Below are 54,458 nucleotides of genomic sequence, written 5' to 3'. Positions count from 1 at the left end.
TCCCAAGGCGACAGACACGATAGTCAATAGATATTCAACTGTTAGAGAGCATCGAGCGGGCCTCTCATGCGAATCGAATTTGGTCTCATGTAAGTTTTGTGTTGGTGTTTTCATGACGGCCTTCTGAAACGAATTTTTCATATCGAGTTACCAAGTTCATTTTTAGTTTTCAGGTTGTCATTAGAAAATAGCCGACATCAAGGCGTCTAGAGTATTTTTGTACCTATTTCAATGCGTTCCTGATGTTGCGCCATCGCACTGGCTACTAAAGAAGAGCGATTTCTGCAGTCGGTCTTCTTGAGAATCTGGCTGACCCGATTTCTGATGGTGAACTCGGACAAATGGAGTAATGATGCGATCTCTACGTTGCTTTTTCCCTTGCAGATAAGCATCACCATTTCCCGCTCACGTGCCGTCAACGGCATATGGTCGTAGGGCAAGGCAGTATTGGTCTCTTGATGAAAATGAATCACTCGCGTAAAGGTCTCGTGCATTAATGGAATCAGTGTTTTAAAAGTCCTGCGTATCCGCGTTTCATTCAGCATTGGCAGCTGATGAAAGCTGAAATATGTGGCGATGCAGCGTCTCGAATCCAGCACGCCGTCGGCAGCAGCGTTGCATAAGCCGTGCTTGCGAAAGGATGCCAGCCAGACAGCGGAGACGTATGCCGAGGGATGGCTCGCATCAAAGAAGACGGGTTCCTGCTTCTCAAACCAACTACGCGCGAGCGGGGTGTCCATATGCCCTGCCGCATTGCGGATTTCTTGAAGATGCCCGAGCGGGTAGTCAACGGTCATTACATAATCCAGAGACACGCCCACTCCATATGTTCTGCCATGCACGCAAGCAAGGGCCCCATGGGGAAGCAAGGGACGGACGCAGCTACGTATCCATCTTTTGAACTCATCTATCTTTTTAACGTTTTCTGCACTGCGCTTGCAAATCTCAAAAACTGGTGCATCCCCAATCCATTTGGCGGGCATAACAAGCATGATTTTTTTTCCCGAAGTTGATCTATCTTCATCAATCCACAATTCGCGTATTTCGCTAAAAATTACTAGAGCCGAAAAAACTGCGCATCCGGCACCGCAAACAAGTCATCCACCCCGGTCTTCCCGTCGAGGAATTCGCCGCCTATGCGCCACTTTTGTCCCAGATATCAGGCGTTAAATTTAGACTTTTCCCAAATAGGTATTCTGAAAGCTCATTTGCGTATGCAGAAATAATGCTCTGGTCATTTGCTGTAAGCGTAGACATTTAAATTCCCTTCATAAGTTTTAACTTCAACACGATTGCTTGGATAAATATCTGGAAGCCAACGAAACAACCGACCGTTAGAAAAAAATAAAAAAAGTCATTGCCCGTCCAGCAAGCGGCACATAACGCAATGAAGGGATAAACGATCCATCCAATAGGGACTGCAAGGACCGCAATAACAAAATGACTCCAATGAGTGTGTTGAAATTTTTCGCGGTTGAACTCACGCATACCAAAATATGCAATCAATGGAACGAGTATCAAAAGAACGATGGTTGCGGTTAAAAACAAAACCATTCGGTATCGAATGAAGTCCTCCGATGCCAAATTAATCGTCGTGGGAAAAAAGAAATCGACAAATGCTGCAGCTTGAGAAGGAAACTGGAAATTGAAAAATGCAGCGAAACCTAAAGCGACGATATAAATAAGTGCAAGTTTTCCGGCTCTCATAAAAATTACCTTTCTAGGGGAGTGAGCGCATTGATTGAGTTTCTGATGGTGCAGAACTTGGCTGCAGCCTATGTCAAGTAAGAATGATCTACACCTACCAAATCACAAGCGCAAAAACTGCGCATCCGGCACCGAAAACACATCGTCCACCCCGGTCTTCCCATCGAGGAATTCGCCGCCTATGCGCAGCGCTTCGGCGATCATGTCTTTGACGAGGTCGAGCTTGCCGATCAGGCCGGGGGATATCCATACGAAGGAATAGACGCAGAAGCTTTCGTGCCGTATCAGGGCGAGCTTGCCGTTCATGACAAAGGCGTAGCACCAGGCGGGATTCACGGTGCGGGCCAGGCAGACCGGGACCAGGGACGCGTTGGCGTGTTCGTCAAGCGCCCAGGTCGGGTGGCCCAGGCCACGGAACCTGGCGGTTTCCGGGTGTGTGAAATGTTTGAGCTGCCGCATCACCGCGGGTGTCCAGTGCGCATCAAACGTTTTCCTGACGATGGGCTTGATCACGAATGCCATGGCGGTGGGTGTGATTTTTCGGGCAGCTTGGAAGGGAATGTGGAGCTTGAGGACAGCTCAACGACTCGAGATGCTGGACCATATTCGAATAAGCGCCTGGCATTTCGGCCAATTGTCCGCAGGCGGAAAATTGAAGTTCGATAGTTGCCAATGCATGCGCAATGCGTTGGGGTACCAGGCCTGTTTGGGAGAAAATTTCGCTTCATTGCCGGGTAGCAGCGGGGTGAGCCGTGGCATCCGGTGGTCTTTCCTGTCGCCAGAGTTCAAAAAAAGCGGGGCCACCCCGTCACAAGGAGACGTCAATGCTTCGACTGATTGCAGCCGGTTCCATCAGAACCTATCAGCGCTACCTCTCGCCGCACAAAGGCTATCGCTGCGCCCATCGCGCGCATACGGGGCATTCTTCGTGTTCGGAATTCGCGCGCAAGCTGGTCCTGCGACACGGCTTGATTGCGCTGTTTCGTGCCTTGCCACGGCAGTTTCAGCGCTGCCGCAATGCGTATGCGCTGATGCTTGCCGCCGCGGTCGCCGCAGCGGCAAGCCCCGAACAAGACCCACACAAACAGAACACACGGAATTCGTGCGGCGACGCCTGTGACCCCACCGACTGCATCAGCCTGGACTGCGGCCCCTGCGATTTTTGACATGCAGACGACGTGGGCACCATGGCTTTAACATAGCCCTCCCTTCGCCACCCTTTTACCGGAGTCCTCCATGCAGCTCATCGGAATGCTCGACTCGCCCTACGTGCGCCGCGTAGCCATTTCCCTGCAGCTCCTGGGCCTGCGCTTTGAGCACCAGTCGGTCTCGGTGTTCAGCACCTTTGAGAAATTTCGCAGCATCAACCCGGTGGTCAAGGCGCCCTCGCTGGTCTGCGACGACGGCACGGTGCTGATGGATTCGACGCTGATCATCGACTATGCCGAAGCCCTGGCGGCACAGGCGCCGGCCGGCCGAAGCCTGATGCCTTCCACCTTGGCCGAGCGCCAGCAGGCCTTGCGTGTCATCGGCCTGGCACTCGCCGCCTGCGAAAAAAGCGTGCAGATTGTTTACGAACGCCATCTGCGCCCCGCCGAGAAACTGCACCAGCCCTGGGTGCAGCGCATCACCAGCCAGTTGCTGGCGGCCTACAGCGAGCTGGAAGCGGAACTGCAGCGCAAGCCGCTGGCCGTGAGCAGCGACACCATGGGCCAGGACGGCGTGACCGTGGGCATCACCTGGCACTTCACGCAAGCCATGCTGCCCGAGGTGGTCAATGCAGCGGACTACCCGGCTTTGCGCGAGTTCTCTGCGCGGGCGGAGTTGTTGCCCGAGTTCGCGGCGGCGCCGCACAGCGACAAGGTTTACCAGAATCCCTGACGCCCGGCGGCATGCCGGCTGACACGCCGAGGCGACTTCCTGGATGGACGCGGCGGCACCCGCCCGCTAGGATGTTTATATGCCGCCAGATCCCCATCCCGATCCGGAACCCACCCCCGAGCTTTCCGAGGAAAACATCAACGAGGCCCGGAATGCCTGGTGCAAAGCCTATGTCCATGTCTGGGACGACCTGTCCAAGGGCAACTACGACAAGGACGCGATACAGAAAGCCGCCGACGAACACTGGCAACGCAGCCCGCGATCCAGCCCGGTGATGGTGGCCACGACGGAATTCACCAAGACGACATGACACCTCGACTGTCCTAGAGCTGCTCACAAAACCCAGCGAAGCGGTCCTGGCTGGGCGCGACGCCGCAGACAGTGCACCAGCACGGCAAGGCGGCTGCAACAACGCCAGGAGGGTTTTTGAGCGGCTCTCAGCCCACCTGCAGCTCGTGGTCGTAACACCACATCCAACTCTCGCCGGGCTCAAAGGACTGGATCACCGCATGCCCCGTTGCCGCATGGTGTTTGCTGGCGTGCTGGTTTTTGGAATCGTCGCAGCAGCCGATATGGCCGCAGTGCACGCACAGCCTTAAATGCATCCAGGTGTCGCCCATCTTGAGGCACTCTTCGCAGCCTTTGCCGTTGGGGGAATGGATCTCGGCGGGGACGTGGCTGCAGGGTTTGATGCGCATGTGAAAGTCCTCTCTAAACGGCAGCGGCGCGTTCCATCGCCGCCAAATGCTGGTGGATCATCGCAACCGCCGCGGCGCCCTCACCTATCGCGCCGCCCACGCGCTTGACGGAGCCGCTGCGCACGTCGCCGACGGCGAACAGGCCGGGGATGTTGGTTTCCAGCGGCGCGGGTTTGTAGTCGGAGTGCTTGCAGGTGACGCTCTCGCCGGTGCGCACAAAGCCGTGCGCGTCAATCGCCACGCCGCAGCTGTCCAGCCAGCTGGTTTCCGGGTCGGCGCCGACAAACAGGAAGACGTTGCGCACGTCGGCGTCGTGTTCGGTGCCGCGCTCGCGGTTGCGCCAGGTCACGGCGTTCAGGCCCGTGTTGCCGTCGCCGTGCAGCTTCACCACCTCGGTGTGCGGCAGCAGCTCGATGTTGGGCGTGGCGTCTATGCGGTCTATCAGGTAGCGCGACATGCTGGCCGCCAGGCTGGGACCGCGCACCAGCAGGTTGACCTTGGCCGCGTGCTGCGACAAAAACACCGCGGCCTGCCCGGCGGAATTGCCACCGCCCACCAGCGCCACCTCGGTCTGGCTGCACATCTTGGCTTCGAGGGCCGAGGCCCAGTACCAGACGCCGCGGCCTTCAAACTCGGCCAGGCGCGGCACCTCGGGCCGGCGGTAGCGCGCGCCGCTGGCCACCACCACCGTCTTGGCGCGCAGCACGCGCCCGTCGGTCAGCGTCACATGCAGCTCACCCTTGATGGCCTTGGCCGCGCAGTCCAGCGACTGGGCCTGCGCGGGAATCAGCATCTCGACGCCGAATTTTTGCGCCTGCACATAGGCGCGGCCGGCCAGTGCCTGGCCCGAGATGCCGGTCGGGAAACCCAGGTAGTTTTCAATGCGCGCACTGGCGCCGGCCTGCCCACCGTAGGCGCGGCAATCGAGCACCAGCACCTGCAGGCCCTCGGAGGCCGCATACACCGCGGTCGCCAGGCCGGCAGGCCCGCCGCCTACGACGATCACGTCGAAGAGTTCGGGGTGTTCGGCCGTGTCGACCATGCCCATGCAGCGGGCCAGCTGGCTTTCGCCGGGGTTCACCAGCACCGAGCCGTCGGGGCAGACGGCCAGCACGTCGGTCGCGGCGGCGCCGTATTCCACCATCAGCGCGGCGGCACCGGCGTCCTGTGCGATGTCGACCACGTGGTGCGGTTCGCCGTTGCGGTTCAAAAAGCTTTGCAGCCGCACCACGGCGGCCGACTGCGGCCTGCCAATCAGCACCGGGCCGCTGGCGCCGGCCTCGATCAGCGCGACGCGCCGCAGGATCAGCGCGCGCACCACCCGTTCACCCAGGTCGGCCTCGGCAATGATGAGCGCGCGCAGCTGGCTGGGCGGCACCAGCAGGGCATCGACGTCGTCCTCGGCATGGCCGTCCACCAGTGCGGGCGCACCCGAGAGCTGGCCGACCTCGGCCAGGAACTGGCCCGGCCCCTGGGTGACGATGGGCACCACCTTGCCCAGGCCGTCGCGCTGGGTGATGGTGACCGAGCCCTTGAGCAGCACAAACATGCCGGGGCCGGGCTCGCCGGCGGCGAACAGCCTGTCGCCCTGGCGGAAATGCAGCACCGTGCCGAAGCGGTGTATGCGCGCGATTTCCGCCGGGCTGAGCACGGGGAACATCTGGTGCTGGCGGCTGTTGGCCGGCGGCGTGGGGGTCGAAGTCGGGGTCGGGTCGTCAGCCATCAATCACTCCGGGATGCAATACACATGCCTGCATGATGCCGGATTAGCGGCCGTGTTGGCGAGCGGCGTGACGGCCTGCTACAAACTTTTGTGCGGGCGAAGCTGGCTTGGCGCGGGCAAAGCCGGCTTGGGATACGTCGGCTATAAACAGGCATGCCCCAGGATTCCCCGCCCACGCCGGACCAAGACCCCGGCCAGCCGCCCGTCAGGCCCGTGCGCTGGGGCCGCTGGCTGGCGCTGCTGTTGTGGGGCGCCCTCGCCGCCGGGGCCTGGGGTGTCTACACCGGCATGGTCCACATCCCGCCGCAGCTGAACCCCTGGGCGCCGCTGGACGTGATGGCCCAGCCTGGTGTGCTGACCCGCTATAAACTCTCGCGGGCGCGCAACGACCCTGCACGCTGCCTGGCCGCGCTGGCCACCACGGGCATGCAGTACGACACCCTGCCCGACCGCAGCACCGGCGACGGCTGCGGCTTCCAGAACGCGGTGCGGCTGCGCACGGCGGCCATCCGCATAGGTGCGCCGCTGCCGCTCAGTTGCCCGATGGCGCTGAGTTTTTTCATGTGGGAAAGGCATACGCTGCAGCCCGCGGCGCAACTGCACATGGGCCAGCGTGTGGCCGGCATAGACCACCTGGGCAGTTATGCCTGCCGCAACGTGAATCGCGGCGAAGGCGCGCCGCCCAATGCGCCGGCCCGAGCGCGCAGCCGCCACGCCACGGCCAATGCGCTGGACATTTCAGCCTTCACCCTGGCCGACGGCCAACGCATCACGGTGCTGAAAGACTGGCCCGACGAAGATGCCGCCGCGCCGCTGAAGGCCAGGGAACTGCTGCTGCGCGATGCGCACAGTGGCGCCTGCAGCTACTTCAAGGGTGTGCTGGGCCCGGATTACAACGCGGTGCACAGGGACCACTTCCATTTGGAGACCGGTGGCTACAGCATGTGCCGTTAAGAACCATATACAACGCACGTGGCGCTATTGTTTTACCCCCTCTCCCGCTGGGAGAGGGTTGGGGTGAGGGCCGGCGGCGGTAAATAAGTCATCGTTTCATGCACAGGCCGCGGCCCTCACCCCTGCCCTCTCCCAAAGGGAGAGGGAGCGAAGCCCGCCAATCCCACACCCAGTGCTTAACTAACCGTCACCAGCCGTAGAACCGCGGCCAGGTGAACACCGCGCCGCCTTCGGCCAGCGCATGGTATTCAGGGTGCTGGGCGCCGGTGGCGCAGGCGTGGTTGGGCAGTATGCGCAGCTGCGTGCCGACCGGGAAGCGCGCGGCGATGTCCGTGTCGGGCGCGCCTTCGCGCGACAGGATGCCGTGTTCCTGGTTGGCGCCGCTGAGCACATAGCCCGGCAGCAAGACGCCGTCGGCGTCGCAGACCTGGCCGTAGCCGAAGTCGTGCGCCTGCTTTTGCGTGCCCCGGTCGCGGCTCATGGCCATCCAGCCGGCGTCGACGATGGCCCAGCCTTTGTCGGCTTGGTGGCCTATCACCGTGGTCAGCACGCTGAGCGCGATGTCGCCGGTGGCGCAGACGCCGATGTTGTGCATCACCAAATCAAAAAACACATACACGCCGGCGCGCACTTCCGTCACGCCCTCCAGCCGCGCCGCCGACAGCGCCGTCGGCGTGGAACCCACGCTGACCACCGCGCAGGGAAAGCCCGCGGCGCGCACGCGTTCGGCGGCCTGCACGCAGGCGGCGCGCTCCTGCTCGGCCATGGCGGCCAGTGCTTCGGGTGTGTTGAGGTCGTAGCTGGAGCCGGCATGCGTGATCACGCCGCCCAGCAGCATGCCGCCTTCGTGCAGCGCGCGCGCCACCTCCAGCAAGGCCGCCTCGCCGGGCTTGATGCCCGAGCGGTGGCCGTCGCTGTCGATCTCAATCCAGACCTCGAACTTTTCACCGTGCTCGCGGCCGAAGGCGGCAATCGCCTCGGCCGAGGCCACGCTGTCGGTGATGATTTTCAGATCACACCCCTGGCGCCGCAGCGCCAGTGCCAACGGCAGCTTGGCTGGCACCATGCCGACCGCGTAGAGGATGTCGGTAAAGCCGTCAGCGTAAAACTGCGCGGCCTCCTTGAGCGTGGAGACGGTGATGCCCTGCGCGCCGGCCGCAAGCTGCGCGCGCGCGACGGGTGCGCATTTGCTGGTCTTGACGTGCGGCCGGAAGCGCACGCCCAGCGCATTCATGCGCTGCTGCATGCGCGCGATGTTGCGCTGCATGCGCGCCAGGTCGATCACGGCGGCCGGCGTATCCAGCGCGGCCAGAGGGTGGGATGAAAGCGTGGCGGTCACAGGGGGTCTCCGAAAAGCAATGTTGGAATCAATCAGCAGTCACCAGGGCCAGGCAATGCTCTGGCCCAGGCCGGCGGCCGGGGCGCGTGCATACAGCAGCCGCGCCACCGTCAGGTCTTGCAAGGCCAGGCCCGTCATGTCGAAGACGGTGATGTCGGCTGGCTGGCGTGTGAACGTGACTTTGCCCGTGAGCAGGTCGCCAAGTTCGGCAGCAGGTGTCTCGGGCGCCCACTGGGTTTCGCCGATCTGCCGGGCCTGGGTGAGGTCGTCCACCACCAGCCGCGCCCGGGCCAGCAGGCCTTCGGGCAGCTCGCGTTTACCTTTGGTGTCGGCGCCCACGCAGGTCAGATGCGTGCCGGGCTGCACGGCCTGCGCGTCAAACAAGGGGCCTTTGCCCGGCGTGGCGGTGATCACCACCTCACTGTCCGCCACGGCCGCGTTGGCGTCAAGCGTGTGGCTGATGCGGCAACGGCCGGCAAACTTCGCTTCGAGATTCGCATTGGGTTTGCCATCGGCCGTGAGGTAGCGCACTTCGCCCAGCGAAGGCATGAGCCGCAGCGCGAACTCCAGCTGCACCTGCGCCTGCACACCGGCGCCGAACAGGCACAGCCGTGTGCTGCCGGGCCGGGCCAGTTGCAGCAGGCCCAGCCCGCCGGCCGCACCGGTGCGCTGGGTGGTGATGGCGTTGCCGTCGATCAGGCACAGCGGGCGGCCGGTCAACGGGTCTACGAGCATCACGGTGGCCTGGTGCGGCTCGCCGCCCAGCTGGCGGTTGCCGGGCCAGAAGCCCGCGGCCTTGAAGCCCAGCACGCCTTGCGCGGGCACACTGCCCGACTTGATACCGAACACGCCGCCGGTGGGCAGCGCCTCGCGCACCACCGGAAACACCCGGCCTTCACCCTCGCTGTGCAGCACAAAGGCTTCGCGCACGGCTTCGAGCACGTCGCCCGGAACCAGCAGTTGCTCGACCTCGTGCTTGGCGAGCAGCAGCAGTCGCGCGTCAGCGGGCATGGCGCTTACCTGTGAAGACCAAAAACTGGCAGGATGGGGGTCTGTTCGGTGGCTGCGCCTGGCGTGTCGTCATCTGGAAATATTATCCATTACCAGACAATTTGTCAAATTCCCCATCCAATCTCACCGCAGGAAATCCCATGCCCGGCAACCCGCACGCCCCTTGCGACGAAGGCATCATCCGCGCCCATGCCGGTGCGGGCGGTGAGACGGCGCACCCGCGCCTGGCGCTGGCCGCGACGGTGCTCGGTTCGTCGATGGCCTTTATCGACGGCTCGGTCGTCAACATCGCCCTGCCCGCCATCCAGCGCGACCTGGCCGGTGATTCGGCCGGGGGCCTGGCCGCCATGCAGTGGGTCATCAATGCCTACCTGCTCCTGCTGGGCTCGCTGGTGCTGGTGGGCGGCTCGCTGGGTGACCGCTTCGGCCGCCGCAAGATCTTCATCATGGGCATCGCCGTCTTCACCGCAGCGTCGGTGGCCTGCGGCCTCGCGCCCGGGCCGCTCGCGCTGATCGCCGCGCGCGCCGTGCAGGGCGTGGGCGCGGCGCTGCTGGTGCCGGCCAGCCTGGCCATCATCGGCAATGTGTTTGAAGGCGAGGCGCGCGGCAAGGCGATAGGCACCTGGGCCGCGTGGGCGGCGATCACCGGCGCGGCCGGACCTGTGCTGGGCGGCTGGCTGGTCGATGCCGTGTCATGGCGCGCGATTTTCTTTTTGAACGTGCCCATGGCCGTGGCCACCGTGTGGCTGGCGATCTACGCCGTGCCCGACAGCCGCGACCCGGAAGCGCCCCAGCAACTCGACTGGCCCGGCGTGCTGCTGGTGGCCAGCGGGTTGGGCGCGTTGACCTACGGCTTGACACTGGCGCCAGAGCGCGGCTGGCAGGCCGCAAGCGTGCTGGGCCCCATCGCACTCGGTGCGGCGCTGCTGGTCGCCTTTGTGGTGGTGCAGGCCCGCACGCGCGCGCCCATGATGCCGCTGGGCCTGTTCAAGTCGCGCGACTTTGTGGGCACCAACCTGCTGACGCTGCTGCTCTACTTCGCGCTCAGCGGCGCGCTGTTTTTCCTGCCCTTTGTGCTGATAGGCGCCTTCAACTATTCGGCCACCGCCGCCGGCGCCAGCCTGCTGCCGCTGTCGCTGCTGCTGGGTTTCCTGTCGCCCGCCACCGCCAAGCTGACCGAACGCTTTGGCGCGCGCGCCATGCTGATGGCCGGGCCCGCCGTGGCGGCCGCGGGTTTTGCGCTGCTGGCCCTGCCCGGCGTGGGCTGGCCTTACTGGGCCGGCTTCTTCCCGGCCATGGTGGTGCTGGGCCTGGGCATGACGATTGCCGTCGCGCCGCTGACCACCACCGTGATGAACGCCGTGCCCGCCACGCATGCCGGCATTGCCTCGGGCATCAACAACGCCGTCGCGCGCATCGCCGGCCTGCTGGCGGTGGCGCTGCTGGGCGTGGTGTTTGCCGCCGCGCTGCGCGGGACTGTGCAGTCGGCCTCCCCCGAAGTGCTGGTCATGGCCTTTCGCTGGGTGGTGCTGGCTTGTGTGCTGTGCGCGCTGGGCGCCTCGGCCTGTGCGTTGCTGTTTCTGGCGCCGGCCAAGGCGGAAGCCGTGCGGGCTTAAACTTGGGGCTTCTGGCAGCCTTGCACGGCTTTGCCCCACGCGGCTCGCAGCGCCCCCTCCCCACCTTCCTCCACACCCACCCATGCCATTTTCCCAACTGGGCTTTTCGCCCGCGCTCCTGCCCGTGCTGTTGCGCGCCCTGGACGAAAAAGGCTATACCGCCCCCACGCCCATCCAGCAGGCCGCCATTCCGGTCATCCTGGAAGGCCGCGACCTGGTCGCCTCGGCCCAGACCGGCTCCGGCAAGACGGCGGCATTTGCGCTGCCGCTGCTGCAGCACCTGGCCACCACGGCCGCGCCCGCCGGCCACCGGCCCGTGCGCGCGCTCATCCTGGTGCCCACGCGCGAGCTGGCCGCGCAGGTCGGCGAGGCCATCGTCGGTTTTGCCAAATTTTTGCCACAGCGCATCAAGGTGGCTGTCGTGTTTGGCGGCGTGTCCATCAACCCGCAAATGATGAACCTGCGCGGCGGCGCCGACATCGTGGTCGCCACCCCGGGCCGGCTGCTCGATCTGATTGACCACAACGCCCTGACCCTGTCGACCACCGCCGCCCTGGTGCTGGACGAAGCCGACCGCCTGCTGGACCTAGGCTTTGGTGAAGAACTGAATCGCATCCTGGCACTGCTGCCGGCCAAGCGCCAGACCCTGTTCTTCTCAGCCACCTTCCCGCCCGCGATTGAAGCCCTGGCAGAAAGCTTGCTGCGCAACCCGCTGCGCGTCGAAATCGCGCCGGTAGAGCAAACCATCCCCGACATCACCCAGCGCGCCATCGAAGTCGACGCACCCCGCCGCACCCAGCTGCTGCGCCACCTGGTCCAAACCGAAAAATGGGAACGCGTGCTGGTCTTTGTCGCGACCAAACACGCCGCCGAAATCGTGGCCGACAAGCTGCGCAAAGTCCATATCGAAGCCGAGCCCTTCCACGGCGAACTGAGCCAGGGCAAACGCACCCAGGTGCTGCAGGACTTCAAGATCAAGGCCGTGCAGGTCGTGGTCGCCACCGACGTCGCCGCGCGCGGCATAGACATCGCCCAGTTGCCCGTCGTCGTCAACTACGACTTGCCACGCTCCGTCACCGACTACACCCACCGCATAGGCCGCACCGGCCGCGCCGGCGAATCGGGCGTGGCCGTGAGTTTTGTGAGCGCGGCCACCGAGGCGCACTTCAAGCTGATTGAAAAACGGCTGGGCATCACGGTGCCGCGTGAGCAGGTGGTAGGGTTTGAGCCTGTGGAGCTGGCGGTGGTGAACCCAGCGGACCCTGCGGGCACCGGCGGGATCAAGGGGAAGCGGCCTAGCAAGAAGGATAAGTTGCGGGCTGCGGCGGTAAAAAGCTGACTAGGCTTTCTTGTTGTTTAGCGCCGCAGCCGCACGTACCAACGCCTTCAAGGCCTTCTCGTCAATCTTGTCGCCCTCATGGATGTCGATGGCACGCCGGGTGTTGCCTTCAAGGCTGGCATTAAAGAGGCCTGAAGGGTCCTCCACCGAAGCGCCCTTGGCGAAGGTCAGCTTCACGGCTTTTTTGTAGGTCTCACCGGTGCAGATGATCCCGCCGTGAGACCACACCGGAACACTCCATTTCCATTCCTCGAGCACATCCGGGACGGCCTGTTTGATCAGCGCCCTAACGCGGGCCAGCGTCTCGCCGCGCCAGTCACCCAGTTCCTTGATCTTTGCGTCTATCAGTTTGGACGGGGACTCCCCGTCCTTGGGTTCTGCTGAGTCATTCTTGATTTTGGTCATGTTGATGCTCTGCATTCTTGGCGCTTGTTGTCCCGCACCAAGCACGCGCCTGTTGCCTACCACTCATATTTTGACCACTCATATTTCTTGGGACATTCGCTAGCCTTCCTCGAACAGCAAAAAAATCTAATCAGTTTGTAGGAGAGACAACCTGTAACTAAAAGTTCATACTGATTCAATTGTTTCTCTCTGTTAGATCCCATTCGAGTCAAGCGTCAACCCCAAATAACAATATGCTAAACATCGATCAACTAAGCGCAGTTAAGTCAACGCTATTCTCCGGGCAATACAACCTGCTTCTTGGAAGTGGTGTATCTCTAGATAGTACTGATCGCTACGGAAAGCCGCTTCTTAGTGCCCGAAAATTAACTGAATTTCTTTGCGAGCTAAAAGGTGTAAACACAAATACACCTTTATCACGCATCAGTCTATTGCTTGATGCTAAGGAAAGAGATAAATATCTAACTCAGCCTTATTGTGGATGTCGAGCCGGCGAGACTGCAAAGCGCCTTACGTCGTTTGTTTGGCGCAACGCGTTTACCTTCAACATTGATGACGTGTTGGAGTCGGCGTATGAGTCAGTTGCGCGCCCTAAGCAAAAAGTTGAGAGTCTGAACTACGGCACGACCTATAAAACTGCAGAGAATAAAAGCAAGCTGCAGATCGTGCATTTGCATGGATACACGCGGGAGCCAGAGCACGGCTACGTCTTCTCGACCTCAGAGTACGGACGTGCTACTCGCGGAATGAATCCTTGGATGCATGTCCTTGCAGAACTTATCGCTAGCGAGCCATTCATCATTTCCGGCACAAGTCTGAATGAACCTGACCTAGAGTACTACCTTAAAGATAGGACGGAGAAATCCGCCCGATCAAACCGAGGGCCGTCCCTTTTTATTGAACCTTATCCAGACAAAATTACAGAAAGCCTTTGCGAGCGACATGGATTGATTCTTGTCCGGCAAAAACTGGGGGACTTTCTTGCTTGGCTCACGGCAGAACTGGGAGGTGCCCCAACGGTAGCGCAGCTCACCGTACCGACACTATCAGGGCTTTTCTCTAAGCCGATCCCACCATCAGATCAGGTTGATTTTTTTAGCAGTTTTGAAGTTGTCCGGCCAGCAGCACAAAACGCCGAGGGGGAAGTCCCACCCTTTTACTTCGGCCGCCCAGCGCGATGGTCTGATCTCGAGTCGGGTTTAGATGTTCCAACCGACGACGAGCGTGACTTTACCGCAAGAGCCCGAAACTTTTTAGACAGCGACGTAACGTCGGCGAAAGTCATGTGTCTTATTGGCGATGCGGGAAGTGGGAAAACCACCAATCTTCGCAGGGTCGCCTATGACCTATCAAAGGGCGGCTATTTTGTTTTGAACTTACCTGAGAAAACTGCAATCGATACCAAGATTGCGGTCACGGTACTTGAATCTGTTAATCGGCCAGTTGCCATTCTTATCGATGGATTGGCTGAGCAAGCACGCGCAGTACGCAACATCTTGTTGACGATTAAACCCAGTCGACCAATAGTCTTCATGTCTGCAGATCGAAAATATCGTGAGGATCACGTTGATCGCGTACTAGGTGATTTGGATCTTGAATTTTATGACCTCTCACCTTGGAGCGTTGAGGACTATGAACAACTGATAGAACGGTTGCGTAAGGTTGGATTGGCCGGCACTAGAAATGCAATATATTTCCCTCAGAAGTTAGCCGAGGATCTTTTAGGTGAAGTTGTAGCCATAGGCACTTGTCGTGCTCTAAATGATTTCAAACCACTTGAATCCATCGTTAAATCGGTGTGGCACGATGCAACAAAAGACTCTAGAAGAAGCTATGCGATTGCAGCACTAGCAGAACATTGCTATCCAGGAGGAATTTCATATGCTGTGCTGCAAGCGGCACAGCCCAATTCCGAACTCAAAGAACAGCTGACATTAGATTGTCCTTTACCACTGGATTTCACTGATGACGGGGATTACGTTATTCCTTTGCACCCCGTAATTGCCGACCGCCTTTTAAAAATGCTCTCGCGCGAAAAATCCGATATTCTGCTGCAGCTCTTTTGCTCCGTAGCAAACTCGTTATCACCTTATGTGAATCGAAGCACCACAATTGCGCGAACACCAGAAGCTCGGCTGGCAGCGCGCCTATTCAGTTCTGAGAAAGTTGTGCGCCCTCTATTGGGACACCACGCAGCTGAGTTTTATACGAAGACAAAAGATGCTTGGCAATGGAACCCAAGATACTGGGAACAACGCGCGATTTTGACTCAGGGGGAAAACATTGATGTCGCAATACAGTATGCGCGACATGCTGTTGCAATTGATCCACACCCCTTTCCTTGGACAACTTTGGCTTCACTTTTGACAAAAAAATTGGAAGCCTTACCTGCCGGGGTGAGTCTAGTATTCGAAGAAATTTACGATTTTTTATTCCAAGTCTTTAGATACGAAGCGAACTCACGCGGATGGAGACCGACCCCGCATCCATATGCAACTTTGTTTCATGCATCAATAGTTTTTTTAGATAAAGGTGGCGTTCTTCCACCAAAAAAACTCGAATGGATTCTCCAGCGGATCGATCAGGCAGAGCAACTTTTCAAACGTGAAAACAACTTAATCGCTATGGGGAAAAGCATTAGGGATAAAAGCTCAATCCGCGCAAAAAATCATAACTAGGTGCTTGTCTCACGCCGCGCAGTCGCTGGCTGCTTCGGCTCACATCTTTTCACCAGGCAATTCACTGGCCTGCTTCACCCAGGCGGCGAACTGAACCTCGTCCAGCGCATCGCCCTCATGGATATGGAAGTAGCGCGTGTCCTGGCTTTTGGACTCAAGGGGAGGCATGGGCTTTAACGAGGTGCCACGAAAGAATGCCACCTTCACATACTTCGCGAAGCAATGAAAGCTCAGGAACCAGCCCTCACCCTCGATACCGTAGAACGGCGAGTTCCATTTGACAGCCTTGTGCACGCCGGGGACGGTGCGCACGATGAGCGCGTCAAGGCGGCGCCCGACCTCGGACTTCCAGCCGGGCATGGCCGCGATATAGGCCTGAACGGGCGCATCTCCGTCGGCTTTTGCGATCTGGGGATTGCCGCCGGCCAGGAGGGCCGGCTTTGTGGCTTGCGCCGTGCTGGACGTTTTCGCCATTGCTTTTACTCTGGGGCCCGGTTTGGTCTGCGGCAGACTTCAGTTCATCCGCGTCAGGACCATAACCCGGTGGCGATTTGGCTGTCAACTCCAGGCACCTCGCCGGCCACCGTTTGAGGCCGCGCCGAAGCAATAAGCGACTTTGTTCGCTTAATATGCCAACGAAGGGCGTTTTGGCCGATTTTTCCATGGGGTTTGATGAATGACGGTAGCGGCTTGGGAGGCGTTCAACAGCCATCTTCTAAAAGGCGATTTGCAGGCCGGCCGGCAAATCCTGGACGGCCTGCATTCGCAGGAGTCGGGCAGCGCCGGCTATTGGAAACTTCGTGGCGACGTGCATTACCGTGCCAGCGAATTTGCACCGGCGCTGGATACCTACATCAAGCTGGGGCGGGATTTCCCGGGGTATATCGACCACCGCTACCACTTGATGGACGTCTGTTCCCATCTTGGCCTGCCCGAGCTCGGCAAGACGGAACTGGCCCGGCTCGTGGAGCGGTCCGGTCTGGTGGAGGGTTTGGCCAACCAGGTTTTTGCTGAAGGCTGGACGCCCCTGGCGATGGATGAAGAAGTTCTCGGCCTGGATGCCGAGAAATATTTCAACGAATTCAACCACCATGTCTTGCTGATGATGCGCGGGCAAAGCCAGATGCGTACGAGTGGCATTGCCGCGGGTATTGAGTCTTATCGCGCCGGTTATTGCACGCCCGAGGCATGGCGCTCCATGTATTCGGCCGACGACACCGACGCCTACTGGAACGGCCAGCATGAGCTGCCTCGCCGTCTGGTGGTTCGCGAGCGCGGCGGCCTGGGCGACCTGGTGCAATGGGTGCGCTACGCCGCCATTCTCCGGTGCGCCGGCGTGCAGGTGGAAATCCTCGGCCTGAACGCTGACAGCTTTCAGCTGGCGCCCGTGGATGAGGCCTGTTTTTCAGCCCGGCTGACGGCGGCCGGGTATCGGCTCGCGGAGTCCGATTCGCCCATGTGGACGGACCCCTTCACCTTGTTCACCGCGCTCTTCCCGGTATTTGGTTTTGCCGCGGGCACCCGTTACATGGAAAGGTCTCCCGGCCATCCGGCGCCGCCCCTGCTCGGCGACATAAGGTCGCGCGCGCGCGGCAAGCCGTGCATAGGGATTTTCTGGTCGGCCAACGAAAGCCCCGCCGTATTCGCGGTGAAGAGCCTGCAGCTTCAGCATCTCTCCGGCCTGCTTGGCATGGACGACGTGCACTGGGTTGTCTTCCAGCGCGGGCACCAGCGAAACCTCTGGCTGAAAGACCCGCGCAGCCTTGACGCCGGTCACTTCACCACGGTGGATGCCTCGCTGTCTTTTGACGAAAGCATTGCCTTGGGCGCCCAACTGGACGCCCTGGTGGGCATCGACAGCGGGCTTACCCATGCGTGCGCCGCGCTCGGCACCCCTTGCGTGCTGATGGCCAACCCCGCCACGGATTGGCGCTGGGAAAAAGCCGGGCGCTCAGGCTGGTATCCGACGGTGGCCATTGTCAGGGCGCCGGTGCTGGGCGCCTGGGAACAGGTGGTGGACAGCGCGGTGCAAGCCCTGCGCGAGACAATCCGCGGTATCAGCGACTGAATCTCAACAACCTTTCACGGAGTGCGAACTGTATGAACCAAAAAGTGAATAACTTTCTTGCTCTGGACAGTGACTACGGCACCTTTATCGTCAATCGCAATTGCGCGCTGCAGGCCGAAGCACTGGTGAAAACCGGGAAGCCGCATATCCAGCCCGAACTGGACAATATGCTCCAGCTCATGCTGCATCTTCCGGACAACTGTGTCGTGGTCGACGGCGGGGCGAATATCGGCCTTGTGAGCATCCCTCTTGCGAAGGCCGTTGCCGCCAAACATGGACGGGTGCATGCGTTTGAACCCCAGCGGCTGCTGAACTACGCCTTGTGCGGAAGCATCGCCCTCAATGACATTGAGAACCTGGTGGTTCACCGAAACGGCCTGGCCGACAAGAAAGGGATCATGCAGGTTCCCGCCGTGGACTATTCAAAGGCCAGTGACTACGGCATGGTTCAGTTGAAACCGGAAGGTATGGCCGGCGGCGACGCGGTCGAGGTCATCGCGCTGGATGATTTCGGCCTGGAGCGGATCGACTTCTTCAAACTGGATATCGAGGGCATGGAAGTCGAAGCCTTGCGCGGTGCCCAGAAACTCCTGAGAACCCACCAGCCCTGGTGCTGGATTGAATACTGGATGACCGGCGCGGAAGCCATCATGGAGCAGTTTTCAGGGCTGGACTATGAATTTTTCAAAGCCGATCAACTGAATTTGCTGTGCGCGCCCAAAATCAGGTGGAACAAGGAGCAGCTTCATATTCCCTTCGAACCGGTCAAGCTGTGAGAGGCAACGCCGCGCAGGCGAAATCCCCGTTTCACCGCCGGGGTTGACCGGCGCGGCTGGAGATTGGATTCATCGATGGTGGAAAGAGGCCTGCAGGAATCGCATTCCGGCCAATATCTGCCGAACCCGTTCACTCGACAGGCTTCCGATATGCGCACCCAGTCGCGTCTTGTAAACCGAAGACAGCTGCGACACGACCACCACGCTCTGCTTGTCCAGATTGCCCTCGCCCGGATCCAGCAGGACATTGCCCAGCTCCGTCGCGCGGTTCAGGTTGGAGGTCAGCGCGCAAACAATGACGGTGCTGATGCGGGAGTGGTTGAACACGTCGTCCTGCACGATGACATGGGGATGCGGGGAGCCTGGGATGGAGCCGCGTGAGGGGTCGGGCTCGATCCAGAAGACGTCGCCCTGCTTGAAGGTGTCGGGGAAAGGGCCTTGCGGGGCTTCCGGGTCTCTGTCCATAAGCCGTAGTTTCCACCTCGGTTAGTTAGCATCTTTGGCGTGATGCCTGGCGTTGAGATAAGCGTACGTCTCAGGCGGTCCGCTAAGGTGTTGATGACTTAATACGCAGGGAGAAAGATTCCCGCACCGCCGGCCACCACCATTTCGATGAGGGATTGAACTACAGCGCGCCATTGCCTCTGACAGGCAAACCATATCAAAGAGACCAGAGCGGCAACAAGAGCAAAAAAGAAAACTGATCCGGAGAAATGGTAGACCACAAAATCAAAAAAGAATGCCGGATAGCCACCGTGATCCAGAAGATCAGGCCGTGGCAGGAAATGAGTCGCCCACGGCCAAAATACCAAACCGACACACAAGAGCGCTGTGCTGATCCGAAACGCGAACCGGGGCTCCGTCTGGATTTGCAAATCAGTCATTTAATGCTGCGCAGACGAACCGTCGCTATTCCCCGTCGAACTCATCTTCCGTCGCGTCATTCTTCGGCCGCGCCACCTTCACCCCGGGCTTGGCCAGCACCTCCACATAAAACTGCTCGCCGCCGTCTTTCACGATCTCGTCAATCGACTTGATGAGGTCGGCGACGGAGACCACCGCCGCCGTGGCTTCGCTATAGCCCGACTTGCAATCGAAGTCCCAGAAATCCACCTCCTTGGGCAAGGCCTTGGCACGTTCGCGTTTGAGGTATTTGCGGATGTCGTGTTTGGCGGCGTCGAGCAGGCGCTCGCGGTTTTTGCCTTCGACTTTGAGCTGGAATGTTTTTTTCATGATGAGTACTTTGTTCTGAATGGGTGGCGCCTTGCGGCCACGGTGTGCTACCGATTATCGGCCCGTAGCCGGGCGAAGCCGTAAAACCGTAGGCAAAAGCGGTGGCGGGGCCCACAATCGGCGCGGCATGGCCTTTGCTTTGTTACGAATGCCGGCTTGTTCAACCCCACGGCCCTGGCGTGCAGGGCACAAGGAGATTCCGATGATTTATGGTTTGACCTACCTCGGTGTGATCCACACCGCCATCAGCCTGGTGGCCGTCGCGGCCGCCCTGATTGCTTTCTTTCGCGACAAGGAAATCATTGCCGCGTCCACCCTGGGCAAGGTGTATATCTGGACCACGGTGCTGACCTGCCTGACGGGCTTCGGCATCTTCCAGCACGGCGGCTTCGGCAAGGCGCATGCGCTGGGCATCATCACCTTGCTGGTGCTGGGCATTGCCTGGGTGGCGGGCAACACCAAGGTGCTGGGCCGGGCCTCGCCTTACGTAGCAACGCTGAGCTATTCGATCACCTTTGTGTTCCACATGATCCCGGCGATCACCGAGACATCGACACGCCTGCCGCTGGGCGCGCCCTTGCTGGCCAATGCCGAGGCGCCTGAGCTCAAGGCCGCCACGGGTGTGTTGCTGCTCCTCTACATCATCGGCGCGGCGTTGCAGGTGCGGCGCATACGGGCTCGCAATGCGGCGCAGGCTGTGCCGTTGCCTGGCTCAGCCGCGGCCGGCTGATCCCCCGCCCCGCCTGGCCGGGGCTGATGACCAGAAGCAAGCGTTTCGCCCCAGGATTTGAAACCCCTGGGGCGTTCCCACGTCTGGACCCTCCCGGGCACCCTATCATTGGGCCGCATCTGCTTCCAACACCTTCACCCCTGCCCGAAAGAATTCCCATGCATCCCGTGCTGTGCACCGAAGAACGCCACGCCGGCCAGATCCTGGCCATCTTCAACGAGGCCATCGCCAATTCGACGGCGCTGTATGACTACAAGCCGCGCACGCCCGAAAGCATGGTCGGCTGGTTTGCGGCCAAGCGCAGCAATGGCTTCCCGGTGATAGGGATGGAGGACGACGCGGGCAAGCTGCTGGGTTTTGCAAGCTACGGCACGTTTCGCGCCTTTCCGGCCTACAAGTACACGGTCGAGCATTCCGTCTACGTGGAAAAAAGCTGCCGCGGCCAGGGGCTGGGGCGCACGCTGCTGGAGGCCATCGTTGCGAAGGCGGAAGAGCACGGCATGCACACGGTGGTGGGTGCGATCGACCTGGACAACACGGCCAGTATCGAACTGCACAAGCGCCTGGGTTTTGAGCACTGCGGCACCATCAAGCAGGCGGGCTTCAAGTTCGGCCGCTGGCTGGACCTGGCTTTCCTGCAGAAGACCTTGAAGACGCCGCTGCAGCCGGTCGACGGTTAAGACTGCGCCAGCACCTTGTCGATCGCCTCATGCAAATGCTGCAGGCCGAAGGAAACATCACAGAACACGCCGTTGACGTAAAACGCCGGCGTTGAGCGCACGCCGAGGTGGCGGCCGCTTTGCATGTGCTCCTGCACGCGTTGCAGGTAGACGTGGTCGCTCATCTCGTTCTGGTAGCGCGCCATGTCCAGACCGACCTGGGCCGCGTACTCGATCAGGTTCTTTTCCTTGAGGTGCTGCTGGTGGGTGAACAGCAAGTCGTACATGGGCCAGAACTTGCCCTGTGCGCCGGCGGCCTCGGCCGCTTCGGCGGCAAGCTCGGCATGCGGGTGCACTTCGCGCAACGGGAAGTGCCGGAAGACAAAACGCAGTTGCTGGCCGAAGTGCGGCAGCATGACTTTCAGGGCCGCGTGGGCCTGGAAGCAGGACGGGCACTCGAAGTCGCCGTACTCGACCAGCGTGACCGGGGCGGACGCCCGGCCGCGTATGTGGTCTATGGCCTCGTCAGGTTCAAGTACCGGGTCCGGCGTGGGCAGGGAGGCCATGGAATCACCTTTCTTCAACTATGCAACGATGGGTTGGCACAGTATGCGCCCGAGGCCGTGGCGTGATCAAGACACCCATGCGGCCAAAGGCAAAGAACGGTGAAACAGGCTGTACGAATCAGCCCTGGTTGGCCGCGTTTTCGAGGGCTTCGTCGAGCGCCTTGCAGGAAGGCGAGCACACGGCCTGGGACTTGCCCAGCACCTTGCGCGTGCCCATGAGGGAACGGGCGCGGTGCTTGCCGCACATAAAGCACGACATGGTGGCCGCACCGAACGAGGTGGTGGCGGCGAACGGGGAGCCCGAGACCTTGGACTTGTAGCGCAGGCCGTCTGCGAGGACAGCGGTTTTGGCGTCAGCTCTTGCCATGGGTTGGATCTTCCTTCGGTTGGGGGTTTTGACGGTTCATGGCCTTGTCTATGGCCGCTTTGGCCTGCTGCTCGGCGGCGAGCGAGGCGTCCAGCGCAGACCGGCACAGGCCCGCGTACTGGTAGTTCACGTTTTCATACAGCTCGGCGGCCGCCGGATGGGTGTCCAGCAACGCGCCCAGCGCCACGCCCGGCTCCACGTCGCCCAGCTCGTTGACGAGGTGCAGCACGACGGAGCGGTATTGCTCGGCGCCGACAGGCACCGCGCTGTGCTCCAGGCGCTCAAGCAACTCGGCCAGCACGTGGGTGACCGTGAGGTCGGTTTTGTGGGGATGGGGATGTGTGGCGTTCATGCAGTGAATTTGGGGCTTCCTTCCCCAAAATCAAGCGCCATGACGAGCCAGGATGCCTGTTTGGGCCTAGCCTGGATCAGCCCTGAACGCTATATTTTCCATAGCTGGTGACGCTTGTCTGCCGTGGGTTGGAGGCTTATTTTAACGCAAAAGAAGCGCGAGGCCTTTCACTTTACCCGGCCTGCGGGTTTTTACCGGCTTTTGAGGCGCTTCATTTCGGCCGCAACCCGCCACATCCCAATGGGCACCGCATTGCGGGCTCCCTATTTGATAGCAGCCCAATGCCGATGACCTCATCCCGGTCCCGGAATTACGCTGCCAATCCCGACGATTGCCTGGCAGGGCCTGACCCACCACAGCATGGAAGGCTGGTTTGCCGTGGCCGGCCCGGCCAGGCAGGGCAACACCATCAACCCAAGCACGCCCGAGGCGGCTACGCAGCTCTTTCGCAGTTTTACAACTTGGCGATAGAGACTTCGGTTGACTTGACCAGGGCCACAACCTCGCTGCCAACAACGAGTTCGAGCTGGTCCACCGAACGCGTGGTGATCACCGAGGTCACGATGCCCCATGGCGTTTCGACGTCGATTTCGGACACCACGTCGCCGCGGATGATTTCCTTGACCTTGCCGCGGAACTGGTTGCGGACGTTGATGGCTTGGATGGACATAAAGGTTCTCCTGGAACTTGGTTGAAAAATCGGTGGATGGGTAAAAACTCAGACCGCCCAGCGCACGCCGTGCACCGGCGTGTTGGGCCACAGCGGCTCGCCCGGGGAAATCGCCTCGCCGGGCTGCTGCAGCACGCGGTCCAGGATCTTTTTTTCGATCTGGCCGAACAGCGGGTCGCTGCGCTCCCGCGGCCTGGCGATGCGCACGCGCTCGTCGAGCGCGATGCGGCCGTCCTCGATCAGGATCACGCGGTCGGCCAGCGCCACGGCTTCCTGCACGTCGTGCGTGACCAGCAAGGCGGTGAAACCGTTGCGCTGCCACAGGCCTTCGATGAGCTGGTGCATCTCGATGCGGGTCAGCGCATCGAGCGCGCCCAGCGGCTCGTCAAGCAGCAAGAGGCGCGGGTTGTGCACCAGCGCCCGGGCCAGCGACACGCGCTGGCGTTGCCCGCCCGACAGGCGCGCCGGCCAGTCGGGCTGGCGGTCGCCCAGGCCCACCTGGGCCAGCACGTCGGCCGCGGCCGCATGGCCTGCGCGCGGCAAACCCAGCGCCACGTTGTCGATGACGCGGCGCCAGGGCAAAAGGCGCGAGTCCTGGAACATGATGCGGGTGTCTTCGCGCAGGCCGGTCACGTCCTGCCCGTCCAGCCGGATGCTGCCCTGCGTGGCAGCCTCCAGCCCGGCCACCAGGCGCAGCAAGGTCGACTTGCCGCAGCCGCTGCGGCCCACGATGGCGACAAACTCACCGGGCTCGATGACGAGCTCGGTGTGCTGCAGCACCTGGCGCTTGCCATAGCGTTTGGACAGGCCGCGTATTTCAAGGCGCACGCCGCGGTCTTGCGACAAAGGCGCTGCTTGCGGCGGCAGGGTGTCAGGCTCAGGGGCACGCCCGTATTCCGCCGCGAGATAAGCCTGGGAAGATTCAAAAGAGGTTTGGGGATGCCGCATGGTGTTTCCTCAGGCCGTTCAGGCCGCCGCACTCTGGTAACCGGGATGCCAGCGCAGCCAGTAGCGCTCCAGCCCGCGCGCGAACACGTCGGCCAGCTTGCCCAGCAAGGCATACAGCAGGATGCCGACCAGCACCACGTCGGTCTGCAAAAACTCCCGGGCGTTCATGGTCAGGTAGCCGATGCCGGACTGGGCCGAGATGGTTTCGGCGACGATCAAAATCACCCACATCAGGCCCAGCGAAAAACGCAGGCCCACCAGGATGGACGAGAGCGCGCCGGGCAGGATGACCTCGCGGTACAGCTGCCAGCGCGACAGGCCGTAGGTGCGGCCCATCTCGATCAGGCCCGGGTCCACGTTGCGGATGCCGTGGAAGGTGTTGATGTAGATCGGGAAAAACACCGACACCGCGATCAGGAACAGCTTGGCGGTCTCGTCGATGCCGAACCACAAGATCACCAGCGGGATCAGCGCCAGCGCCGGGATGTTGCGCACCATCTGGATGGTCGAGTCGAGCAGGGTTTCAAAGAATTTCACCGAGCCTGTCAGCAGGCCGAAGGCCAGGCCCAGCCCGCCGCCTATGGCCAGGCCCGCGAGCGCCCTGCCCGCGCTGACCTTCACGTGCGTCCACAGCTCGCCGGAGGCGGACAGCGTCCAGGCGGCCTTGAGGACTTCGGACGGCGCCGGCAGCACCCGCGTAGACAGCCAGCCCAGCGATGAGGCAATCTGCCACAGGGCCACCAGCCCGACCGGCACCACCCAGGGCAGCAGGCGCTGGCCGATGTCGCGCAGGATGGCGGCGTACTGGATGCGCGGCAGCGAGACGCCGCCGCCCAGCGGCAAAAAGCCCAGGCCGGGGGCATCCACGGTGTCGGGCACCGGGGTCACCTGGAGTTCACGGACTTGTGTGGAGTCGGTCATGGATTGCTCCGTTTCAGCTTTGCGAGACGCGCGGCAGGTATTCGTTGGCGACGACTTCACCGAAGGGGCCGTTGAGCACCTGGCCGGACAGCTTCTGGCGCAGCTTGCGCGGCAGCAGCGGGAACACCAGCTCGGCGAAGCGGTAGGCCTCTTCGAGGTGCGGGTAGCCCGAGAGCACAAAGGTGTCCAGGCCCAGGGCGGCGTATTCCTCGATGCGCGCGGCCACGGTTTGCGGATCGCCCACCAGCGCCGTGCCCGCGCCGCCGCGCACCAGGCCAACGCCGGCCCAGAGGTTGGGGCTGATTTCGAGCTCGGCGCGCGTGCGCTTGCCGCCGCCGGCATGCAAGGCGGCCATGCGGCGCTGGCCTTCCGAATCCATGCGCTGGAACGCGGCCTGCGCGCGGCCCACGGTGTCGTCGTCGAGCCGGCTGATCAGGCTTTCGGCGGCGCGCCAGGCCTCGTCGTCGGTCTCGCGCACGATGACGTGCAGGCGTATGCCGAACTTGACGGTGCGGCCCAGCCGGGCCGCCCTGGCTTTCACGTCGGCCACTTTTTTGGCGACTTCGGCCGGGGGCTCACCCCAGGTCAGGTAGGTGTCGACCTGGTCGGCGGCCAGCGCATGGGCGGCGTCGGACGATCCACCGAAATACACAGGCGGATGCGGCTTTTGCACCGGCGGGTAGAGCAACTTGGCGCCCTTCACGCTCAGGTGCTCGCCCTGGTAGTCAAAACTTTCGCCAGCGTGGCTGCGCACCAGGATCTCGCGCCAGATACGGATGAATTCGGCCGACTGTTCGTAGCGCTGGGCGTGGTCCAGGTAGACGCCGTCGCCTTCGAGTTCGGCCTGGTCGCCGCCGGTGACGAGGTTGATCAGGAGGCGCCCGCCCGAGAGCCGGTCGAAGGTGGCGGCCATGCGCGCGGCCAGGCTGGGCTGGTGCAGGCCGGGGCGTACCGCCACCAGGAACTTGAGGTTTTTGGTCACGGGCAGCAGGCTGGAGGCCACCACCCACGGGTCCTCGCAAGAGCGGCCGGTGGGAATCAGCACGCCTTCATAGCCCAGCGTGTCTGCCGCCTGGGCGACCTGCTTGAGGTAGTCGTGGTTGACCTCGCGCGCACCTTCGCCGGTGCCGAGGTAGCGGCTGTCGCCGTGGGTGGGGATGAACCAGAAAACCTGCATCACGAACTCCTTTTTGATGCGCTGGCGAGGCGCGTACCAGTGGCCGCCGCAGAACCGGCTTCGCCGGGCTGCTGGTGGCCGCCCCCTTGGGGGGAGGCGGCCGCCAGGCCGATTCGGGGGGGAATCTCAGGTTTCCAGACGATGTCGGCGACCTTGACCGCGCGCGGGATCAGGCCCAGGCGCAGGAAGGCGTCGGCCACGCGCTGCTGATCGGCAATCGCCGCGGCATTGAGCGGGCCTACCGGCGACACCGGCCTTCGCTGGATAAAGAGGCTCACCACGCCGGCGTCCAGCCCGCTGAACTCGGAGACCAGCTTGATGGCCTCCTTGCGGTCGCTTTGCACCAGCGCGTCGGCGCGGCTCAGCTCCTCAAACAGCACCGCCAGGGTTTGCGCATGCTGGGTGGCAAAGGAGCGCGAGGCCAGGTAGAAGGAGTTGTTACTCGACAGCTCGCGGCCGGTGGCCAGCACGCGCGGCTTGATGGCAAGTTCGGTCGCGGCGTAAAACGGGTCCCAGATGGCCCAGGCGTCCACGCTCTTGCGCTCGAAGGCGGCGCGCGCATCAGCGGGCGCCAGGTAAATCGGCTGTATGTCGTCCCATGTGAGGCCGGCCTTGTCGACCGCGCGCACCAGCAGGTAGTGGGCGCTGGAGCCTTTTTGCAGCGCGATCTTTTTGCCCTTGAGGCCGGCCAGGTTGCGGATGGGCGAATCGCCCAGCACCAGGATGGCCGAGCTGTCGGGCTTGGGCGGCTCGACACCGACGTAGAGCAGGTCTTTGCCGGCGGCCTGCGCGAAGACGGGCGGCGAATCGCCGGTCAGGCCGAACTCCAGGCTGCCGACCGACAGCGCTTCCAGCAGTTGCGGCCCGGCGGGGAATTCCGCCCAGGCAATTTTGGTGTTGGGAAAGCGTTTTTCCAGCACGCTTTTCTGCTTGAGGATGACCAGGTTGACGGCGGACTTCTGGTAGCCGATGCGCAGTTGCTCGGGCGCTTTGTCGGCCTTGCCGGCGGACTGGGCTTTTGCGCCCTGCAGGCCCAGGCCCCAGAGCGAGGCCGTGGTCGCGGCGATCCGCAGGAAGCGGCGGCGCAGTTGAAGCGGTGTGGAGGTGTTCATGGTGAGATTCCTTCGCCGCTGCTCAGGGCGCCGGTTTGTAGGCGGCGTCGCTGACGGCGATGGCCTTGGGGATCAGCTTCAGCTCAAAGAAGGTGTCGGCAAGCTTTTGCTGGTCGGCGATCACGCTGGCGGGCACGGGCTTGACGTTGAACTCATAGCGTTTGAGGCTGAGTTCGACCACGTCGACCGGCAGGCTTTGCAGCGGCGCGATCAGCTCCGCGGCCTTCTTGAGGTTGGCCTTGAGCCAGACGCCGCGCTCCACCGAGTCGTCAAACAGGGCCTGGATGACCTTGGGGTTCCTGGCGACGAAGCCGCGCTCGGCCAGGTAGTACTGGTAGTTGTTGACCACGCCCTTGCCGTCGGCCAGCACACGCGCGCCTATGGCTTTTTCGGCGGCGGCGGTGAACGGGTCCCAGATCACCCAGGCGTCGACATTTTTGCTTTCAAAGGCGGCACGCGCATCGGCGGGGGCCAGGTAGACGACCTGGATGTCGCTGAGCTTCAGGTGGTTTTTCTCGAGCAGCTTGACCAGCAGGTAGTGGACGTTGCTGCCCTTGTTGAGCGCGACTTTTTTGCCCTTGAGTTCGGCCACCGATTTGATGCCGGAGTCTTTGGGCACCAGGATGGCTTCGGCTTCAGGCGCTGCCGGGTCATAGCCGATGTAGGCGAACTTCGCGCCGGCGGCCTGGGCAAAGATGGGCGGCGCTTCGCCGACGTAGCCCACGTCGACCGAGCCGAGGTTCAGACCTTCCAGCAGTTGCGGGCCGGCCGGGAACTCCACCCATTTCACGGTGGCGTTCAGCGGCAACAAACGTTTTTCGAGCGTGCCCTGGGCTTTTTGCAGCACAAACAGGCTGGCGGCTTTCTGGTAGCCGATGCGCAGCTCGACTTTGTCCTGTGCATGCGCCACGGGCAACGTCAGCAAGGTGATGACGCCCGCGATCGCGGCGGCCAGCGCCAGGCTCAGGAGAAAGTCGATCCAGGTGCGTGCCTTGGATACGGGTTGCGGGGGAATGCCGGAAGGGCCGGCGGAGGTGATGCTCATGGTCGATGTCCTTTTCAAGGGTGTCTTTTCCGGGTGCACGGCCGGCAGGAGGCAAAGGCTCTCCCCGGCCGCCTGCGAGGCGGTTTCAAAATCTGCGTCATGGGAATTCAGGGCACGGGCCGTCATCGGCCTGCGCGCCCCGGTGCGGCGTCAGACGCTACATCGCACCCGGGAAAAGTGCACCGGCTCAAAACCAGTGGTCGCGGGCTGGCGAAAGCTTTCGGCCAGCAAGGTCAGCACCGCGTCGTCCAGCCGCACCGCGATGTCGGGGCCGACCTCGTAGCGTTTGTCGGCCGACTGCGGCACCTGTGAATCCGTGGCGTAAACGCCGGGCAGGATGTGGCGGGCCGCCAGCGCCTGCAGCACCGGGCGCAAGGCGTAGTCCAGCGCCAGCATGTGGTGCGGGCTGCCGCCCGTGGCCAGCGGCAGCACGGTTTTTTCTTTCAGCGCGGTCTGCGGCAGCAAATCAAGCAGCACCTTGAGCAGGCCGCTGTAAGCCGCCTTGTAGACCGGCGTGGCCACCACGACGGCGCGCGCCCTGGCGATCTGCTCGATCGCCTTGATGATGGCCGGGTGGCCCCACTCGGCCAGCAGCAAGGCCTGGGCCGGCAGTTCGCGGATATTCAGGCGGTCGACCACAAAGCCGCCCCTCAGCGCCAGCCTGTGGCTGACCGAATCAAGCAGCGCCGAGGAACGGGACTGCTCGGACGGGCTGCCGGCGATCAGCAATACGGATTGTTGCGCGGACATTTTTTGGCGTTTTCCCTGAAGTGCCTGGGCAACCAAGCGCGGTGTGACAGTTCTTCAATTCCAGTGCCGGCGCGGAACCGGCTTTGCCGGGCCGCAGCGGGCGCCCCCTGGGGGGAGGCGGCCAGAGGCCGCTTCGGGGGGCCTATTTCTTCGAGTAGATCTGGTCAAACGACCCGCCATCGGCGAAATGCTCTTTATCAGCCTTGGTCCAGCCGCCGAAAGCCTGGTCGATGGTGAACAGGTTCAGCTTGGGAAACTGCTTGGCGTACTTGGCAATCGCTTTTTGCGAAACGGCCGGGCGGTAGAAGTTCTTGCCGGCAATGTCCTGGCCTTCTTCGGAGTACAGGTACTTCAGGTATTCCTCGGCGACGGCGCGCGTGCCCTTTTTGTCGACGTTCTTGTCGACCACGGCGACGGCCGGCTCGGCCAGGATGCTCAGCGAAGGCGCGATCACGTCGAACTTGGCGCCGAACTCTTTTTCCAGCAGGTAGGCTTCGTTTTCCCAGGCGATCAGCACGTCACCCTGGGCGCGCTGGGCGAAGGTGATGGTGGAGCCGCGGGCGCCGGTGTCCAGCACCGAGACGTTGCCGTAGAGCTTGGCGACAAACTCCTTGGCCTTGGCGTCGCTGCCGTATTTGCGCTTGGCGAATTCCCAGGCGGCCAGGTAGTTCCAGCGGGCGCCGCCCGAAGTTTTCGGGTTGGGGGTGATCACATTGATGCCGGGCTTGACCAGATCGTCCCAGTCCTTGATGCCCTTGGGGTTGCCCTGGCGAACCGCCAGCACGATGGTGGAGGTATAGGGCGAGGCGTTGTGCGGCAGCTTCTTTTGCCAGTCGGGCGACAGCCAGCCGCCGTTTTTGACCAGCGCGTCGGTGTCGCCGGCCAGGGCCAGCGTGGCGACGTCGGCGTCCAGGCCGTCAATGATGGAGCGCGCCTGCTTGCCCGAGCCGCCGTGCGACTGCTTGATGGTCACGTCCTGGCCGGTCTTGGCCTTCCAGTACTTGCTGAAGGCGGCGTTGTACTCGACGTAGAGCTCGCGGGTCGGGTCGTAGGATACGTTGAGCAGCGTTACGGGGGCCGGCTGCGCCTGGGCCGTCAGCAGTGACCCTGCCAGCGTCAAACCCAAACCGAGCGCGGCGGCCGTGCGGGTGGAAACATTGATAAAGTTGCGGCGTGAAGTCATGGTTGCTCCTCTTTTCCAGAAAAATGCGTGTAAATGCGAACAAAATGGATTCTGGAAGCAGCCCTAGAAAACTGGAACGAATAAAAACTCAGTTCTTTATTCTGTAAACATCCTTAGACCCCTCTTTAGATCCCCCCGATACAAGAAAGAACCCCGCCATGGCACGCCTCGTCAAATGCATCAAGCTCGGTAAAGAAGCCGAAGGCCTGGACTTTCCGCCCTACCCCGGCCCGTTGGGCAAGCGCCTCTGGGAAGAAGTCAGCAAGGAAGCCTGGGCGGAGTGGATGAAGCAGCAAACCATGCTGGTCAATGAAAACCGCCTGAACCTGGCCGACGCCCGCGCCCGCCAGTACCTGGCGCGCCAGATGGAGAAACACTTCTTTGGCGACGGCGCCGACGCGGTACAGGGTTACGTCCCCCCTACTCCCACCCCCTGATGCGGCGGCATGCCTGAGCGCATCGAGTGGCTGGACGACGGCACGGCCGGCGGCAGCCCCTTCAGCCCGCGCTTCGGCGACCGCTACCGCAGCGAACTCGGCGGGCTGGACCAGGCCCGCGAAGTCTTTCTCAAGGGCTGCGGCCTGCCGGAGGCCTGGGCCGGCCAGCCGCAATGGACGGTGCTGGAAACCGGCTTTGGCCTGGGCCTGAATTTCCTGGTCACCTGGGCCGCCTGGAAGGCCGACCCGGATCGCCCCCAGCTGCTGCATTTCGTCTCGACCGAAGCTTTCCCGGCCGGCGCCGCCGACGTGCTGCGCAGCGCCCGCACCCACCCTGAGCTGATTCCTTTCGCCGAACAACTCCACGCCCAGCTGTGGGGCTTGCTGCCGGGCTTTCACCGCCTGGTGTTTGAGGGCGGCCGGGTGTTGCTGACGCTGTGCATAGGCGACACCAAGGCGGTGCTGCGCGAGCAATCGTTTGATGCTGATTCGGTCTACCTGGACGGCTTCAGCCCGCAGCGCAACCCCGACATCTGGGACCTGCACACCTTCAAGGCGGTGGCACGCTGCTGCCGGCGCGGCACGCGCATCGCCACCTGGACGATTGCGCGCAGCGTGCGCGACGCGCTGGCGGAGTGCGGGTTTGTGGTCAAGAAGGTGCCGGGCATTCCGCCCAAGCGCGACAACCTGCAGGGCGAGTTCAACCCGGCCTGGGAGCCGAAAAGAGCGCAGCCTTCGCCGCAACGGCACGCGCCGTCGACCTGCGTGGTGATAGGCGCTGGCCTGGCCGGCGCGGCCGTGGCGGCCAGCCTGGCGCGCCGCGGCTGGCGGGTGACGGTGCTCGATGCGGCGAATGCGCCCGCCGCGGGCGCCTCGGGACTGCCCGCCGGTTTGCTGGCGCCGCATGTCTCGCCCGACGACAACCAGCTCTCGCGCTTGTCGCGCCACGGCATTCGCGCCACGCTGCAGCAAGCCGAGGCCCTGCTGCAAGCGAACGATTGGGGCCGCACCGGCGTGCTGGAGCATGCGGTGGAACACCCGCGCAAACGGCCCGAGGCCTGGCAGGCGGAGTGGTCCGATGCCGCGAATGACTGGTCCGGCCCGGCCGACGCCGCGCGGCTCGCGCTGTGTGGCCTGCCGCCGGATGCGCCCGCCCTCTGGCACGCGCAGGCGGGCTGGGTCCGCCCCGCCGGCCTCGTCGAAGCGTGGCTGGCCACGCCGGGGGTACAGTGGCGCGGCAATGCGGCGGTGGGCCGCCTGGCCCGTAGTTCCGGCGAATGGCAAGTCTTTGATGCGCAGGGACGTGAGCTGGCCCACGCCGGGCTGGTCGTGCTTGCAGCGGGCTACGGCAGCCGCTCGCTGGCCGCCGCCGCGGATGAAACAGTCGGTGAACTCGCGCTGCAAGCCATACGCGGCCAGGTCAGCTGGGGCCGGCACGAGCCCGGCACGGCCGCCGCCCTGCCCGTCTTCCCCGTCAACGGCCATGGCAGCCTGGCGCCCGCCGTGCCCCTGCCTGGCGAAGCCGGCCGGCTGGCCTGGGTCATGGGCTCCAGCTTTGAACGCGACAACCCGAAACCCGAAACGCGGCCCGAGGACAACCTCCACAACTTCAGCCGGCTGCAAACCCTGCTGCCGCAAACGGCGCATGCGCTGGCGGCAAAGTTTGAGGGCGGGCAAGTCCAGGACTGGGCCGGCGTGCGCTGCGCCACGCCCAGCCGGCTGCCCGCGCTGGGGCCGCTGGTGCCGGGTTTGTGGGTCTGCAGCGGTATGGGGTCGCGCGGCCTGAGTTTTGCCGCGCTGTGCGGGGAGTTGCTGGCCGCCCGGCTGCACGCAGAGCCTTTGCCGATAGAGCAGCGCCTGGCCGATGCGCTGGCGCCGCAGCGCGTGGCCGATTAAAACTCAACGCGTGCTGCGCAGCAGCCGCTTGAGCTTTCCGGGATGCAGGGGTTTGCGCAGGCTGCCGCGCGCGCCGGCAAACCAGCCGCGCACCGTATCAATCGGCGACAGCCGGCTGCCGGTGAGGATCAGGAATTCAATGGCCGGGCGCGAAGCCCCCACCTTCTTGACCATGTCCCAGCGCTCGACGTCGGGCAGGTCCATGTCCAGCACCACCAGCTTGTAGAGACGGCTGTCAATCATCTTGAGCGCTTCGGCGCCGGTGGCGGCCTCGTCGACCAGCAACAGGCCGGCCATGGCCAGCCGGGCGCGCAGGTAAAGGCGCGCGTCGCGGTCGGCGTCCACCACCAGCACCTGAGCGTGTTCGGGTTCGGGCGCGGATGCCTCCAGCGGCGCGGGCGTGGTGTCTGCCGCGGAATCGAAGTCGAGGTCCAGGTCCAGCAGCGCCGTCGACTCGGACAGCAGGTCCAGGTCGAGCTCCGGTTCCTTGCCGGCTGCTTGCGGCAACTCGGCCGCGAGCAGCTCGTCCATGCCGTCAATCACGGCCGCCCATTGCAGGGGCCGCTTGAACACCAGGCGGGCCCGGGCCGGCGCGTTGTCGCCTATCCAGATGAGTTTGAGGTCGTCGTGGGCGGGGTTGGCGAGTTCCAGCGTGGCCTCCCAGCTGTCGCCGTCGATCAGCGCAATGTCGGCTTCGTCGGGGGCCGCGGCGGTCCAGGGCGCATAGGCCGTGGGCCGGGTTTCGGACAGGCGAAACACGGTGTTCAGGGCATGACGCTCCACATCGTCAAACCCAAACACTTTTACAAAGATCCGCTTGACAGCCTCGCCACCCGTATTCGTCATTTGCGCCCGATTATGCGGGGATTCGGCACGCCCTTTTCATGATTCCCCTGAAATCGGCGCGCGCGTTGTCAAAAGGTCACTTCATGGCCTCGGCCGGGCGGCGGGCCTTGACATAGGCGTCGGAGGGCAAATAGGCCTTGCCGTCGGCATAGCGCCACTGCACCATGGTGCCCTTGTTGCCGCGCAGGTCCAGCTTGCCGACGTAAGCGCCCATGGTCGACTGGTGGTCAATGGCGCGGAATTCGGCCGGGCCGAAAGGCGTGGAGAACTTCAGGCCGCGCAGCGCCACCACCAGCTTCTCGCTGTCGGTGGAGTTGGCCTTTTTGATGGCGGCAAAAATCGCCTGCATGGTGGCATAGCCCACCACCGAGCCGACCTTGGGGTACTCGCTGAAGCGGCGGTAGTAATTGGCGGCGAAGCTGGCGTGCTCGCGCGAGTCGATCTGGTCCCAGGGGTAGCCGGTCACGATCCAGCCCTTGGGCGTTTCGTCTTTCAGCACGTCCAGGTATTCAGGCTCGCCCGACAGCAGCGACACCACCGGGGTGCGCGGGAAGATGCCGCGCTGGTTGCCTTCGCGCACCAGCTTGGCCAGGTCGGCGCCGAAGGTCACGTTGAAGATGGCATCGGGCCTGGTCTGCATGATGGCCTGCAGCGTGGTGCCGGCTTCGAGCTTGCCGAGGGCGGGCCACTGCTCGCCGACGAACTCCACGTCGGGACGCTTGGCCTTGAGCAGTTCCTTGAAGGCCGCCACGGCGCTGGTGCCGTATTCGTAATTCGGCGCGATCACGGCCCAGCGTTTGGCGGGCAGCTTGGCGGCTTCCTCGACCAGCATGGCGGCCTGCATATAAGTACCGGGGCGCAGGCGGAAGGTGTAGCGGTTGCCCTTGTCCCAGATCAGGGCGTCGGTCAGCGGCTCGCTGGCGATGAACACTTTCTTGTTTTTCTGGGCATGGTCGGCCAGCGCCAGCCCGACGTTGGACAGGAAGCCGCCGGCCAGCACGTCGACATTTTCCTTGGAGGTCAGCTCAATCGCGTGGCGCAAAGCTTCTTCGGGCTTGCCGGCGTCGTCGCGGGCAATGACCTCGACCTTGCGGCCCAGCAGGCCGCCGGTGACGTTGATCTCTTCCACGGCCAGTTGCCATCCCTGGCGGTACGGCAGCGTGAACTGGGGGATCGTCGAATAGCTGTTGATCTCGCCAATCTTGATCGGCGTTTTTGAGCCGCCCTGCGCCAGCGCCAGGGTGGTCGCGAACGCCAGACACAAACCGCCCAGCAGGGCAGATTTCGCAAATTTCACGGTTTTCTCCAAAAGTAAGCGGTGCGTTCCAACGAACCGGCCCATGCAGGGTGGCCAGCCGGGAAAAGCAGGGACTGTACCAGCGCATTGTGAATGGTGGGAGAGGGTTGTACATGCCCTTTGCATTTCCCTTAAACAGCAAGCAAGCCAAAGCCTCCGGGAACCCGCATGGATTCTTGCGAATAAGCTTATCCACATAACGGCAGAACAAATGTGTAGTTTGTTTTTATAAGCGGCGCACTTACATTTTCCCGGATGCATGAATTCGCCTTCGTATTTGCCGGCTTTGCCGTGGGCCTGGTGGTCGGCCTGACCGGGGTGGGCGGCGGCTCGCTGATGACCCCGCTGCTGATCTTCTTTTTCGGCGTCAAGCCGCACCTGGCCATAGGCACCGACCTGCTGTTCGCCGCCTTCACCAAAATGGGCGGCACCGTGAGCCTGGCGCGCGCCCGGGTGGTCGACTGGAAAATCGTCGGCCAGACCGCCGCCGGCAGCATCCCCGCCTCGCTGGCCACGCTTTATATGTTGCAGCGCCTGGGCCCGGCCAACCCGGCCACCCAGAGCCTCATGACCACCACCCTGGGCCTGGCCCTGCTGCTGACGGCCGGCGCCACCTTCTACAAGGTCCTGCGCGGCAAAGCCGCTCCCACCACCATCACCCCCGAGCTGGCTGACCAGGCCGCGCGCGCGCGCCACTGGGCGCTGCCGCTGCTGTTCGGCGCCGTCATCGGCACGCTGGTCACGCTGACCTCCGTCGGCGCGGGCGCCATCGGCGTGATCGTGCTGATGCTGCTTTACCCCACCCTGCCCCTGCCGCGAATCGTGGCGGCCGACATTGCCCACGCCGTGCCCCTGACATTGGTGGCGGGCCTGGGCCACGCCGCCATCGGTTCGGTAGACTGGCCTCTGCTGATCAAGCTGCTGGCCGGCTCCCTGCCCGGCATCTGGCTGGGCTCGCACCTGGTGCACAAGACGCCGGACCGCGTGATCCGCTCGCTGCTCTCGGTGCTGCTGGCCTATGCCGGCGTGAAACTGATTTCGATCTGAACCGGCCCCGAATCGCTTCCTTTATAAAAAATCCCACGTTTGAATACCGACAGCCATGTACCAATACACAGAATTTGACCGCGAGTTCGTCCAGGCCCGCGCCAACCAATACCGCGACCAGTTGGGCCGCTGGCAGGCCGGCAAACTGCCGGAAGACGAGTTCCGCCCGCTGCGCCTGCAAAACGGCTGGTATGTGCAGCGGTATGCGCCCATGCTGCGCGTGGCCGTGCCCTATGGCGAGCTCTCGACCGCTCAGGTGCGCGTGCTGGCCAAGATCGCCCGTGAATACGACCAGCCCAATGCCGCGCTGTTCCACGAAGCCCAGGCCAAGCAGGACAAGCTGGGCCCGGTCACGCTCAAGAACGGCCTGTCGGTCAGTTCCAAGCTGACCACCGGCTACGCCCACTTCACGACGCGCCAGAACGTGCAGTACAACTGGATCCCGCTCGATAAATCGGCCGATGTGATGGACCTGCTGGCCAGCGTCAACATGCACGGCATCCAGACCAGCGGCAACGTCATCCGCAACATCACCAGCGACGAGCGCGCCGGCATTGCCGTCGACGAAATCGCCGACCCGCGGCCCTTCGGTGAGATCCTGCGCCAGTGGAGCACGCTGCACCCCGAGTTTTCCTTCCTGCCGCGCAAGTTCAAGATCGCCATCAGCGGCGCCCGTGAAGACCGCGCCGCCACGGCCTGGCACGACGTCGGCCTGCACCTGATCCGCAACGCCGAAGGCGAGCTGGGCTTCAAGGTGCTGGTAGGCGGTGGCATGGGCCGCACGCCCGTCATCGGCACGGTGATCCGCGAGTTCCTGCCCTGGCACCAGATCATGAATTTCCTGGAAGCCGTGGTGCGCGTCTACAACCGCTACGGCCGCCGCGACAACATCTACAAGGCCCGCATCAAGATCCTGGTGAAGGCCGAAGGCCAGCGCTACATCGACGACGTCGAGGCCGAGTACAAACAGATCGTCGAGCACGACGGCGCGCCGCACACCATCACCCAGGAAGAACTCGACCGCGTGACGGCCTCCTTCGTGCCGCCCACGCTCAACTGCGACCGCAAGAGCGCCGACGCCAAGATCGCCAACATCCTGCGCGCCGCCGCCGAGGACGACGTGGAGTTCGGCCGCTGGCTGCAGCGCAACGTGGCGCCGCACCAGAACCCCGACCTGCGCGCCGTGACCCTGTCCTTCAAGCGCCTGGGCCAGGCCCCCGGCGACGCGACGGCCGACCAGCTCGACATCGCCGCCGACCTGGCCGACCAGTTCAGCGCCGGCGAACTGCGCGTCACGCACGACCAGAACCTGCTGCTGCCCTGGGTGCGCTGCGACGAACTGCCCGAACTCTGGCGCGCCGCCCGCAAGGCCGGCTTTGCCAAGCCCAACATCCACCTGCTGACCGACATGATCGCCTGCCCCGGCGGCGATTTCTGCTCACTGGCCAACGCGCGCTCCATCCCCATTGCCGAGGCCATCACCGAGCGCTACCAGGACATGGACGAGCTGCACGACCTGGGCGAGATCGACCTGCACATCAGCGGCTGCATCAACTCCTGCGGCCACCACCACAGCGGCCACATCGGCATCCTGGGCGTCGACAAGGACGGCCTGGAGTGGTACCAGGTCTCGTTGGGCGGCTCCGACGGCTCCACGCTGAGCGGCACCTCGGTGCCCGGCAAGGTCGTGGGCCCTTCATTTACCGGTGCCGAAGTGCCCGAAGTCATCGAGGCAGTGCTCGAGACCTACCGCCAGCTGCGCGAGGACGGCGAGACCTTCATCGCCACCTTCCGCCGGGTCGGCATCGAGCCCTACAAAGCCGCCGCCAAGGCCGCGCGCTTTGCCCCCAATACCGTTGCGCACTGAGCCCTGAAAGGAATCACCATGAAATTACTGCCTTTCAGCGAACAGAGCGGCGCCGAAGAACCCGGCATCCTGGTCCTGGCAAACGATGCCGACCCCTTCGAGGCCGCGTTGGACGGGGTCAAGCGCATAGACCTGCACTTCCCGAAATTCACCGACGGCCGCGCCTTCAGCCAGGCCTTTTTGCTGCGCCGCCGCCGCGAGTTCAAGGGTGAAATCCGCGCCACGGGCGACGTGCTGGTGGACCAGCTGGCGCAAATGGAGCGCAGCGGATTCGACACCGCGGTGCTGCGCGCCGACCAGGACATGGCCGTCGCCGAGCGTGTGCTGGCCTCCTACCCCGGTTACGGCGTCGGCAAGTACCAGGGCGATGCGGTAAACGTGCAACCCCACTTCAAGGAAGCGGCTGCCGCCTGAACACCATGAGCCTGGACCTTGCAAAGATCAACGCGGAACTCGGCCACAACGCGCAGGGCCTGGTGGGCTGGGCCGTGGGACTGGGCCGGCCCGCCATCGTCACCACCAATTTCCGCCCCTTCGAGGCGGTGATACTGCACATGGTGACACGCGCCAATCCCCGCGTTCCCGTGGTCTGGATGGACAACGGCTACAACACCGAGGCCACCTACCGCTTCGCCGATGAAGTGACCAGGCTGCTGAAGCTGGACCTGCATATTTACCTGCCGCGCCGCTCCCGCGCGCACCGCGAGGCCGTGGAAGGCCAGACCCCGGCACTGGACGATCCGCGCCATGCGGCCTTCACGGAAGAAGTGAAACTCGAGCCGTTTGCCCGGGCCCTGCGCGAGACCGCTCCCCAGGTCTGGTTCACGGCCTTGCGCGCCACCGACACCGCGGTGCGCGCCCAGATGGACCCGGTCAGCGTCAACCCAGACGGCCTGATCAAGGTTGCGCCGCTCCTGCACTGGTCGTCCAAGGACCTTTACCAGTACTGTGAAATCAACGGCCTGCCCAACAACTTCGACTATGCGGACCCCACCAAGGGCGAAGACAACCGCGAATGCGGCCTGCACCTTGCGCACTGACGGCTCTATCCCCATGCCTCACCACGCCGACCTATGAACGCCCGCATCATTCCCATCAAGGAAATCTCCGCATGAACGCCCGCGCCGAACCCGAACTGCTCGCCAAACTGAGCAACTCCCACCTCGACGCGCTGGAAGAAGAAACCATCTTCATCCTGCGGGAAGTAGCTGCCGCCTTCGAACGCCCGGCCCTGCTGTTTTCGGGCGGCAAGGATTCGCTGGTGATGCTCAAGTGCGCGGAAAAAGCTTTCGGCGTGGGCCGCATCCCCTATCCGCTGCTGATGATCGACACAGGCCACAACTTCCATGAAGTGACCGACTTCCGCGACCTGCGCGCCAAAGAACTGGGCGCCGAACTCATCGTTCGCAATGTCGAGGACTCGATGAAACGCGGCACCGTGCGCCTGACCCATCCCGGCGAGTCGCGCAATGTGCACCAGTCGGTCACGCTGCTCGAGGCGATTGACGAGTTCCGCTTTGACGCGCTGATAGGCGGCGCGCGCCGCGACGAGGAAAAAGCCCGCGCCAAGGAGCGCATCTTTTCGCACCGCGACAGCTTCGGCCAGTGGCAGCCCAAGGCCCAGCGCCCCGAGCTCTGGACTCTCTTCAACACCCGGCTGCAGCCCGGCGAGCACTTCCGGGTGTTCCCTATCTCCAACTGGACCGAGCTCGACGTGTGGCAGTACATCGAGCGCGAAAAAATCGCGCTGCCCTCGCTCTACTACGCGCACCAGCGCAAAGTCGTCGAACGCAAGGGCCTGCTGGTGCCGGTGACGGACCTCACGCCCGCGCGCGACGGCGAACAGGTGGTCGAAAAAACCGTGCGTTTTCGCACCGTCGGCGACATCACCTGCACCTGCCCGGTGGACAGCCCGGCCGCCACGGCCGCCGAGATCGTGATTGAAACGCTGGCCGCCGACGTGAGCGAGCGCGGCGCCACGCGCATGGACGACAAGACTTCCGATGCCTCGATGGAAAAGCGCAAAAAGGATGGGTATTTCTGATGAGCAATAACACCACCGTCCAGGCTGCGCTTGTCGAAGCCCGGCCAGACCCTTCGACAGGCTCAGGGCAATCGGATCTCAGATCCGCACTGAAATTCATCACCTGCGGCTCGGTCGACGACGGCAAGAGCACGCTGATAGGCCGCCTGCTGGTGGACAGCCGCGCCGTGCTGCAGGACCACCTGGCCGGCGTGCAGCGCGGCGGTGAGACCGACCTGGCGCTGCTGACCGACGGCCTGTCGGCCGAGCGCGAGCAAGGCATCACCATCGACGTGGCCTACCGCTACTTCGCCACCGAAAGCCGCAAGTTCATCATCGGCGACGCGCCCGGTCACGAGCAATACACCCGCAACATGGTGACGGCCGCCTCCAGCGCCGACGCCGCCGTGGTGCTGGTCGACGCCACCAAGCTCGACTGGAAAAATCCCGCTCTGGAGCTGCTGCAGCAAACCCGCCGGCATTCGCTGCTGGTCAACCTGCTGCGCGTGCCGTCCATCGTGTTCGCGGTGAACAAGCTCGATGCGGTGGAAGACCCGACGCTGGCCTTCAACAACATCGCCGCGGCCCTCGCCGCATTCGCCCAGGCCGCGCGCATCCCGGTCAAGGCGACGGTGCCGCTATCGGCCCTCAAGGGCTACAACGTGGTCGACGCCAAGCCGGGCTGGTGCGGCTATGAAGGCCTGTCGCTGCTGCAGTTGCTGGAGCACCTGCCCGCCGCGGCCGCCGAGAGCACAGAGGCTTTTTCGTTTCCGGTGCAGTGGGTGGAAAAATTCTCGTCCTCTTCCGATACCTCGCAGGGCCGCCGCGTCTTCTGGGGCCGCGTGGCCACGGGCGGCGTGCAGCCCGGCCAGAGCGTGACCATCCTGCCCGGCGGCAAGACGGCGGTGGTGGCCCAGGTGCTGGACCATACCCGCCAGCCCAGGACCATCCTGGCCGGCCACAGCGCGGGCATCGTGCTGGACCGGGAAGTGGACGTGTCGCGCGGCGACTGGCTGCTGGCCGTCGACACCTTCGAGCCCTCGCGCGAAATCTCGGCCACCGTGGCCTGGATGGACGACGAGCCGCTTGTCGCCGGGCGCATTTACTGGGCGCTGCACGGCCACCGCTGGGTCAAGGCCAAGGTCAAGCGCATCGTGCACAAGCTCGACGTCAACACCCTGGCCGAGGAAGACGCCAGCGAGCTGCCGCCCAATGCCATAGGCCACATCGAGTTGAGCCTGCAGGAGCCGCTGGCCACCCTGCCCTATGCGCGTTCGCGCATCCTCGGCTCGCTGGTGCTGGTGGATACCGCCTCGCACAGGACCTCGGGTGCCGCACTGGTGATTTGAGCCAGCCTTCACGCGGCGCGCGCGGCGCGCGCGGCGCTCCGCATTCTTCATAACCCTGTTGGCGGAAACCTCTTAAAATCAAGGGTTTCCACCGATTAGCCTACAAAAACATGACTCACATCGTCTCCGAATCGTGCATCCGCTGCAAATACACCGACTGTGTGGACGTCTGTCCGGTGGACTGCTTCCGCGAAGGCCCCAACATGCTGGTGATCGATCCGGACGAGTGCATCGACTGCGCGGTCTGCATCCCCGAGTGTCCGGTCAATGCCATCTATGCCGAGGAAGACGTGCCGGCCGACCAGCTCGCCTTTATCAAGCTCAACGTCGAATTGAGCCGCGCCGAAGGATGGAAAAGCATCACCAAGCGCAAGGATGCCCTGCCGGACGCCGAGGAATGGAAAGACAAGACGGGCAAACTGTCCGAACTGATCCGCTAAACCGGCCGCCTGCACCTGGCCCTTGCGGGGCCGCCCCACACATCGCACAGCGCGCCAGGACCCATGGAACTTCAACTGAACCAGGAAGTGATCAACACCGCAGCCGAGCACGACGGCCCCATCGAGACCGATGCGGTGATTGTGGGTGCCGGGCCCGTGGGCCTGTTCCAGGTGTTCGAGCTGGGCCTGCTGGAGATCAAGGCCCACGTGATCGACTCGCTGGCCTACCCGGGCGGCCAGTGCATTGAGCTCTACCCCGACAAACCCATCTATGACATTCCCGCTGTGCCCGTGTGCACCGGCAGGGAACTGACCGACAACCTGCTCAAGCAGATCGAGCCCTTTGGCGCGACCTTTCATTTCGGCCAGGAAGTCAGCGTGGTTGAAAAGCAGCCGGACGGCCGTTTCTTCGTCGAAACCTCCAAGGGCACGCGCTTCCTCGCCAAAACCATTTTTATCGCGGCCGGTGTGGGCGCCTTCCAGCCCAAGCTGCTGCGCGTGGACGGCCTCGACAAATTCGACGAGAGCCAGCTGTTTTACCGTGTGAAGAGTCCCGCCGACTTTGCCGGCAAGAACCTGGTGATCGTGGGCGGCGGCGATTCGGCGCTCGACTGGGCGCTGAACTTTGTCGCCGAAGGCCCGAACAAGGCCGAGAGCGTGATCCTGATCCACCGCCGCGACGGCTTCCAGGCGGCGCCCGCCAGCGTGGCCAAAATGCGCGAACTGTGCGACGCGTACGAAATGCAGTTCATCGTGGGCCAGATCACCGGCTACGAAGAAAAAGAAGGCCGGCTGACCGGCGTCAAGGTCACAGGTTCCGATGCCGTGACGCGCGTGGTGCCGCTGGACGTGCTGCTGGTGTTTTTCGGCCTGTCGCCCAAGCTCGGGCCCATCGCCAACTGGGGCCTGGACATCGAGCGCAAGCAGCTCACGGTGGACACCGAAAAGTTTTCCACCAACGTTCCGGGCATCTTCGCGGTGGGCGATATCAACACCTACCCCGGCAAGAAAAAACTGATCCTGAGCGGCTTCCACGAGTGCGCGCTGGCGGCATTTGGCGCCGCGCCCCTCATCTTCCCGGACAAGAAGATCCACCTGCAATACACCACGACCAGCCCGAAACTGCACAAGGTGCTGGGCGTTGAATCGCCGGTGTTTGACGACTGAGCGGTTGAATGCCTCCCGCCTGAAAGCCCGCCTCGCGCGGGCTTTTTTCGTCAGGCCGGCGCTGCGCTGCCGGCCGGGTCCAGCGGCGCCAATAAAGCCTGCAGGTCCTCGGGCGTGAACTTGCCGGCCCCGGCGCCGTCACTTCCCAGCACGCCCTCGGCCAGGGCCGCCTTGCGCGCCTGCAGCTCCAGCATGCGCTCCTCGATGCTGCCTTCCACCACAAGCTTGTAGACAAACACCGGCTGGTCCTGGCCGAGGCGGTGCGCGCGTGCCGTGGCCTGCGCCTCGACAGCCGGGTTCCACCAGGGGTCGACGTGGATCACAGTATCGGCCGCCGTGAGGTTGAGGCCCACGCCGCCGGCCTTCAGGCTGACCAGCAGGATGGGCACGGTTTTGGACTGGAATTTGCGCACCAGCGCGCCGCGCTTTTGCGGCGAGGTGTCGCCCGTCAGCGAAAGCCAGGGCAGCTGCAGCGCATCGAGCTCGGCTTCAATGAGCGACAGCATGCCGGTGAACTGCGAAAACACCAGCACACGCCGGCCCTCTGCGACCAGCTCGGGCAGCATGCCCCGCAGCAGTTCGAGCTTGGCGCGCGGCATGGTCCTGACCGGCTTCACGCCCTTGACCAGGTAAGGGTCGCAGCAGACCTGGCGCAGCTTGAGCAAGGCATCCAGGATGGTGATCTGCCCGCCGGCAAAGCTGTTGCGCGCCAGCACACGCCGTACCTGGATGTCGGCCGCCACCCGCACGCTTTCATAGAGTTCACGCTGGCGGCCCTGCAATTGCACGCGCTTGATGACTTCCGTGCGCGGGGGCAGTTCGGCGGCGACGTCTTCCTTGCGTCGGCGCAGGATGAAGGGGCGCACGCGCTGCGCCAGCAACTGGGCGCGCAGCGTTTCGCCGTTGGTCTCTATGGGCTTGCGCCACTGGCGTGCGAAACCGCGGGCATCACCCAAAAAGCCGGGCATCAGGAAATCAAACTGCGCCCAGAGTTCACCCAGGTGATTTTCCAGCGGCGTGCCCGTCAGGCACAGGCGGTGGCGAGCATGCAGGCGGCGCAAGGCGCGCGCGCTGTGGCCGGCGGCGTTCTTGACCCACTGCGCTTCATCGAGGATCAGCAAGTGAAAGTGCTGGCGCTCCAGCACCTCCACGTCGCGCCACAGCAGCGGGTAGGTCGTCAACACCACGTCGTGTTCGGCCATGCGCGAAAAAGCCGCGTCCCGGCTCGGGCCCTGCAGGACCAGCAGGCGCAAATCAGGCGCCATGCGGGCGGCCTCGGCTTGCCAGTTGAACACCAGCGAGGTTGGCACGACCACCAGCGAAGGCAGCGTCGTGCGGCCGGCCTGCCTTTCGATCAATAGATGCGCCAGGGCCTGCGCCGTCTTGCCCAGGCCCATGTCGTCGGCCAGGATGCCGCCCAGCTGTTGCGCGCGCAGGTATTGCAGCCAGGCCAGGCCTTCCAGCTGGTAAGACCGCAAGATGACGCCCAGGCCTGCCGGCGCCTGCACCGGCTGCGGCGCGCCCGCCTGTTGCAGCCGCTTTGCCAGTGTGCGCAGCCCGGCGTCACCCTGCCATTGCCAGGCACCCTGCACGCCGGCGCGGCCCGCCCCGCTATCCAGCACGTCAAGGCGCCAGGCGTCCCAGGGCGACAACCGCAGCGGGCCCTCTCCTTGCGCGCGTTGCGGGTCGGTCAGCAAATCCAGCATGGCGCCCACAATGGCCTTGAGCAGGGCGGCCGGCGCCTCGATGCGCTTGCCGCCCGGGGCGCGCAGCAGGATGACGGCCGTGTCGTCGATCGCAAAGACCTGGCGGGCATTGAGCCAGCGTTGGTCGCGCCGCAGCAGGTCGGCCAGCATGGGCGCCAGGTCCAGTATCTGGCCGTCAACTTCCACGCCCAAGGTCAGCAGCCAGGAGCCTTCGCGCGCGGGCAGGCCCAGGGCAGCCACGGCGGGCGCGCGGCCGCGCAGGGGCACCGCCACCTCCTTGCCCAGCACCTCGCCGGTGTCGGGGCTGACGATGAGGCGCCAGGCGTCCACCGGCACGCTCTCATGCGCAAAGCCCGGCCGGACCACGACGGCCCAGCCCTGGGCCTGCAAGGCGGGCAGTTGGTCGGCCCAGAAATCACCGAAAAAATCCTCCTGGACCAGCGACCACAGGTGCTCGTGGCCGGTGGCGGCCTCCTCGCTGCGCCACTGAAGCGTGTCGGCCGGCACGGGGTACAGGCCCAGGGTCCAGAGGCTGTCCAGCGCCTCGGCTTCGGCCGCCAGGTCGCGCTGCAGGAGGACCTCCCTCCCCTGCGCATCAGTGACGGCCTGCGTGGATGCCGCCCGGCTGTTGAGCACCGTCTTGGGGGCCGGTGTTTCCCAATGGACGCCGCCGGCGGTGGCATAGGTCCAGTCCACGCGCGCCACGGTGACGCTGTCGCCGCGCGGACCGAAAGGCCCGCTGGGTTTCATGCCCAGCAAGCCGTCGCCGCGCGTAAGGGTCTGCAGCGTGAGCCGCGGGCGAAAGCGGCCCGGCACAGGGGACGCGGGCTTCACCACGGCCATGGCATGTGTTGGCAAAAATGCATGGCCCGATTGTCCACGCGGCCCACCCGCCAAAGCTCCCGCCGGAAAACCGCCCTACAATTTGCGCAGTGCCCGCAAGGGCACTTTCGCTGGGGGTGTTGCTGTGGTTCGCAAGTGCGGACGGCGGCGGCTGAGAAAGTCCCTTTGAACCTGATTGAGGTAATCCTCGCGCAGGGAAGCATGTTCCGCAGCCCCGCTGCTCTGGCGGGCTTCAGGCAGGCCGACCTCGCATTGACGACGATCGGAACTGCTGATGACCACTTCTTCCACTTCTGCCGCCGGTAACACCGCGCTCGCGCCATTGCCCGCAAGCGACCGCCTGTTCGGCTGGAGCGACCATGCCGCGCTCTGGCTCAGCCTGGGCGTGGGCCTGCTGGTGATGCAGATAGGCGCCTACCTGGTGCCGGCCCTTGGCACGCAAACCGCGCTGGCGGTGATCGTCTGCGGCTCCGTCCTGGGCGCGGGCCTGCTGGCCTGGACGGCCAAGATCGGCTGCGACAGCGGGCTCTCCAGCGCCGGGCTGATGCACGCCACCTACGGCAGCAGTTTTGCGCGCCTGCCGGTGCTGCTTAACATCGTGCAGCTGATTGGCTGGACCACCTTCGAGCTCGTGGTGATGCGCGACGGCACGATGGCTATCGCCCGCGAGTCCGGCAGCTTTTCGGGCGCCTTGTGGCCGCTTCTGGCCACGCTGCTGTGGGGCGCGGTGCTGCTGGCGCTGCTGTCGGGCTCCATGGTCAAACTGGTGCGCAAATTCATCGGCCGCTACGGCCTGCCGCTGGTCATTGCCTCGCTGCTGTGGCTGAGCTGGCAGTTCCTGGCCAAGGCCAATGCCCAAGGCCTGGGCGCGCTGTGGAACCGGCCGGGCGACGGCGGCATGAGCACGCTGTCGGCGCTGGATCTGGTGATCGCGATGCCGGTCTCCTGGCTACCGCTGGTGGCGGATTTCGCGCGCCATGGGCGTGACGGCAAGAGCGCGCTGCGCGGCACCTGGCTGGGTTATGCGGTGGCCAATATCTGGTGTTATGCGCTAGGCGTGCTGGTGGCGATCACGGCGCCCAGCACCGACCTGGTTGCCGCGCTGCTACTGGCGCAAGGCGGGCTGATCGCGCTGGGGCTGATTTTGATCGACGAGGTGGACAACGCCTACGGAGACCTGTATTCAGGCTCGGTGGCCGGCCACAGCCTGAAGCCGGCCTGGAGCGTGCGGCGCTGGGGCGTGGGCCTGGCCCTGGTGTGCACAGCGCTGGCGCTGGTGCTGCCCATGCACAGCCTGGAGCCCTTCTTGCTGATGCTCAGTTCGGTGTTCGTGCCTTTGTACGGCGTGATCCTGGCGCGGCTGGCCGGCACGGCCAATATCGCCTCGCTGGTGGCAGAGCGCAAGGTAAACGCCAGCGCCGTCGCCATCTGGCTGCTGGGCATCGCCTGCTACCACCTGTGCGCCAAACTCGCGCCCGACTGGGGCGCCGCACTGCCGACGCTGGTGCTGACCTTTGCCTTGGCGCGATTCACCCGCGCCGGTTCCCAGGGAATTACCGCAGCGGCTTGAGCCGCATCGCGATGGGCGCGTGGCCGTGGTTCAGCGGCCCGCTGCCGGCGCCCGTGCGCACGCGGGCCCCGGCCTCCATCGCCGCGCGCACATAGTCGCGCGCCAGCTGTACGGCCTCCAGCAGGGGCTTGCCAAGCGCCAGGTGCGCCGCGATGGCGGATGACAGCGTGCAGCCGGTGCCATGGGTGTTGGGGCTGGGAATGCGCGGCCCGCGCATCCAGTGCAGCTCACCGCTTTGCGTCGCGAGCAAATCGCTTACGACGTCGCCGGGCAGGTGCCCGCCCTTGAGCAGCACGGCACGCGCGCCCTTGGCCAGCAGCTCCTGAGCGGCGGCTTGCATGGCCTCTTCATCGGCCAGCGGGCGGCCGACCAGCAGCGAGGCTTCGTCGAGGTTGGGCGTGACCACCATGGCGCGCGGAAACAGCTCGCGCACCAGCACCGCAATCGCCGGGTTGTCGATCAGCACCGCGCCGCTGGTCGCGACCATGACCGGGTCCAGCACCACCTTGCGCAGCGCATGGCGGTCAATCGCCTCGGCCACCGTCTGCACGATGTCGGGTGCGTGCAGCATGCCTATCTTCACTGCATCGGCGCCTATGTCTTCGATCACCGCGTCAATCTGGTCGCTCAGCATCTGCGGCGGCACGCCGTGGATGGCGCGCACCCCACGTGTGTTCTGGGCCGTCAGCGCGGTGATGGCCGTCATGCCATAGCAGCCCAGCGCGGCAAAGGTTTTGAGGTCGGCCTGGATGCCGGCCCCGCCGCCGCTGTCGGAACCCGCGATGCTTAGAACGCGGGGGTATTCATAGTCAAAAGGAGTGTCAGTCATTCGTTTGTCCATCAGGCCTTGTCGCACAAGGACCTGAGTGTGGTGGCCGCGGCCCAGGGATCGTCGGCGGCGCACAGCGCGCTCACGACAGCCAGGCCGTCGGCGCCCGCGCGCAGCACCGCGCGCGCATTGCTGGCATGGATGCCGCCAATCGCCACCAGCGGCAAGGGGGTGGCCGCGCGCACTACGGCCAGGCCCTCCAGCCCCCAAGGGTCTTTGGTATCGGTTTTGGTCGGTGTCGCAAAGATCGGGCTCACACCGAGGTAATCGACCGGCAACGCCGCGCTTTGCTGCACGTCTTCCATGGACTCCACGGACCAGCCGATGAAAACGCCGGGCGGCAATAGCTTGCGCGCCTCGTCAGCCGGCAGATCGTTCTGGCCCAGGTGCACGCCGTCGGCGCCGCAGGCCAGCGCAATGTCGATACGGTCGTTGATGACCAGCGGTATGCCTTGCGGCGTCAGCAGTGCTTTCAGAATGAGCGCTTGGGCCAGGAATTCGCGCGTACCCAGCTGCTTTTCGCGCAGTTGCACGCAGCTCACCCCGCCCTGCACGGCCGCGGCGACCACGTCGGCCAGCGGACGGCCGCGCATCAGCGCCTGGTCCGTGACCAGGTAGAGCCGCAAGGTATCGGGGTTCAGCCGCGCCATGTGCCGTGCCTCACCCGTTAGCCACTTCCAGCTTCAGGCGGGAGGTGAACGTGGCCTTGTCCAGCAATTGCAGTTCATCCAGCAACTGCACGGCCATGCTGCCCACGCCCAGGCCGCGCGCCAGTGTTTTTTCCGCCGCCACCTCACCGGCCACGCCCAGGAAAGCCATGGCCGCCGTGGTGGCTCGCCAGGCATCGGGCTGCACCGCGCAAAACGCGCCCACCAGCGCGGTGGCCGAGCAGCCGACGCCGGTGATGCGCGTCATCCACGGATGGCCGTTGGAAAGCCTGGCCCAGCGATGGCCGGCGTCCAGGACGTGGTCGGTCTCGCCGCTCACGCAGACCACGCCTTCGGTGCGCGCCGCGAGCGCCCGGGCGGCGCCCAGCGCATCACCGGCCGCGGCGCTGCTATCGACGCCGCGCGTTTTGACAGCGGCGCCGGCGGTGCTCATGATTTCCGAGCCGTTGCCGCGGATCACCGTGGGAGCAGCGACGGCAAGCAAACTTTCCAACGCGGCATTGCGGTAAGGCGTCGCGCCGGCGCCCACCGGGTCGAGCACGCTGGGAATCCCGCGTGCCGTGGCAGCGGCCAAAGCCAGCGTCATGCTTTCCACCCAGTACGGGTCCAGCGTGCCGATGTTCAGCACCAGCGCCTGGGCGATGCCCGCCATGTCGCGCACTTCTTCATGCGCATGCGCCATGACAGGCGAGGCGCCAGCGGCCAGCAGCACATTGGCATTGAAGTTGATCACCACCAGGTTGGTGATGCAATGCACCAGGGGCGAACGTTCGCGAACCGCCGCGAGGTCCGACCAGAGATCTGCAACTGAAAGCGTGGAAGCCATGGGGTCCTTGGGAATCGCGGTGTGGCGATGCGTGTGCCGGCGCATGATGAGGGAACATACCCGGCCAATTATCGCGGAACCGACACCGAGGACGCCCAAAGAAAAAGCCCGCGGTCTGGTGGACAGCGGGCTTTCGGGGTGCCTTTCGGCTTTGTTCTTGGCTCCTCAACCTGGGCTCGAACCAGGGACCTACGGATTAACAGTCCGGCGCTCTACCAACTGAGCTATTGAGGAATACAGCAGCCTTAGATTATAGCGTCAATTTTTTCGCTTTTTAAGCCCACACTATTTCCCGCAATAACTTCCTCCTGCTTAATGGCGCGGACAACGCCTGCAATGAGACAACACACGGCGGGCCGCTTGCCTCAAGCCCTTGTTTGACGGATGCAAGTAGCTATCAAACTCATAGCGCATACACAAGCGCGAATCTCACCGCGACGCGACGGCCCCGCCGACGGAATCCACTCGGCTACCATGTGCACATGCCCTTTCCGGCCCGCCGTTTCCATAGTTTCATACCGATGGGCTTTTAAGCCATGGGAAAACTCCCGCGTCCCGTGCCCTGGCTTGCCGCCGGCGAAAACTTTCCGCCGCTGGACGACGCATGGGGTCATCACGATCCGGCGCCCGGCCTGCTGGCGGCCGGCGCGGCGCTGGATGTCCCCACGCTGATCCTGGCCTATTCGCAAGGGATTTTTCCTTGGTTCAGCCTGGGCCAGCCTCCGTTGTGGTGGAGTCCGGATCCCCGCATGGTGTTGCAAACGCAGAATTTCAAACTCCATCGCTCGCTGCGTAAAACCCTCACCCACTTCCATGCGCAACCCGGCTGTGAAGTCCGCTTTGACAGCGCCTTCGAGCGCGTCATCAACGCCTGCGCCAGCAAGCCGCGCGCCGGCCAGCCCGGCACCTGGATTGTTCCCGACATGGTGCAGGCCTACAGCAGCCTTCAAAAGGCGGGCCATGCACACAGCGTCGAGACCTGGGTGGATGGCGAGTTGGTGGGCGGCCTCTACTGCGTGAATCTGGGCCGCATGGTCTTTGGCGAATCGATGTTTGCCCACCAGATGGATGCCTCCAAGATCGCGCTGGCGGCGCTGGTGGCTTTTTGCCGCGCCCACGAAGTGGGCATGATCGATTGCCAGCAAAACACCCGGCACCTGGCGTCGCTGGGCGCCGGCGAAATCAGCCGGGCGGACTTCGTCGCCCACCTCGCCCGGAACGTGGACAAAGCCGCACCCGCCTGGCGGTTCAAACCCGTATACTGGAATCAGCTTCTAACGACGGGAATGCCAGACCTACCGTGACGCACCTCAAAGACCTGCCCCTGCAAACCTTGCAGTTTTATGCAACGGCGCCCTACCCCTGCAGCTACCTGCCGGGCAAACAGGCCCGCTCGCAGGTCGCCACACCCAGCCACCTGATCCACAACGACGCCTATTCGGACCTGGTGACGAACGGGTTCCGGCGCAGCGGCATGTTCACCTACCGTCCCTATTGCGACGGCTGCCAGGCTTGTGTGCCGCTGCGGGTGCCCGTCAACCTCTTCAGCCCGGACCGCAGCCAGCGCCGCGCCTGGAGCCGCCACCAGACGCTGCATGCCCGCATCCTCAAGCTCTGCTTCATGCCCGAGCACTACCAGCTTTACCTGCGGTACCAGAATGGCCGCCACGCCGGCGGCGGCATGGACCACGACAGTATTGACCAATACACGCAATTCCTGCTGCAAAGCCGCGTCAATTCACGCCTGGTGGAGTTCCGCGAAACCCTGCCCAACGGCGAGCCGGGTGCTCTCAAAATGGTTTCCATTCTGGACGTGCTGGAAGACGGTATTTCAGCGGTCTATACCTTTTACGAGCCGGACGCCCGCGCGAGCTACGGCAACTACAGCGTGCTGTGGCAAATTGAGCAGGCCCGGCGCCTGGACCTGCCCTACGTCTACCTGGGCTACTGGATCGCCGAAAGCCCGAAGATGAACTACAAGGCGGGCTTCAAGCCGAACGAAGTGCTTCTGGACGGCCGCTGGGTGCTTTCCGCAACGCCTCCAGCTGACTCCGTGGATGGCGACCAAGACAATTCCAGCCAGGCTTAACTCCCCTGAGATTCCGCGCCATCATCAGGCGCATTCGCATTTCACAGGATAAAATTTGCAGCAGAAAGCCTGCACATGAAAAAGCCCGACTCCGCACTCCCCGCCACACCAACCGTCCAGGTTATCGAACGGATGTTCACGCTGCTGGAAATCCTGGCGAATCGCGAGGAGGCCCTCTCCCTCAAGGAAATCAGCGAAAAGTCGGGCCTGCACCCTTCGACGGCCCATCGCATCCTGAACGACCTGGCCACCGGCCGCTTCGTCGACCGCCCTGCGGCCGGCAGCTACCGGCTGGGCATGCGCCTGCTGGAGTTGGGTAACCTCGTCAAGGCGCGGCTGGACGTGCGCGATGCGGCGTTGCTTCCCATGCGCGAACTGCACAAGATCACCCAGCAACCGGTGAACCTGAGCATGCGCCAAGGCGACGAGATCGTGTATGTGGAGCGCGCCTACAGCGAGCGTTCGGGCATGCAGGTGGTGCGCGCCATAGGCGGGCGGGCACCGCTGCACCTGACGTCGGTGGGCAAGCTGTTCCTGGCTTTTGACGATCCGCAGCGCCTGCGCACCTATGCGACGCGCACCGGGCTTTCAGGCCAGACTCGCAACAGCATCACGCAGCTGCCAATATTGGAACGCGAACTGTCCAAGGCGCGCCAATACGGCATCGCACGCGACAACGAAGAGCTGGAACTGGGGGTGCGCTGCATGGCGGCCGGTATTTATGACGACCAGAACAAGCTGATCGCGGGCCTGTCAATCTCTGCGCCGGCAGACCGGCTTGACGAGCACTGGTTGCCCAAGCTGCAGGCGACGGCCAATGAAATTTCAGCGGCGCTGGGTTACAGGCCCAAGTAAAAAAGCGCTGCGTTTCTAACAGCGCAGCCCGCAGCGGGCAAGATCAGCCGTTGACCTGCTTGGCGGAAGCGCTGATGTTCACCTTGCGCTCGATGCTCACCGGGTTGGCTTCGACCCAGCGGCGCACGCGCTCAGCATCGCCCAGGCGGCTCAGCTTGCCGGCGGAATCCAGGAACACCATGATGAGCTTGCGGCCCGCGATCTTGGTCTGCATGACCAGGCACTGACCGGCTTCGGAGATGTAGCCGGTTTTTTGCAGGCCGATGTCCCACTCAGGGTTCTTCACGAGACGGTTGGTATTGTTGTATTGCAGCGTGCGGCTGCCAACTGCGACCTGGTACCCCGTAGACGTGGAAAGTTCACGCAGCATCGGGTCGCCATGCGCTGCATTGACCAGCGTTGCCAGGTCCTGCGCGCTCGACTGGTTGCGGCTGGAAAGGCCGGTGGGCTCCACGTAGCTGGTGTCCGTCATGCCCAGCATCTTGGCCTTGGCGTTCATCAGGCTCACGAAGGTGGCCAGGCCACCGGGATAAGTGCGGCCCAGGGCGTGCGCCGCACGGTTCTCGCTGGACATCAGGGCGAGGTGCAGCAGTTCACCGCGGGTCAGCGTGGTGCCGACCTTCAGGCGCGAGCTGCTGCCCTTCTCGGTGTCCACATCATCCTGGGTCACGGTGATCAGTTCATCCATGGGCAGCTTGGCGCCGCTGATGATGACACCGGTCATCAGTTTGGTCAGGGAAGCGATCGGCAGCACCGCATGGTCGTTCTTGCTGAACAGGACTTCGCGCGTGTCCTGGTCAATCACCAACGCCACGCTGGATTTGAGTTCCAGCGGATCTTGTGCGCTGTGCAAGCCGGCGATCTGGCCGAAGGAAGGCTTGGGTGGCGCGGAAACGCGAATGATGCTGCGGCGCTGTTTTGTACCCGCAACAAAACGTACGCTCTTGCGCGTGGAGACAACTTTTTTGGCAGCCGAGACCTTCGATGAAGCATGCTGCTTTTTGACGATGGTGTTTTTGGCGGTAGCCGCGCTCGCGGCCGGCACCGCAAAGGCCACCATCAGGGCCATGAATCCAACGATTTTTAATGCGCGATTGAAAATCTGATGAGACATGGTGGTCTTGCCTGCGTGGGATTGCAATGAATGGGATGGCTGGAGTGTATACAAATAGAAAAAGTCACGCAATATCAAAAACTTGCGTGACTTTCCTAAAAACACACTCACATTGGGTCGTTTTTCCGCTGAATCCGCCTATCCGCAACCAGACATAACGCTAAGTCATTGAATTTAAAGGTTTTTATTTTCCGGCTTGTTACATCATCCCTGCGCGGCCACCCTGTCAGCTTTACTTTGAAGTTTGTTGAGCGCGCTCAAATAGGCTTTGGCCGACGCCACCACAATGTCCGGGTCGGCACCCACGCCATTGACCACTCGGCCGCTGTTTTGCAGGCGCACCGTGACTTCTCCCTGGCTTTCCGTGGACCCGCTGATGGCATTAACGGAATAAAGCACCATCTCCGCACCGCTTTTGACGTGTGACTCGATGGCTTTGAGGGAGGCGTCCACGGGGCCATTGCCGTCAGACTCGCCTTTGACTTCCTTGCCGGCCACCGTGAACACGACACTGGCCTGCGGGCGCTCGCCGGTTTCGCTGTGCTGCGACAGAGAGACAAAGCCGTATTGTTCGTTGGTATGGGAAGCACTCTCGTCGCTGACCAGCGCCAGGATGTCCTCATCAAAGATTTCGCTCTTGCGGTCCGCGAGCTCCTTGAACTTGGCGAACGCGTTGTTGATGTCGGCTTCGCTCTCCATGGAGACGCCGAGTTCCAGCAGGCGCTGTTTGAAGGCGTTGCGCCCGCTCAGCTTGCCCAGCACGATCTTGTTGGCGCTCCAGCCCACGTCTTCGGCGCGCATGATTTCGTAGGTGTCGCGCGCCTTGAGCACGCCGTCCTGGTGAATGCCTGAGGCATGGGCAAACGCATTGGCGCCGACCACGGCCTTGTTCGGCTGCACCACGAAGCCCGTGGTCTGGCTCACCATGCGGCTGGCGGCGAGGATGTGCTGCGTGTCTATGCCGAGTTCGAGGCCGAAGTAGTCTTTGCGGGTTTTGACGGCCATCACCACCTCTTCGAGCGAGCAATTGCCGGCGCGTTCGCCCAGGCCGTTGATGGTGCATTCCACCTGCCGCGCGCCGCCGATTTTCACGCCAGCCAGCGAGTTGGCAACCGCCATGCCCAGGTCGTTGTGGCAGTGCACGGACCAGACGGCCTTGTCGCTGTTGGGGATGCGTTCACGCAGGTTCTTGATGAAGTTGCCGTAGAGTTCAGGAATGGCGTAGCCCACGGTGTCAGGCACGTTAATGGTGGTCGCGCCTTCCTTGATCACGGCCTCCAGCACGCGGCACAGGAAGTCGGGATCGGAGCGGTAACCGTCCTCGGGGCTGAACTCGACATCACCCATCAGGTTCTTGGCAAAGCGCACCGAGAGCTTGGCCTGCTCGAACACCTGGTCGGGCGTCATGCGCAGTTTCTTTTCCATGTGCAGCGCGCTGGTCGCCAGGAACAGGTGCAAGCGCCCCGAAGCAGCCGGCTTCAGGGCCTCGGCGGCGCGGGAAATGTCCCTGTCGTTGGCGCGCGCCAGCGAACAGATCGTCGAGTCCTTGATGACCTCGGCAATGGCTTTCACGCACTCGAAATCGCCGTTGGAGCTGGCGGCAAACCCGGCCTCAATCACGTCGACCTTCAGGCGCTCCAGCTGGCGGGCAATCCGCAGCTTCTCATCCCTGGTCATGGAA

At 63.4% G+C, this 54,458-nt stretch carries 57 protein-coding genes, 1 tRNA gene and 1 riboswitch (2 of these 59 cut by a window edge); of the genes, 25 read left to right on the top strand and 33 right to left on the bottom strand.

The features are described from left to right. From ACLV8F_RS09395 to ACLV8F_RS09380, 4 genes are all read right to left on the bottom strand, one after another. On the bottom strand, positions 1–114 hold the start of the coding sequence (locus tag ACLV8F_RS09395; RefSeq protein WP_411883962.1) for a hypothetical protein. 405 nt of this gene lie to the left of the window's left edge; only the first 114 of its 519 coding nucleotides appear in the window; the start codon lies at positions 112–114; its stop codon lies off the left edge, out of view. A gap of 92 nt (positions 115–206) precedes the next feature. After that, positions 207–992: a response regulator transcription factor gene (locus ACLV8F_RS09390; RefSeq protein WP_411883961.1), complete on the bottom strand. Its 786-nt coding sequence runs from the start codon at positions 990–992 to the stop codon at positions 207–209. Between the two features lie 265 nt (positions 993–1,257). Further along, a complete protein-coding gene (locus ACLV8F_RS09385; RefSeq protein WP_411883960.1) occupies positions 1,258–1,707 on the bottom strand; it encodes a hypothetical protein in 450 nt (149 codons plus the stop codon). 102 nt (positions 1,708–1,809) lie between these two features. Further along, on the bottom strand, positions 1,810–2,229 hold the full coding sequence (locus ACLV8F_RS09380; RefSeq protein WP_411883959.1) for a hypothetical protein: 420 nt from the start codon (positions 2,227–2,229) through the stop codon (positions 1,810–1,812). 302 nt (positions 2,230–2,531) lie between these two features. Here ACLV8F_RS09380 and yidD point away from each other — a divergent pair, with 302 nt between their 5' ends. The 3 genes from yidD to ACLV8F_RS09365 all read left to right on the top strand — a co-directional run bounded on the left by yidD (position 2,532) and on the right by ACLV8F_RS09365 (position 3,898). Beyond that, positions 2,532–2,873 carry a membrane protein insertion efficiency factor YidD gene (gene yidD, locus ACLV8F_RS09375; protein ID WP_411883958.1) on the top strand — a complete coding sequence of 114 codons (342 nt, stop codon included), beginning with the start codon at positions 2,532–2,534 and terminating at the stop codon, positions 2,871–2,873. A 70-nt stretch (positions 2,874–2,943) separates the two neighbouring features. Next, positions 2,944–3,588 (top strand): glutathione S-transferase, encoded by a 645-nt coding sequence (locus ACLV8F_RS09370; RefSeq protein ID WP_411883957.1) that lies wholly within the window; start codon positions 2,944–2,946, stop codon positions 3,586–3,588. A 79-nt stretch (positions 3,589–3,667) separates the two neighbouring features. Further along, positions 3,668–3,898, top strand: a complete 231-nt coding sequence (locus tag ACLV8F_RS09365; RefSeq protein WP_411883956.1) for a hypothetical protein — start codon at positions 3,668–3,670, stop codon at positions 3,896–3,898. Between the two features lie 127 nt (positions 3,899–4,025). Here the strand turns inward: ACLV8F_RS09365 and ACLV8F_RS09360 are convergent, their stop codons facing one another. Further along, positions 4,026–4,286 (bottom strand): UBP-type zinc finger domain-containing protein, encoded by a 261-nt coding sequence (locus ACLV8F_RS09360; RefSeq protein ID WP_411883955.1) that lies wholly within the window; start codon positions 4,284–4,286, stop codon positions 4,026–4,028. 13 nt (positions 4,287–4,299) lie between these two features. Continuing rightward, complete coding sequence (locus ACLV8F_RS09355; protein WP_411883954.1) at positions 4,300–6,009, bottom strand: FAD-dependent oxidoreductase; 1,710 nt, start codon at positions 6,007–6,009, stop codon at positions 4,300–4,302. 153 nt (positions 6,010–6,162) lie between these two features. On the opposite strand from ACLV8F_RS09355, the gene ACLV8F_RS09350 reads away from it, so the two are divergent. Continuing rightward, the gene (locus tag ACLV8F_RS09350) at positions 6,163–6,963 is read left to right on the top strand and encodes an extensin family protein (protein ID WP_411883953.1); all 801 of its coding nucleotides are present in this window, start codon (positions 6,163–6,165) and stop codon (positions 6,961–6,963) included. Between the two features lie 187 nt (positions 6,964–7,150). Here ACLV8F_RS09350 and ACLV8F_RS09345 read toward each other — a convergent pair whose 3' ends face one another. Further along, the gene (locus tag ACLV8F_RS09345; protein WP_411883952.1) at positions 7,151–8,302 is read right to left on the bottom strand and encodes a DSD1 family PLP-dependent enzyme; all 1,152 of its coding nucleotides are present in this window, start codon (positions 8,300–8,302) and stop codon (positions 7,151–7,153) included. Positions 8,303–8,341: 39 nt separating this feature from the next. After that, on the bottom strand, positions 8,342–9,313 hold the full coding sequence (locus ACLV8F_RS09340; protein ID WP_411883951.1) for an ornithine cyclodeaminase family protein: 972 nt from the start codon (positions 9,311–9,313) through the stop codon (positions 8,342–8,344). Between the two features lie 140 nt (positions 9,314–9,453). On the opposite strand from ACLV8F_RS09340, the gene ACLV8F_RS09335 reads away from it, so the two are divergent. Together ACLV8F_RS09335 and ACLV8F_RS09330 are read left to right on the top strand one after the other, a co-directional pair. Then, positions 9,454–10,929: a DHA2 family efflux MFS transporter permease subunit gene (locus ACLV8F_RS09335; RefSeq protein ID WP_411883950.1), complete on the top strand. Its 1,476-nt coding sequence runs from the start codon at positions 9,454–9,456 to the stop codon at positions 10,927–10,929. A gap of 82 nt (positions 10,930–11,011) precedes the next feature. Beyond that, on the top strand, positions 11,012–12,268 hold the full coding sequence (locus ACLV8F_RS09330) for a DEAD/DEAH box helicase (RefSeq protein WP_411883949.1): 1,257 nt from the start codon (positions 11,012–11,014) through the stop codon (positions 12,266–12,268). Here ACLV8F_RS09330 and ACLV8F_RS09325 read toward each other — a convergent pair whose 3' ends face one another. After that, positions 12,269–12,673, bottom strand: a complete 405-nt coding sequence (locus ACLV8F_RS09325; protein WP_411883948.1) for a DUF1801 domain-containing protein — start codon at positions 12,671–12,673, stop codon at positions 12,269–12,271. It lies immediately after the preceding gene. 233 nt (positions 12,674–12,906) lie between these two features. On the opposite strand from ACLV8F_RS09325, the gene ACLV8F_RS09320 reads away from it, so the two are divergent. Further along, complete coding sequence (locus ACLV8F_RS09320; protein WP_411883947.1) at positions 12,907–15,351, top strand: SIR2 family protein; 2,445 nt, start codon at positions 12,907–12,909, stop codon at positions 15,349–15,351. 39 nt (positions 15,352–15,390) lie between these two features. Here ACLV8F_RS09320 and ACLV8F_RS09315 read toward each other — a convergent pair whose 3' ends face one another. Then, on the bottom strand, positions 15,391–15,825 hold the full coding sequence (locus ACLV8F_RS09315; protein ID WP_411883946.1) for a DUF1801 domain-containing protein: 435 nt from the start codon (positions 15,823–15,825) through the stop codon (positions 15,391–15,393). A 202-nt stretch (positions 15,826–16,027) separates the two neighbouring features. Here ACLV8F_RS09315 and ACLV8F_RS09310 point away from each other — a divergent pair, with 202 nt between their 5' ends. Continuing rightward, a complete protein-coding gene (locus tag ACLV8F_RS09310) occupies positions 16,028–17,419 on the top strand; it encodes a glycosyltransferase family 9 protein (RefSeq protein ID WP_411883945.1) in 1,392 nt (463 codons plus the stop codon). A 32-nt stretch (positions 17,420–17,451) separates the two neighbouring features. Then, positions 17,452–18,195 (top strand): FkbM family methyltransferase, encoded by a 744-nt coding sequence (locus tag ACLV8F_RS09305; protein WP_411883944.1) that lies wholly within the window; start codon positions 17,452–17,454, stop codon positions 18,193–18,195. 69 nt (positions 18,196–18,264) lie between these two features. Here ACLV8F_RS09305 and ACLV8F_RS09300 read toward each other — a convergent pair whose 3' ends face one another. From ACLV8F_RS09300 to ACLV8F_RS09290, 3 genes are all read right to left on the bottom strand, one after another. Then, positions 18,265–18,660 (bottom strand): type II toxin-antitoxin system PemK/MazF family toxin, encoded by a 396-nt coding sequence (locus ACLV8F_RS09300; RefSeq protein ID WP_411883943.1) that lies wholly within the window; start codon positions 18,658–18,660, stop codon positions 18,265–18,267. Between the two features lie 98 nt (positions 18,661–18,758). Then, complete coding sequence (locus ACLV8F_RS09295) at positions 18,759–19,079, bottom strand: hypothetical protein (protein WP_411883942.1); 321 nt, start codon at positions 19,077–19,079, stop codon at positions 18,759–18,761. Between the two features lie 25 nt (positions 19,080–19,104). Then, positions 19,105–19,428, bottom strand: a complete 324-nt coding sequence (locus tag ACLV8F_RS09290) for a DUF6172 family protein (protein ID WP_411883941.1) — start codon at positions 19,426–19,428, stop codon at positions 19,105–19,107. Between the two features lie 202 nt (positions 19,429–19,630). Between ACLV8F_RS09290 and ACLV8F_RS09285 the strand changes: the two genes are divergently transcribed. Together ACLV8F_RS09285 and ACLV8F_RS09280 are read left to right on the top strand one after the other, a co-directional pair. Then, positions 19,631–20,158 carry a hypothetical protein gene (locus ACLV8F_RS09285; protein ID WP_411883940.1) on the top strand — a complete coding sequence of 176 codons (528 nt, stop codon included), beginning with the start codon at positions 19,631–19,633 and terminating at the stop codon, positions 20,156–20,158. Positions 20,159–20,316: 158 nt separating this feature from the next. Beyond that, positions 20,317–20,838: an N-acetyltransferase family protein gene (locus tag ACLV8F_RS09280; RefSeq protein ID WP_411883939.1), complete on the top strand. Its 522-nt coding sequence runs from the start codon at positions 20,317–20,319 to the stop codon at positions 20,836–20,838. On the opposite strand, the gene ACLV8F_RS09275 is transcribed toward ACLV8F_RS09280, so the two are convergent. The 11 genes from ACLV8F_RS09275 to ACLV8F_RS09225 form a co-directional block, all read right to left on the bottom strand. Beyond that, the gene (locus ACLV8F_RS09275; RefSeq protein WP_411883938.1) at positions 20,835–21,383 is read right to left on the bottom strand and encodes a DsbA family protein; all 549 of its coding nucleotides are present in this window, start codon (positions 21,381–21,383) and stop codon (positions 20,835–20,837) included. The genes ACLV8F_RS09280 and ACLV8F_RS09275 overlap by 4 nt on opposite strands. 118 nt (positions 21,384–21,501) lie before the next feature. After that, positions 21,502–21,750: a hypothetical protein gene (locus tag ACLV8F_RS09270; protein WP_074574576.1), complete on the bottom strand. Its 249-nt coding sequence runs from the start codon at positions 21,748–21,750 to the stop codon at positions 21,502–21,504. Further along, positions 21,737–22,102, bottom strand: a complete 366-nt coding sequence (locus ACLV8F_RS09265) for a hypothetical protein (protein ID WP_411883937.1) — start codon at positions 22,100–22,102, stop codon at positions 21,737–21,739. The genes ACLV8F_RS09270 and ACLV8F_RS09265 overlap by 14 nt, the downstream gene beginning before the upstream one ends. A 454-nt stretch (positions 22,103–22,556) precedes the next feature. Continuing rightward, on the bottom strand, positions 22,557–22,772 hold the full coding sequence (locus ACLV8F_RS09260; RefSeq protein WP_411880360.1) for a TOBE domain-containing protein: 216 nt from the start codon (positions 22,770–22,772) through the stop codon (positions 22,557–22,559). 48 nt (positions 22,773–22,820) lie between these two features. After that, positions 22,821–23,720 (bottom strand): ATP-binding cassette domain-containing protein, encoded by a 900-nt coding sequence (locus ACLV8F_RS09255; RefSeq protein ID WP_411883936.1) that lies wholly within the window; start codon positions 23,718–23,720, stop codon positions 22,821–22,823. Positions 23,721–23,738: 18 nt separating this feature from the next. After that, the gene (gene ssuC, locus ACLV8F_RS09250) at positions 23,739–24,641 is read right to left on the bottom strand and encodes an aliphatic sulfonate ABC transporter permease SsuC (RefSeq protein ID WP_411883935.1); all 903 of its coding nucleotides are present in this window, start codon (positions 24,639–24,641) and stop codon (positions 23,739–23,741) included. Between the two features lie 13 nt (positions 24,642–24,654). Beyond that, a complete protein-coding gene (gene ssuD / locus ACLV8F_RS09245; protein WP_411883934.1) occupies positions 24,655–25,818 on the bottom strand; it encodes an FMNH2-dependent alkanesulfonate monooxygenase in 1,164 nt (387 codons plus the stop codon). Further along, positions 25,818–26,930, bottom strand: a complete 1,113-nt coding sequence (locus ACLV8F_RS09240; protein ID WP_411883933.1) for a sulfonate ABC transporter substrate-binding protein — start codon at positions 26,928–26,930, stop codon at positions 25,818–25,820. The genes ssuD and ACLV8F_RS09240 overlap by 1 nt, the downstream gene beginning before the upstream one ends. A 22-nt stretch (positions 26,931–26,952) precedes the next feature. After that, a complete protein-coding gene (locus tag ACLV8F_RS09235) occupies positions 26,953–27,975 on the bottom strand; it encodes a sulfonate ABC transporter substrate-binding protein (RefSeq protein ID WP_411883932.1) in 1,023 nt (340 codons plus the stop codon). Between the two features lie 150 nt (positions 27,976–28,125). Then, a complete protein-coding gene (gene ssuE / locus ACLV8F_RS09230) occupies positions 28,126–28,725 on the bottom strand; it encodes an NADPH-dependent FMN reductase (protein ID WP_411883931.1) in 600 nt (199 codons plus the stop codon). Positions 28,726–28,867: 142 nt separating this feature from the next. Continuing rightward, on the bottom strand, positions 28,868–29,908 hold the full coding sequence (locus tag ACLV8F_RS09225; protein WP_411883930.1) for a sulfate ABC transporter substrate-binding protein: 1,041 nt from the start codon (positions 29,906–29,908) through the stop codon (positions 28,868–28,870). Between the two features lie 158 nt (positions 29,909–30,066). Here ACLV8F_RS09225 and ACLV8F_RS09220 point away from each other — a divergent pair, with 158 nt between their 5' ends. Together ACLV8F_RS09220 and mnmC are read left to right on the top strand one after the other, a co-directional pair. Next, positions 30,067–30,345: an oxidative damage protection protein gene (locus ACLV8F_RS09220; protein ID WP_411883929.1), complete on the top strand. Its 279-nt coding sequence runs from the start codon at positions 30,067–30,069 to the stop codon at positions 30,343–30,345. A gap of 9 nt (positions 30,346–30,354) precedes the next feature. Then, complete coding sequence (gene mnmC / locus ACLV8F_RS09215; RefSeq protein ID WP_411883928.1) at positions 30,355–32,241, top strand: FAD-dependent 5-carboxymethylaminomethyl-2-thiouridine(34) oxidoreductase MnmC; 1,887 nt, start codon at positions 30,355–30,357, stop codon at positions 32,239–32,241. 3 nt (positions 32,242–32,244) lie between these two features. Here the strand turns inward: mnmC and ACLV8F_RS09210 are convergent, their stop codons facing one another. Both ACLV8F_RS09210 and ACLV8F_RS09205 read right to left on the bottom strand, forming a co-directional pair. Then, positions 32,245–33,000: a response regulator gene (locus ACLV8F_RS09210; RefSeq protein WP_411883927.1), complete on the bottom strand. Its 756-nt coding sequence runs from the start codon at positions 32,998–33,000 to the stop codon at positions 32,245–32,247. A gap of 163 nt (positions 33,001–33,163) precedes the next feature. Next, on the bottom strand, positions 33,164–34,384 hold the full coding sequence (locus tag ACLV8F_RS09205; RefSeq protein ID WP_411883926.1) for an ABC transporter substrate-binding protein: 1,221 nt from the start codon (positions 34,382–34,384) through the stop codon (positions 33,164–33,166). Between the two features lie 255 nt (positions 34,385–34,639). On the opposite strand from ACLV8F_RS09205, the gene ACLV8F_RS09200 reads away from it, so the two are divergent. The 8 genes from ACLV8F_RS09200 to ACLV8F_RS09165 all read left to right on the top strand — a co-directional run bounded on the left by ACLV8F_RS09200 (position 34,640) and on the right by ACLV8F_RS09165 (position 42,277). Next, the gene (locus tag ACLV8F_RS09200; RefSeq protein WP_411883925.1) at positions 34,640–35,431 is read left to right on the top strand and encodes a sulfite exporter TauE/SafE family protein; all 792 of its coding nucleotides are present in this window, start codon (positions 34,640–34,642) and stop codon (positions 35,429–35,431) included. A 55-nt stretch (positions 35,432–35,486) separates the two neighbouring features. Then, the gene (locus tag ACLV8F_RS09195; RefSeq protein ID WP_411883924.1) at positions 35,487–37,298 is read left to right on the top strand and encodes a nitrite/sulfite reductase; all 1,812 of its coding nucleotides are present in this window, start codon (positions 35,487–35,489) and stop codon (positions 37,296–37,298) included. Positions 37,299–37,316: 18 nt separating this feature from the next. Continuing rightward, positions 37,317–37,712, top strand: a complete 396-nt coding sequence (locus ACLV8F_RS09190) for a DUF934 domain-containing protein (RefSeq protein ID WP_411883923.1) — start codon at positions 37,317–37,319, stop codon at positions 37,710–37,712. Between the two features lie 5 nt (positions 37,713–37,717). Next, positions 37,718–38,338: a phosphoadenosine phosphosulfate reductase family protein gene (locus ACLV8F_RS09185; RefSeq protein ID WP_411883922.1), complete on the top strand. Its 621-nt coding sequence runs from the start codon at positions 37,718–37,720 to the stop codon at positions 38,336–38,338. 71 nt (positions 38,339–38,409) lie between these two features. Next, a complete protein-coding gene (cysD, locus tag ACLV8F_RS09180; RefSeq protein WP_411883921.1) occupies positions 38,410–39,342 on the top strand; it encodes a sulfate adenylyltransferase subunit CysD in 933 nt (310 codons plus the stop codon). Further along, complete coding sequence (locus tag ACLV8F_RS09175; protein ID WP_411883920.1) at positions 39,342–40,670, top strand: GTP-binding protein; 1,329 nt, start codon at positions 39,342–39,344, stop codon at positions 40,668–40,670. The genes cysD and ACLV8F_RS09175 overlap by 1 nt, the downstream gene beginning before the upstream one ends. A gap of 110 nt (positions 40,671–40,780) precedes the next feature. Continuing rightward, positions 40,781–41,110 carry a ferredoxin FdxA gene (fdxA, locus tag ACLV8F_RS09170; RefSeq protein ID WP_411883919.1) on the top strand — a complete coding sequence of 110 codons (330 nt, stop codon included), beginning with the start codon at positions 40,781–40,783 and terminating at the stop codon, positions 41,108–41,110. A gap of 63 nt (positions 41,111–41,173) precedes the next feature. Continuing rightward, entirely contained in the window at positions 41,174–42,277 is a 1,104-nt protein-coding gene (locus ACLV8F_RS09165; protein ID WP_411883918.1) for an NAD(P)/FAD-dependent oxidoreductase, read from the top strand. A gap of 50 nt (positions 42,278–42,327) precedes the next feature. On the opposite strand, the gene ACLV8F_RS09160 is transcribed toward ACLV8F_RS09165, so the two are convergent. Further along, positions 42,328–44,826 carry a DEAD/DEAH box helicase gene (locus tag ACLV8F_RS09160; RefSeq protein WP_411883917.1) on the bottom strand — a complete coding sequence of 833 codons (2,499 nt, stop codon included), beginning with the start codon at positions 44,824–44,826 and terminating at the stop codon, positions 42,328–42,330. A 102-nt stretch (positions 44,827–44,928) separates the two neighbouring features. Continuing rightward, a riboswitch (TPP riboswitch) is annotated at positions 44,929–45,041 on the top strand. Positions 45,042–45,100: 59 nt separating this feature from the next. Between ACLV8F_RS09160 and ACLV8F_RS09155 the strand changes: the two genes are divergently transcribed. Continuing rightward, positions 45,101–46,396 carry a purine-cytosine permease family protein gene (locus tag ACLV8F_RS09155; protein ID WP_411883916.1) on the top strand — a complete coding sequence of 432 codons (1,296 nt, stop codon included), beginning with the start codon at positions 45,101–45,103 and terminating at the stop codon, positions 46,394–46,396. Here ACLV8F_RS09155 and thiD read toward each other — a convergent pair. From thiD to ACLV8F_RS09135, 4 genes are all read right to left on the bottom strand, one after another. After that, positions 46,380–47,225 carry a bifunctional hydroxymethylpyrimidine kinase/phosphomethylpyrimidine kinase gene (thiD, locus tag ACLV8F_RS09150; protein ID WP_411883915.1) on the bottom strand — a complete coding sequence of 282 codons (846 nt, stop codon included), beginning with the start codon at positions 47,223–47,225 and terminating at the stop codon, positions 46,380–46,382. The genes ACLV8F_RS09155 and thiD overlap by 17 nt on opposite strands. 11 nt (positions 47,226–47,236) lie before the next feature. Continuing rightward, entirely contained in the window at positions 47,237–47,875 is a 639-nt protein-coding gene (gene thiE / locus ACLV8F_RS09145) for a thiamine phosphate synthase (protein WP_411883914.1), read from the bottom strand. Between the two features lie 10 nt (positions 47,876–47,885). Continuing rightward, positions 47,886–48,719, bottom strand: coding sequence for a hydroxyethylthiazole kinase (gene thiM, locus ACLV8F_RS09140; protein ID WP_411883966.1), 834 nt, complete (start codon positions 48,717–48,719; stop codon positions 47,886–47,888). Between the two features lie 158 nt (positions 48,720–48,877). Next, positions 48,878–48,953, bottom strand: a tRNA-Asn gene (locus tag ACLV8F_RS09135). Positions 48,954–49,255: 302 nt separating this feature from the next. Between ACLV8F_RS09135 and aat the strand changes: the two genes are divergently transcribed. The 3 genes from aat (at position 49,256) to ACLV8F_RS09120 (ending at position 51,663) form a co-directional block, all read left to right on the top strand. After that, positions 49,256–50,023 (top strand): leucyl/phenylalanyl-tRNA--protein transferase, encoded by a 768-nt coding sequence (gene aat, locus ACLV8F_RS09130; RefSeq protein ID WP_411883913.1) that lies wholly within the window; start codon positions 49,256–49,258, stop codon positions 50,021–50,023. Then, positions 50,020–50,808 carry an arginyltransferase gene (locus ACLV8F_RS09125; protein WP_411883912.1) on the top strand — a complete coding sequence of 263 codons (789 nt, stop codon included), beginning with the start codon at positions 50,020–50,022 and terminating at the stop codon, positions 50,806–50,808. The genes aat and ACLV8F_RS09125 overlap by 4 nt, the downstream gene beginning before the upstream one ends. A gap of 75 nt (positions 50,809–50,883) precedes the next feature. Beyond that, entirely contained in the window at positions 50,884–51,663 is a 780-nt protein-coding gene (locus ACLV8F_RS09120; protein WP_411883911.1) for an IclR family transcriptional regulator, read from the top strand. A 43-nt stretch (positions 51,664–51,706) separates the two neighbouring features. Here the strand turns inward: ACLV8F_RS09120 and pbpG are convergent, their stop codons facing one another. Beyond that, on the bottom strand, positions 51,707–52,777 hold the full coding sequence (gene pbpG, locus ACLV8F_RS09115; RefSeq protein WP_411883910.1) for a D-alanyl-D-alanine endopeptidase: 1,071 nt from the start codon (positions 52,775–52,777) through the stop codon (positions 51,707–51,709). 204 nt (positions 52,778–52,981) lie between these two features. After that, positions 52,982–54,458, bottom strand: the 3' portion of a protein-coding gene (locus ACLV8F_RS09110; protein ID WP_411883909.1) for a 2-isopropylmalate synthase. It continues 62 nt past the right edge of the window; the window shows 1,477 of its 1,539 coding nt (coding positions 63–1,539); the start codon falls outside the window, past its right edge; the stop codon is at positions 52,982–52,984.

Source organism: Polaromonas sp. YR568, from assembly GCF_943369675.1.
In the GTDB taxonomy this organism is placed as follows: domain Bacteria; phylum Pseudomonadota; class Gammaproteobacteria; order Burkholderiales; family Burkholderiaceae_C; genus Polaromonas.
This window is presented reverse-complemented; position numbering and strand designations above follow the sequence as displayed.

Coding starts and splice junctions, on each gene's coding strand:
- ACLV8F_RS09390 (WP_411883961.1), bottom strand. CDS start 992: ATGCTTGTTATGCCCGCCAAATGGATTGGGGATGCACCAGTTTTTGAG.
- ACLV8F_RS09385 (WP_411883960.1), bottom strand. CDS start 1,707: ATGAGAGCCGGAAAACTTGCACTTATTTATATCGTCGCTTTAGGTTTC.
- ACLV8F_RS09380 (WP_411883959.1), bottom strand. CDS start 2,229: ATGGCATTCGTGATCAAGCCCATCGTCAGGAAAACGTTTGATGCGCAC.
- yidD (WP_411883958.1), top strand. CDS start 2,532: ATGCTTCGACTGATTGCAGCCGGTTCCATCAGAACCTATCAGCGCTAC.
- ACLV8F_RS09370 (WP_411883957.1), top strand. CDS start 2,944: ATGCAGCTCATCGGAATGCTCGACTCGCCCTACGTGCGCCGCGTAGCC.
- ACLV8F_RS09365 (WP_411883956.1), top strand. CDS start 3,668: ATGCCGCCAGATCCCCATCCCGATCCGGAACCCACCCCCGAGCTTTCC.
- ACLV8F_RS09360 (WP_411883955.1), bottom strand. CDS start 4,286: ATGCGCATCAAACCCTGCAGCCACGTCCCCGCCGAGATCCATTCCCCC.
- ACLV8F_RS09355 (WP_411883954.1), bottom strand. CDS start 6,009: ATGGCTGACGACCCGACCCCGACTTCGACCCCCACGCCGCCGGCCAAC.
- ACLV8F_RS09350 (WP_411883953.1), top strand. CDS start 6,163: ATGCCCCAGGATTCCCCGCCCACGCCGGACCAAGACCCCGGCCAGCCG.
- ACLV8F_RS09340 (WP_411883951.1), bottom strand. CDS start 9,313: ATGCCCGCTGACGCGCGACTGCTGCTGCTCGCCAAGCACGAGGTCGAG.
- ACLV8F_RS09335 (WP_411883950.1), top strand. CDS start 9,454: ATGCCCGGCAACCCGCACGCCCCTTGCGACGAAGGCATCATCCGCGCC.
- ACLV8F_RS09330 (WP_411883949.1), top strand. CDS start 11,012: ATGCCATTTTCCCAACTGGGCTTTTCGCCCGCGCTCCTGCCCGTGCTG.
- ACLV8F_RS09325 (WP_411883948.1), bottom strand. CDS start 12,673: ATGACCAAAATCAAGAATGACTCAGCAGAACCCAAGGACGGGGAGTCC.
- ACLV8F_RS09320 (WP_411883947.1), top strand. CDS start 12,907: ATGCTAAACATCGATCAACTAAGCGCAGTTAAGTCAACGCTATTCTCC.
- ACLV8F_RS09315 (WP_411883946.1), bottom strand. CDS start 15,825: ATGGCGAAAACGTCCAGCACGGCGCAAGCCACAAAGCCGGCCCTCCTG.
- ACLV8F_RS09310 (WP_411883945.1), top strand. CDS start 16,028: ATGACGGTAGCGGCTTGGGAGGCGTTCAACAGCCATCTTCTAAAAGGC.
- ACLV8F_RS09305 (WP_411883944.1), top strand. CDS start 17,452: ATGAACCAAAAAGTGAATAACTTTCTTGCTCTGGACAGTGACTACGGC.
- ACLV8F_RS09300 (WP_411883943.1), bottom strand. CDS start 18,660: ATGGACAGAGACCCGGAAGCCCCGCAAGGCCCTTTCCCCGACACCTTC.
- ACLV8F_RS09295 (WP_411883942.1), bottom strand. CDS start 19,079: ATGACTGATTTGCAAATCCAGACGGAGCCCCGGTTCGCGTTTCGGATC.
- ACLV8F_RS09290 (WP_411883941.1), bottom strand. CDS start 19,428: ATGAAAAAAACATTCCAGCTCAAAGTCGAAGGCAAAAACCGCGAGCGC.
- ACLV8F_RS09285 (WP_411883940.1), top strand. CDS start 19,631: ATGATTTATGGTTTGACCTACCTCGGTGTGATCCACACCGCCATCAGC.
- ACLV8F_RS09280 (WP_411883939.1), top strand. CDS start 20,317: ATGCATCCCGTGCTGTGCACCGAAGAACGCCACGCCGGCCAGATCCTG.
- ACLV8F_RS09275 (WP_411883938.1), bottom strand. CDS start 21,383: ATGGCCTCCCTGCCCACGCCGGACCCGGTACTTGAACCTGACGAGGCC.
- ACLV8F_RS09270 (WP_074574576.1), bottom strand. CDS start 21,750: ATGGCAAGAGCTGACGCCAAAACCGCTGTCCTCGCAGACGGCCTGCGC.
- ACLV8F_RS09265 (WP_411883937.1), bottom strand. CDS start 22,102: ATGAACGCCACACATCCCCATCCCCACAAAACCGACCTCACGGTCACC.
- ACLV8F_RS09260 (WP_411880360.1), bottom strand. CDS start 22,772: ATGTCCATCCAAGCCATCAACGTCCGCAACCAGTTCCGCGGCAAGGTC.
- ACLV8F_RS09255 (WP_411883936.1), bottom strand. CDS start 23,720: ATGCGGCATCCCCAAACCTCTTTTGAATCTTCCCAGGCTTATCTCGCG.
- ssuC (WP_411883935.1), bottom strand. CDS start 24,641: ATGACCGACTCCACACAAGTCCGTGAACTCCAGGTGACCCCGGTGCCC.
- ssuD (WP_411883934.1), bottom strand. CDS start 25,818: ATGCAGGTTTTCTGGTTCATCCCCACCCACGGCGACAGCCGCTACCTC.
- ACLV8F_RS09240 (WP_411883933.1), bottom strand. CDS start 26,930: ATGAACACCTCCACACCGCTTCAACTGCGCCGCCGCTTCCTGCGGATC.
- ACLV8F_RS09235 (WP_411883932.1), bottom strand. CDS start 27,975: ATGAGCATCACCTCCGCCGGCCCTTCCGGCATTCCCCCGCAACCCGTA.
- ssuE (WP_411883931.1), bottom strand. CDS start 28,725: ATGTCCGCGCAACAATCCGTATTGCTGATCGCCGGCAGCCCGTCCGAG.
- ACLV8F_RS09225 (WP_411883930.1), bottom strand. CDS start 29,908: ATGACTTCACGCCGCAACTTTATCAATGTTTCCACCCGCACGGCCGCC.
- ACLV8F_RS09220 (WP_411883929.1), top strand. CDS start 30,067: ATGGCACGCCTCGTCAAATGCATCAAGCTCGGTAAAGAAGCCGAAGGC.
- mnmC (WP_411883928.1), top strand. CDS start 30,355: ATGCCTGAGCGCATCGAGTGGCTGGACGACGGCACGGCCGGCGGCAGC.
- ACLV8F_RS09200 (WP_411883925.1), top strand. CDS start 34,640: ATGCATGAATTCGCCTTCGTATTTGCCGGCTTTGCCGTGGGCCTGGTG.
- ACLV8F_RS09195 (WP_411883924.1), top strand. CDS start 35,487: ATGTACCAATACACAGAATTTGACCGCGAGTTCGTCCAGGCCCGCGCC.
- ACLV8F_RS09190 (WP_411883923.1), top strand. CDS start 37,317: ATGAAATTACTGCCTTTCAGCGAACAGAGCGGCGCCGAAGAACCCGGC.
- ACLV8F_RS09185 (WP_411883922.1), top strand. CDS start 37,718: ATGAGCCTGGACCTTGCAAAGATCAACGCGGAACTCGGCCACAACGCG.
- cysD (WP_411883921.1), top strand. CDS start 38,410: ATGAACGCCCGCGCCGAACCCGAACTGCTCGCCAAACTGAGCAACTCC.
- ACLV8F_RS09175 (WP_411883920.1), top strand. CDS start 39,342: ATGAGCAATAACACCACCGTCCAGGCTGCGCTTGTCGAAGCCCGGCCA.
- fdxA (WP_411883919.1), top strand. CDS start 40,781: ATGACTCACATCGTCTCCGAATCGTGCATCCGCTGCAAATACACCGAC.
- ACLV8F_RS09165 (WP_411883918.1), top strand. CDS start 41,174: ATGGAACTTCAACTGAACCAGGAAGTGATCAACACCGCAGCCGAGCAC.
- ACLV8F_RS09160 (WP_411883917.1), bottom strand. CDS start 44,826: ATGGCCGTGGTGAAGCCCGCGTCCCCTGTGCCGGGCCGCTTTCGCCCG.
- ACLV8F_RS09155 (WP_411883916.1), top strand. CDS start 45,101: ATGACCACTTCTTCCACTTCTGCCGCCGGTAACACCGCGCTCGCGCCA.
- thiD (WP_411883915.1), bottom strand. CDS start 47,225: ATGACTGACACTCCTTTTGACTATGAATACCCCCGCGTTCTAAGCATC.
- thiE (WP_411883914.1), bottom strand. CDS start 47,875: ATGGCGCGGCTGAACCCCGATACCTTGCGGCTCTACCTGGTCACGGAC.
- thiM (WP_411883966.1), bottom strand. CDS start 48,719: ATGGCTTCCACGCTTTCAGTTGCAGATCTCTGGTCGGACCTCGCGGCG.
- aat (WP_411883913.1), top strand. CDS start 49,256: ATGGGAAAACTCCCGCGTCCCGTGCCCTGGCTTGCCGCCGGCGAAAAC.
- ACLV8F_RS09120 (WP_411883911.1), top strand. CDS start 50,884: ATGAAAAAGCCCGACTCCGCACTCCCCGCCACACCAACCGTCCAGGTT.
- pbpG (WP_411883910.1), bottom strand. CDS start 52,777: ATGTCTCATCAGATTTTCAATCGCGCATTAAAAATCGTTGGATTCATG.